This is a genomic window from Shewanella sp. CAL98-MNA-CIBAN-0140 (genome assembly GCF_040309905.1).
Classification (GTDB): domain Bacteria; phylum Pseudomonadota; class Gammaproteobacteria; order Enterobacterales; family Shewanellaceae; genus Shewanella; species Shewanella psychromarinicola.
Map to the genome: position 1 here is coordinate 1 of NZ_JBEOPI010000009.1, position 57,671 is coordinate 57,671.

Genomic DNA, 57,671 nt, shown 5'->3' on the forward strand with positions numbered 1-57,671 from the left:
TAAGTGATTTATTACCTTGGCATGCCGATCTAAAAGCTTGATGATATCGGGCTCCACCGCTTAATTGACCGCTTACCCTCATACACACCAAAATCTCCAGGGGGAACAACTGATAGCGATAAATATTCAGCATTGACATCAGCTATTGCCATATTGCCTGAAGAAACAACATCTCCCATCATGACATCCGTCGCGGCAACAACAATTGAGACAGTTTCAGGCTCAACGCCTCGTAATTGATTTTTTAGTATTTCTTCTTTATTTTTTAAATAATTGTTAGCAAGCCAAAAAGCGATAAAAGCAATAAATATTGCAATAAATAGCATTAACCAACTACTTTTTGATTTTTTAAATGACACAAAGTACTCCTTTACTTTTATTATTATTCTTTGTTATTTCTTAACAATAATTTCTTTACCTAACTGAAACTGACTAAGTGACTGAGCATACATATATCCAGCATGCTCTTTTTTCACTGCTTCAATCAAGATGGTGACAATTGATTTATTATCTGCATAAGGTGTAAAAAACACCCCCACCAAAACAATAATTCCGATTAGATATTCAGTGATACCAAACCCTTTCACTTTACTCATTTTCATTAATTATCAATCCTAACGGCCTGAATATTTGATTTCTTATTATCTTTTAAAATCACAACGTTCAAAGTGCTATTGTTTTTAGCAAGAACCAGTCCAGCTCTATTCTTTGAACTCTTTTCCTCATATTGTATTTTCCAACCTTGCATACTAAGAATTCTTCTATAATATTCAAAGTTACTATTTACTGATTGACTATTAGTTAACAATAACATTCTAGATTTTCTTCCTGCTTCATTTGTTCTTATATCATTGGCCACTTTCGTGTTTTTAGGCATGGGGAAACCATCACCTAATAGCTTTAACTTTTTTGATTGCACGCCTGGAAGATTAGATAATGCAATAAAACCAGTAATACTTAATTTGTTTTCTTTAAACTGAACAGTATATAAAATACCCTCTTTCAAATGAGAATAAATTATCCACTCACCATAATGTGAAGTCTTAATCTCACCATCCCACTCTTTTGTATAAAATGCCAAAATATCTGTTGCTGATTTATTGGTATCGAAACCAGAAATAGACATGGTTACAGAGTTATAATTCATTTCATCAGCAACAACGTGAAGCTTAAAAAATTTCGGGATGGGAAAATGCACACTCATCGCATAAACGGGAGCAATAAATAAATATACTATTGTCAAAAAGATAATATTTTTTTTCATCAGTAGTTGTGTCCTAACTTCTTTAATTTTTGTTTTAATCTTTTCTCACAATTTTTAGGTGTACTAACTTTTCCTTTTTTATTAAATGACCCCAACCTGACACAAGGGACTGCATCTGGTTCAATCTTGCCTAAATCCATCCAGCCTAATTCTTTTGCTATTGGTATTATTTTCAGAACCTTAAATAGCTTTTCTACACCCATAGCATCCATCGCTGCTGTTATGGGGACTAAGTATTTAAGTTCTTCTTTAACATTTTCAGGACCTCCCATAGACCAACCTTCTGCTAATAGCGCGTTGGTTCGTTCCATATTAATCACTTTATCACCGAGTTCAGGGAACCAATCGTACATCCTGATACCTGTTCTAATAGTCGTTTGGTACAATCCTTTTTGATTTAACTCAAAGCCAGGAGCAAGTGTTAGCACCTTACTTACCACTCCAGTAAAATGTGCAGAATTAGGCAGTGAATGCTGTGCAGTTGCACTGCCAACATAGGTAGCTGGACTATTTTTTGGTTTGGCGAACATTGAAATGCGTTTATTGGAAGTAAGATCATTCACCATGAGGTTTGGGTTGAGCTCTTCTGTCACTTTATCCGTAGCTTGCGCTAGATATATTGGTGTTTTTGCTGCAGATAAAAAACGATTTTGTATCTCATGCTTTAGCTGTTCATCTGTTTTAACGGGGGCATAACTGTCACGATTTTTAGGTTTTTTTTGATAATAGGCGACGCGTTCCCATACGGCATAACGAGAAGCTTGCTCTATGTATTGCTTTGCTTCAATAAACTTAAACATTAACGGCATTAATAAGGTTAATGGGATTAGTACAAAACCGCTTATAATGGCAAATTCGGCTAATATTGCTCCTTGTTGCTGAGACTTATTACTTTTTCTTGTTAACATTAGAGTTTCCCTAATGTTAACAATAGCTGAATTATATTATCGTTATTTTTTTGTAATCGTGTTTGCCAAAAAGGGTTGTATAAGTTGCCGTACTCCTTAAGCCCATCTTTTCTACCCCACGTTATCATCCATTCTTTATTGCTATTCCCTGATAACGATTCATCAGGGCGAGAAAAATAGCTCTGTGCACTGGCTAAGGCGTAGACTTTATCGCCAGGTATCCCACCGTTTTCTTCTATCGAAAACTGATTGGTTCGGTTATAACTGGCATTTGTACTATCGATGGTTTTTTGCGTTCTCAGCTTGTCTTCCCCCTTGGACAACAACACACTAAACATCGGTCCATCCGTGGTTCTATCATTACTTTTTAAATCAATAAATTGTTTTATACCATCGACATTTTTAATGTTGTTGTAAATATCACCCTTTTTCTCTCCTTGAAGAAGAGTTGGGTATTTCACTAAGTCAGCTGCATTTTTATTTTTATAAGATGCTCCCCAAGCTGAAATTTTACTTCCGCTGTTATAATTAATTTCATTCCAGTTGTTTTGTTCAAATTTACTTTCTAGTACTTTTTTCCGTGAGTCATAATTATATTGAGTAGTATTTAATTTTTTATTAAGTGCATGAGCAGCTCCCCAGCCTAATGGTAATAATTCACTAGTGTGGGTTTTCCAGCCAAACAGTTTTTTGGGGTAGCGATAACTCCACCATAAACTAAAAGTATCTAGTGACGTCCAGCTCCATACATATTTATTATTTTTTTTACTCATCACATAATCAGTACCGCCATACTTTGGCCCCCAATATTTAAGCCTAACAGGCCAAGGAACTACGGTGATTTTAGGGATCACATTATAAGCTCGATTTGCCATCATCTTGTCTCGAGAGTCATTGACCGTATTGGCCATTTCTGCAAATCGTTGGGCGGTCAGCTTTTTATTTTTTATATTATCTCGTTTATTATATTGAGTATGACCTTTATAAGCTTTAATAAAGCTTTGGATGTTATAAACGGTACTGAGGGCATTGGCACTGACATCAGAGTCATTTTTAGCGATAATATCATCGTAAATAATTTTACCACTGAGTAAAGTCATTTCATGGTTGGCTGCTTGCATTGAATATAACAAGCCAATCAATTTATCTTCAGCAAAAATAAATTTATTACCAAAGTTTTGAATGATATTTTTCAGTTGGGTTGTGGCTTTATAAACAATTTCGGTGATTTGCTCTATCAATTTACCAACATAGGGAATAACTTGGGCAAAATCGCCAAGAGTTTCCAAGTTACCAGCAAACTCTTGTACCATATTCGCCCAAGACGCTAATGCGACCATTTGGCCTATTGCCACTTGATTTGCGACCATAGCGCGATTAGTGATAGCAATTATGTTCATATCTCGCGTCACCATAGTTGCTGTGCTGTAGGCCACATTATCGGCAGTATTTTGCATTCTTATTCGCTCAGAAGCGACAATGCCGGTATCATAAAGTGAGAATATAGCAAGGGCTACAGCGGCAAAAACGGCTAAAAATAGCACGCTGGCATAACCATTTTTCAATGCCATTAATCTAGTGCGTTGTGATAAAATATGATTTGGATGACACTCCATGTCATTGACTCGCTTAGCATATAATTAGCGTTATGTTGAATATATATAATTTGATAATATCAGTTAAAAATCAGCAAAATGTTTGGGGTCTTGGTCAATACACCAATCCCAAGCAGCTTGGGTTACAGGTGACTCGTCACTGGTTTTATCACCGTCAGCTAAATCAGCCATTTCAAAGGCCAGATCCATTATTTTCTGATTAATCACATCACGAAAACTATCATTATCCACGGGATAAAGATCAAGGATTATCTCACGCGCAAACCCTGGTTGCTCTTTGTTATTCTTTACCCCTAAAGCCATTCGAAAAGTAGTTGGCGCCATCGTTGCGCATTCATACCACTGATTATCTTTATTTATCAGGTCTTGATTGTTAATACCACTTTGTATACTTTCACTTAGTTGCTCCCTATAAATATTACTGTCAAAGTCCCACGGCATTTGTTTTTTTTCTGTGGCGTAACTTTGAGCACAACAAAATAGTGAGGCAATCACTAAAGTGAGTTTTAGTTTAGAAAGCGGCTTGGTTGACATAAAAATCTCTTCGTTTAAATAAAAAATCAGTGCGGGGGACCCGCACTATAATGTAATACTGTTTTTCAATTAATTCTTAATTGATGATCCTGCAGTCGCATTGTATTTATCTAAACCACCTTCTTTCGCGGCAATTGTTACAGCTTCTTTACCTTGCTTTGTTGCTTGATTCGTAGCCTTGGTCGCTTCAGAACCACTACCGCCTAACTCAGCCGCCATTGATGCTGTTTGATTACGAACAACATCGCCGAACATGGTAAATGCACCAATAGCAGCAATAGCGATTAATGCCACAATAATAATATATTCGGTCATACCTTGACCTTTTTGTTTCAACTTGTTCACCTTCGAACCTCCAATGTTAAAGTTAAGCATTTATTGAAAAAGCAATATTTACGACCTGAAAATTATTGCACAAAAATAAAACAAATCAATTATCACTTGATACTATAAAAAAATAAAAACCTATACTATATAATGTGATAATGCCAATTAACTTAATAATTAGAAAAAATATGGGAATTAATATCACTTAAATTCACGCTATTGATTCTAATTTCTTCATAAAAAATTATTATCTGATAATATTATGTATAAATTGAAATATTACGTCATGCTGTTTGATTTAATTTAATCTTGCCACCATCAACATACACAACAGGGAGTTAATATGTTAAAACCCGCGTTAATGTCATTAGCAATCATCATTTCGGCTATGCCAGCAATGAATGCCTATTCGGCGACAACACATGAATTGTTTTCTGAGCCTAAAGAGGTTAAAAAAACAGAGAATGAACTTCGGCATTTCACGCCGGTGCAATTGATCACATCAATTGAAGACAAAAAAATTTTTTCCAAAGAAGTGAAAGGCAAACTGACCAGAACCAACTATGAACTGCCGCCGTCTTATACGCCAGCTCATTTAATCAATAACTATAAAAATCAGCTCAACGCGCTAAATGCCGAGATCCTCTTTGAATGCGAGCAAGCAAGTTGTGGCGATGAAGATAAGTTACAGCAATTTATTAAACCGCTAGAAACAAATTCACGAAAATCTCCATCAGTGTTAACAGCAAAAATCACCTCACCTAAAAAACAAGTTTACGTATCGATATATGCGGCTAGTTGGGCTCGTTACACCAATTTAGAGTTAGATATTGTAGAAGTCATCGACGAACCATTAGATTTAGTCACCACTAATCAAGGTTATTTATCACAAGAAGTGAGTGAAATAGCGGTAAAAGACAATAGCAACAAAGATGAAAAAAACTCCGCTGATCACCCTATGTTGACTCGCATTCCTGGCGCATATATCGATGAGTATACCACCCATAGTTTTGGGGAAATTGCCGTATTAGTGGGTAAGAATGGTAGCAAACTTGAGACGCTAATATTAGATGGTAAAATCACCGATATTGGCTACGTGTTACCTCGAACTTATTCTGAATACGAGATTAACGCAAATTATCAACATGCGTTAAATAAGCTCGGCTTTAACGAAGTTTATGCCTGTACAGGTAAGCAATGTGGCAAAAAAACAGAAATGTATGACGCCCTAAAATTACTAATGTCCAACGGTATGGACGACAGCCAGTTTTATCGTCTGTACAAGTTAGAAAGACCGGAAGGTAATGTTTATGTCATGGTATATGTGATTGGCTATTCTAGTCGACTATCAGCAGAAGTCCGGATCATTGAAGAAACCACGTTAAACAATGATCGCGTGGGTATTGATTTGCAGGGATTAACCGACGAGATAGCTAAAACGGGCCATGTGGCGCTAGACGGTTTGCTATTTAAATATGATAGCGATGAACTATTACCAGAAGCCTATCCGATTGTAGAACTTGTGGCTCAATACCTACAAACACACCCTAAACAGTTATTTTATGTGGTAGGACATTCAGACGACCAGGGCTCACAGGCTTATAACCAAACCTTGTCAGAAAAACGTGCAACGGCAATTAAATCCCGTTTGATCAAACAGTTCTCTATTTCTGCACAACAAGTTGAAGCAAAAGGGGTTGGTGAATATTCACCTATCGCTAATAACTTTGATGACGCAGGCCAAAAGCAGAATCGACGAGTTGAGTTAGTGATTCGTTCGGACAATAAATAGCATCAATTCAGGATAATTAACAGTGATAAAACTGAATAAGCAGTCATAAAAAAGTAGCCTTGACGGTAATGCCGTTTAGTTAACAACAAACTATTGGCTAATCTACCTAATACAGCCGTCTAAATCCGAGTGAATTTAACACACTCGGATTTTTTATGGACATTGCTATTGTGCTCGACATTATCAATGATTGGGAATCATTATAAAATTTATTTTAATACCAATTTAGTTAATAACTGCAACTGAGTCATTAATGCGACATCTTTATGATGTTGACCATTGATACTTAATGTCACTTGCGGATTGTCTAAAAACTCACGGGCGTCTTCCTCACTATAAATAACAGGCGTTGCGAGCTCATAACGCTGATTATGATCCACATTTAATGTTAAGTATAAGGGTTCAGAACGAACCCAACCTCCTGAATCATCAGCATTGTCTTGAAAAATATCTCGATAGTTAATTTCAACCAATTGTTGTCCATGGTTAAGCCCAATGGTATGTTCAAAACTCACGTTTTTACCGTTAATAGTTTCGACTATTATGGAGTCCGGTACAGTAATACTAGACGCTTGAGCTGACGCGCCGAATAATAATGCTAAGCCGATTGTGATAGAGCTGAGTAGCGTTTTAGCAGAAAATGAAGTCGTCATAGTCATATTCATCCATATTTCATACTTAACGATTAAGTATGTTGGTCATAATTTAATAGACCTCGAAATATGCCAATAACTTTCAATTTTTTATATTAAAAATACCTTAACAAAAATGAGTGCCTTTCATTAATGGTTATCTTATTGTATTAATAATGGTTTATTACTCAGATTAATACAGAGATAATATTACGTAGACAAAATGAGTCAACCGTAATGATAATACCAGGCTATTGACAGCTCCTTATCAACAGAGCCAAATTCAAATAACATACGGGTCTTTCAATAACGTGTTATTTATCCACAGCATAGATTTTTCCTTTACCAACGGCTACTGCCGATGAAACCAGATATTCATATTGCAGATCTAATCCGAATATGAAGAATGAGTTGAAAACCCACCGTTTAATGACTTGACTTTACTAGTGGCTTGATAAAATAATCTGATCTAGATCCAACCATGACCAGTGTGTGCCATACTCGGCCACAATATTATTAACATAATGATAAAAATAGACTAATTTTTTATTATTACCCAACTTGAGCTACAGTTAAGCAAGGCAACGCCCTTATTATGTGGAGAAAAAATGGATAGTTTTTTCAGTTTGATGAGCAACGCCGTATTGTTACTGGCTCTTGTGGTCATTTATGACGTCATTACCTTACAAAGGCTAACGCCCGATAAATATAAAAATGTCTTGAGTGGCATTTTTATCGGGATGATTGCGATCAGTGTAATGAATAATCCTTGGGAGCTTAGGCCTGGGATTGTTTTTGATGCTCGCTGGATATTATTAAGCTTGAGCGGTTTATTTTTCGGTTTTATTCCGACATTAATTGCCACTATCCTCGCGGCTTGCTTTCGTATTTATCAGGGCGGAGCAGGTTTATACGTTGGCACATTGGTTATTTTCATCAGTTCTGCCATTGGTTTAGGCTGGCGATACTGGATGCAACATTCAAACAAACAACCCAATTGGCAAAACCTATTGGTTATGGGGATTGTGGTCGAGCTTGCCGTTTTATCGAGTTGGTTATTAATGCCTATAGCAGATAAATACGACATCATGCTTACCATTGGTCCTACATTACTCACCGTTTACACTTGTGGCACTATGCTACTTGGATTACTGCTTAAAAAACATCAACAAAGGCAACAATTAGCACAAGAATCACATCATAATAAATCGCTCCTCGAAGCCGAAAAAAACCTGTTACAAAGCATTATTGATGGTATTCCCGATATTATTTTTTATAAATCAACCGATGGCATTTATTTGGGCTGTAACAAGGCTTTTTCTAATCTGTTGCAACTCAAATCAGAGCAAATAAAATATCATAACGATTATGACTTATTTGATTGCCAACAGGCGGATAAATTTATCAAAGCGGATCAGTTTGTGTTGCAAGAAAATCAGTCGTGGATGGATGAAGAATGGATCACGACACCAGATGGAGTTGAGCATATATTTAGAACCCAAAAAACACCTTTTACTCATTTATCCGGCAAAATTCAGGGCATTGTTGGCGTAGGCCGAGATCTGGCCGCTCAAAAGCATATCGAAAAACAATTACGTCGCAGTGAAATCACTTATCGCAACATTATAACGACTGCCCAAGATGGTTTTGTCATTGTGTCGGTCGATGGCAGGATAATAGAATCAAATCAGAGTTTCGCCAATATGACGGGGTATACTCTAGATGAATTACTCGATAAGCCTATTAATCAAATTGAAACCAGTGAAAAACATCAGTTTTCAAGCCAAAATATCCTTACAGCAAAGCAAACTAAAACCATCAATTATACTTCGCTGCACAAACATAAGCTGGGGCACTTGTTTCATGTTGACGTGAATATCAGCTTTTGGGATGGTGATGACAGTATGTTTTTCTGCTTTGTTAAAGATATTTCAGAGCGAATTAATGCAGAGCAAAAGCTGCTAAACAGTGAATCTAAATTCAGACAAATCTTCGAAAAAATCCCCTCGATTTCGGTGCAAGGTTATGATAAAAACCGTTCGGTTATTTTTTGGAACCAAGCCAGTGAAAGCCTTTATGGCTATTCAAAAGAGCAAGCATTAGGTCAAAAACTCGAAAATCTAATTATTCCATTACCCTATAAGAACCACGTAATTGACAACATCAATGCATGGATTAATGATGGTATCCCCATTCCCGCTGGAGAGTTACTCCTTAGACGTGCAGATGGCAGTAGTGTCGCGGTTTATTCATCCCATACGTTAATCAATAACACAGACAACGAAGTGGAAATGTACTGCATCGACATTGATTTAAGCGCTCAAAAAAAGGCTGAGGAACGAGCCCTCACGCTGTCACAAGCAATAGAACAAAGCCCTATCTCAATGATATTAACCAGTATCGACAGTAAAATTGAATATGTTAATAGTGCATTTGAAAAAATTTCTGGCTACACCGCAAGTGAAGTCATTGGCCAACCGGCTAGCATGTTAAAGTCGGGGTTAACCCCTAAATCACTTTATAAAGAATTATGGGATTCGATTTCTCAAGGACATGCGTGGCAGGGTGAACTGCAAAATAAAAAGAAAAACGGTGAGATTTTCTGGGAACATGCTCATATCGCACCCATTTTTGACAATGCGGGCATCACCAAACACTATTTGGCACTAAAACAAGATGTAACGTATTACAAACAGCAAGAAGAAAAAATCCTCCATCAAGCTCATTACGATAGCTTAACAGGCTTGCCAAATAGACTGCTCTCCCTTGATAGATTGTCGCAAATGCTCAAAGACGCTTATCGTGCAAAAAACAGTGTGGCAGTACTGTTTTTAGATTTAGACGATTTTAAAAAGGTTAATGACACCTTGGGCCACTCTGTTGGTGATGAATTGTTAATTAAAGCGGCTGCAAGGTTAAAACACTCCATTAGAGACAATGATGTAGTGGGTCGGTTAGGAGGTGATGAATTTATCATTATACTGAGCAACATCAATAATCCCGCTGACGTTGAGATCATTGCCACTAAACTGCTCAAGAAATTTCACATTCCTTTTAGACTCGAAAGCCGTGAGTTAGTGTCAACTATCAGTATTGGTATTGCACTTTACCCGCTAGACAGTGAAGACCCTAAAGAATTACTAAGACAGGCAGATTCTGCCATGTATTATTCAAAAGACCGCGGCAGAAATACCTATAACTTCTATACCCATCAAATGAACCACGATATGAATCGACGCCTTAGGGTTGAAGAGCAATTACGAAGTGCATTGAAGCGCAAAGAGCTCGAGGTTTATTTTCAACCCTTTGTAGACATTAGAAGTCGTAAAATCATTGGCGCAGAAGCGCTGCTTAGATGGAATAGTGATTTACTTGGCCAAGTCACTCCTGATGAATTTATTCCTATCGCAGAACAAACGGGATTGATTGTCTCTATCGGCCAATTTGTTATCGAGAACGCATTTACTGCAGCCAAAAAATGGCAGCTCGAATTTAATCCTCATTTTAAAATAGCCATTAACGTTTCTCCCAAACAATTCCGAGAAAATACCTTTGTTGATATGCTTAAAATTCAGCTAGATATACACCAAATTAATGCTACTTCTGTAGAACTTGAAATCACCGAAGGGGTACTACTCAGTGGCGATCCTATTATAGACAGTAACTTAAGCTGGATTAACGATATTGGTGTCAGTATCTCGATGGACGATTTTGGTACCGGATATTCGTCACTCAGTTATCTGCGCAGTTACCCTTTTAATACCTTGAAAGTAGATAAGAGCTTTATTCACGATATAACGGTTGATCCGGGCGATCTGGAACTGGTCGGCGCGGCGATAGCAATGGGACATGGGCTCAATTTAACGGTCGTTGCAGAGGGTGTTGAAACAGAAGAGCAGTATCATCTGCTCAATGCACTGAAATGTGATTACGGCCAAGGTTACTTATTTAGTAAGCCATTACCTCGAGCTGCATTTGAAGAGCTGTTAAAGACACAGGCAAAAAATAAAAGACCGAATAAGAAGCCCTTATTAAGGCGCTGATCAAAATGCCTATCAGCAAACTGACAGGCATCAATAAATCTGCTTCGCGATAAGAGTTCTCGGTTAACCACGCGCTATTGAAAATAAGCACGCTTAGCGACTTAGCGATTAAACTAAGTCGTTTTCACTTTCCAATTCACTTTTTGTCCGGCAAAAAATGGCACGATAGGATTACCGTTAGGTAAAATAATCTCTTCTGGCACAACCCATTCTTGTTTCACTAATGTCACGGTTCCGGTATTACGAGGGAGACCATAAAAATCGGCACCGTATAAGCTGGAAAACCCTTCGAGCTTATCTATAACACCTAAATTATCAAACACTTGAGCGTATAATTCTAATGCACTCCATGCACTGTAACAGCCTGCACAGCCACAAGCGGACTCTTTACGGTGTTTCTCATGGGGGGCTGAGTCGGTGCCTAAAAAGAACTTACTTGAACCAGTCGCTACAGCCGCTTGCAAAGCTTGCTGGTGAATATTACGTTTCAGTACCGGTAAACAAAAGTTATGCGGGCGTACGCCACCGACTAACAAGTCATTGCGATTTAACAGTAAATGCTGTGGGGTAATAGTGGCGGCAACATTGGTTGAAGCGGCCGCAACAAACTCAGCGGCTTCTTTAGTCGTGATATGTTCAAACACCACTTTGAGGCTGGGAATTGATTCGACAATGCGCGATAAGTAACGATCAATAAAGAGCTTTTCGCGATCAAAAATATCGATATGCGCTTCGGTCACTTCACCGTGAACCAATAGCAACATGCCCTGCTCGGCCATAACCTCAAATATCGGAAACAACTCATCCAATGCTTTTACCGCCGCATCTGAGTTTGTAGTGGCACCTGCTGGGTATAACTTCCCCGCGACAACACCTGCCGCTTTAGCATCGATAATGTCTTGTGCTGAGGTATTATTGGTTAAAAATAGGGTCATTAACGGCTGAAAATCACTTCCGATTGGGCGAGCCGCTAAAATACGATCCCGATAAGCAACCGCCATCGCCGCTGTCGTTACTGGCGGGACTAAATTAGGCATCGCAATCGCGCGTTGAAACAAACGAGCCGTAGCAGGAACCGTCTCACCGAGCATATCCCCATCACGAAAATGAAGATGCCAATCATCGGGAGTCGTTAAGGTAATTTGGGTCATGTGGGTTCCTTGGCTTAAATAACAGGTTGTTAGTGTTATTGTGCCTGAAATCGCTTTTTCTTAATAGATGCATAATTTGAACGCAGACTTTGCTATATCAAAAAGTCCTAGCTTATCGCTAAATAGAGTGAGATGTTGCATAAGCAGTGAATAAAACCAGCGGTATGGCACTATGCTATTATGTTGAAAGTATCATTTTTTATAAAGGAATTATATTGTTAGCCAACGCCAGATCTAGCTTACCGCGCAATGTGTGCCTTATTAGTGCAATCATGGTGACGATGATGGCTATCTCAGGCTGCAATCAAGCTGTGGTCATGAAAAGACCCGATAACATTCAGCGACTCGTTAACGAAACGCTCGTTGATGGCATACTGTCAACGGATGCCAGTATGGCGGTTACATTAGGCAGAAGCCGCACATTATCGATATGGAATGTAGCAACAAGCCAATTATTACACCAATGGTCTGACGATGACTTTGATGACACTAATTATCTGCTGGCGTTGTCAGGTAACAAACAATACCTTGCCACTGCAGGCAAACAAAAAATTTCTATTTTCAATCTTGAAACGGGCAAATTAGATATACGTTGGCCTGCGCAGGGGTTTAATCCCGATGCCAGTATTTCGAGCCTTTTTCTGAGCCAAACAGGCAGCACTATTTTAGTGGGGATGAATGATGGTTCAATTACTGTGATACAAAGAAGCAGCATGACGATGTCATTGTTTAAACAACACAGTGCTGCCGTTAATCATATTGAGCTCTCTAATTTTGAACAACAGGTATTATCGACTGGGCTTGATGGTGATGTACACATTTGGGCCACTTATAACGGTGAGCTCATCAGCAGTTTTTCCCGCCCTCAACGGATCACCAGCGTGAGTTTTGATGAAACTAATCGACGCTTATTTATTGCTGATGCACTCGACAATAATGTCATTATCGATACCCAAACTACGCAGCCAGTGAGCCATCTTGATTACCTTGAACGTTATCGCTATTTTCGACAGGCTTTATTCACCAACCATGGCAACAACTTAATTACCGCAACCTCAAAGCAAAGTGTTATCTATTGGGATGCCTCATCGGGAAAGGAGCTTTCTCATTGGGATATCACTGCCTATAACGCTGGCACAACGGTATTTTCAATGGTGATCAAACCTAATGGTAAGCTATTGACCTTAAGCTCAGACGGCGCACTTGAAACATGGAGCTTGTGAGTTAACCTTAGCTTGGAATAATAAGCCCAAGCGTTAACGACTATGCACATTAATTTTAGCCTTTATCATTATCTGAGTTACCTACGGTGACATAATAGATATCATTAAATGTCATTGGTCATGTCAAAGATCAGTTTACATATCACAGTAAAAAAAAGAATAGATCTTGCAAGTGCGAACTAAATTCAGTATATATAGCATATGCCAATAATGAGGTGTTACATGGCAAGACCAAAAATTCCCCGAACCATATGTGGCCAAGCAGCCAATATTTGTTTTAAACCCAATGGGATTCCGATGGCACAGTTAGAACAGGTGCCACTTGCTGAAGATGAAATAGAGGCTTTGCGCTTAGTTGATTTGCTCGGAATGCAGCAACAAGAAGCCGCTAAGTCAATGGGAATATCCCGCCAAACGTTAGCTAACTTGGTTAAAGGGGCTCGATATAAGGTGGTTGATAGTTTAATCAATAGCAAAGCCTTGATGACAAAAAATATCAACTAAAAATTAAACACTGGTAACACGTATTGACGTGTTTAGGTAAGTCTAATGCAAGCAGTATTGAAAGACTCTGGCCTCAAAATAACCACTCAAAGATGTAAGTTGCTTGAGTTTCTAACTCAAGTCGATGAGCAGCATTTAACAGTAGAAAATATCTATCAAGGCTTAAATGCGCAGGGAGAGACCATAGGTCTCAATACTGTGTATCGAATTATGGCGCATTTTGAGCAAGCAGGCATAGTCGTACGACGACTATTTGAGTCTGAAAATGCTGTTTATGAACTCAATAATAAACCGCGTCATGATCATTTAATTTGCTTAACCTGTGGCAAGTTAACTGAATTTACCGACCCCTTGATTGAGCTTCGTTTAGGCTTAGCAGCAGAACATCACGGTATGATTATTCACCACCACAGCCTCAATATGTATGGTCACTGCTTTGATTGCCAACAAGCACTTAATAGCCAGTCTGCTAGACAGAAAGTCGACTAGATAGCCGCTAGGTTAATATTAAATTTTATCGGAGAAAACAATGACTAAAATAGTAATTATCGGTGGGGTTGCCGGTGGGGCATCAGCAGCAGCAAGAGCAAGACGTGTATCAGAAACGGCTGAAATTATCATGTTAGAAAGGGGCGAGTTTGTTTCATTTGCCAACTGTGGTTTGCCTTATCATATCAGTGGTGAAATTGAATCCAGAGATGCATTATTGTTGCAAACACCCGAAAGCTTCAAATCACGTTTCAATGTTGATGTCCGGGTGTTTAATGAAGTGATTGCTATTGATAGGCAAGCTAAAAGGCTAAACATACGTAATCATATTACCCATGAAATATATCAAGAGTCATATGACAAGTTGCTACTAAGCCCGGGGGCATCACCAATAAAACCACCCATTAGCGGCATCAATAACCAGTTCGTCCATAGTCTACGTAATATTCCTGATATGGATAGAGTACTGGCGAACCTTGTGCTGCATAAGCCGAAACATGCCACTGTGGTAGGGGGTGGGTTTATTGGTTTAGAAATGGTGGAAGCGCTGCGCCACCGAGGATTAGAGGTGAGCTTACTCGAACTTGCCGACCAAGTTATGGGGCCTGTGGATATTGAAATGGCCAATATACTGCATCAAAAGCTAGTTGATAATAAGGTTGATTTACGCTTAAAAACAGGCTTAACCGCCGTCAATGAGTGCCAAATTCAACTTGCTGAAGCCGATATTACCGATGACTATGATAAACCGGTACCGCCCCATTCCCATTTACAATTAACCTTGAGTGATAACAGCACTTTAGCGACAGACTTAGTCATCCTCGCCATCGGCGTTAAACCAGAAACTAGCTTGGCATCAGAGTGCGGCTTAGTATTAGGCCCGCTCGGTGGTATTCGTGTAGATGCCGGGATGCGTACTTCCGATGCAGATATTTATGCTGTCGGCGATGCCATTGAAACCGCTGATTTCGTCAGCGGTAATCCTTCACTTGTTCCACTTGCTGGACCGGCTAATCGTCAGGGACGATTAGCCGCAGATAACATGTTGGGTGGTGATAGGTTATATCGCGCTACCCAAGGGACCGCAATCTGTAAGTTGTTTGATATGGCCATCGCCTCGACGGGATTAAATGAGAAAAGTTTGCTAAGGCAAGCTATCCCATTTGAAAAAATTTATGTCCACACAGCAAGCCATGCCAGCTATTATCCTGGGGCTCACCCTATTACTTTAAAACTGTTGTTTTGTCCTGATAATGGCCGCATTTTAGGTGCTCAGGCTGCTGGGATTGATGGTGTCGATAAGCGTATTGACGTATTAGCGGTAGCGCAACGCGCGGGGATGACGGTATATGATTTAGCCGACCTTGAGCTCACTTACGCGCCTCCTTTTGGCTCTGCGCGAGACGTGGTCAATCAGGCAGGTATGGTCGCGGCTAATGTGTTATTAGGCGATGAAGTGACTTGTCACACTCAAGATCTACAGGCCTTGACTGCGACACAAATTATTGTCGATGTGCGTAATCCTGGCGAACTAACGGCTGTGGGTGCGATTGATAATGCGATTAATATTCCGCTGCCGCAACTTCGAGACCGACTCAATGAACTTCCCAAAGACAAAGAATTATTGCTGCTCTGTCAGGTAGGGTTGCGCGGTCATGTCGCCTGTCGCATGTTAGTCCAGCATGGTTTTAAAGCACGCAACCTCAGCGGTGGCTATAAAACTTACCAAATGGTCAATGCGCGTTTTTAGTACATTAGTTAAGAAAAACCTTAACAGTCATCTGTCCCTATTAATAAACAAGGCTTAGTGTGAGTAGTTATCAAGATTGTAAACAAAGCCACAGTCAATGTGTTGTCTGTGGCGACGCTAAACAAAATCCATTGTCATTACAATGTAAGTTTTTTGCAGACGGTGACAATCAGGTTGTTGGTTATCATAAAGCAAGTCAGCAGCTTCAAGGCTACACTAGCTTCTTACATGGCGGCGTAGCAAGCACCTTAGTCGATGCTGCCATGACTCATTGTTTGCTTATGCAAGGCATTAAAGCCTTAACTGCAGAAATGACAGTACGCTTTGTTGCCCCAATAAAAGTTGGCGATGCCATCAAAATTGTCGGTCATCTGGTGAGCAAACGCTTAGGAATGTACCAACTAGAAGCCGTACTCTATGTAGAAAATAAAGCTTGCGTGACGGCTAAGGCGAAGTTTATTCAACCTAGGAACGGAGTCATAGGCTAGCTTAGAACCCATCTCAGCAACAAGGACGAGTCTATATTTTCATTTAAATCTAGCCAAAAAAAACCAGCCTGATGGCTGGTTTCGTTTTATTGGCTTAGCTGACTAGCGATTAAGCTTGTGGACGCATCGCTGGGAATAAAATCACATCACGGATAGTATGCGTGTTAGTGAATAGCATCACCAAACGGTCGATACCAATACCTTGACCCGCGGTTGGCGGTAAACCGTGCTCGAGTGCAGTGATGTAGTCTGCATCGTAGAACATGGCTTCGTCATCGCCGGCATCTTTGGCATCAACTTGCGCTTTAAAGCGGCTGTCTTGATCTTCAGCATCATTGAGCTCAGAGAAGCCATTAGCCACTTCACGGCCACCGATAAAGAATTCAAAACGGTCGGTGATGAAATCATTGTTATCATTACGACGTGCTAAAGGCGAAATATCCGCGGGATAGCCAGTAATGAAAGTAGGTTGCATCAGTTTAGTTTCAGCGGTTTCACCAAAAATTTCTTCCAGCAACTGGCCACAAGTCCAGAATTTTTCTAGCTTGATGCCTAGGCTCTTGGCCAAGTCGCGCATAAAGTCTACGTCTTTAACTTGCTCGTACGTCATCGCTTGTATAGTGGCGTTATCAGGATTGTATTTCTGAATGGCTTCTAACATGCTTAAACGGGCATAAGGACCACCAAAGTCTACTGTGTCCTCGCCGTATGGCATTTGCGCACTACCGAGTAAATCAATCGCAATTGAACTGAGCATTTCTTCAGTTAAATCCATTAGGTCTTTATAATCCGCGTACGCCATATAGAATTCCATCATGGTGAATTCTGGGTTATGACGTGGCGATAAACCTTCGTTACGGAAGTTACGGTTAATTTCGAACACACGCTCAAAACCACCAACCACTAACCGCTTTAAATACAGTTCTGGCGCAATACGTAAGTACATGGCCATGTCTAACGCGTTGTGATGAGTGACAAATGGACGTGCAGTAGCACCACCAGGAATAACGTGCATCATAGGAGTTTCAACTTCCATGAACTCTTTTTTGACCATAAAGTGACGAATAGCGGAAACCACTTTAGAACGCATAATAAAGGTATTGCGAGACTCTTCATTAACGATTAAATCAACGTAACGCTGACGATAGCGCGTTTCTTGGTCGGTTAACCCGTGGAACTTTTCAGGTAACGGACGTAATGCTTTAGTCAGTAACTGATATTCTTCCATATTAACGTACAAGTCGCCCCGGCCCGATAAATGCAGCTGACCTTTAACACCAATGATGTCACCGATGTCTAAACCTTGATAACGCTCTTTTAAATCACCTTGCACTGGCTTACCAGCGTAAGCTTGAATACGACCAGACACGTCTTGAATGACTAAAAATGGACCTCGTTTTGCCATAACACGGCCGGCAATACTGGTTTGAAACCCTAACACTTCTAGCGCTTCTTTGGTCTGCTCACCATATTGCGCCTGTAACTCAGCCGCTTTATGGCTACGTTGCCAGGTATTTGGATGAGCATTAGCAGGACAACTGGTGCGGATGTGGTCTAATTTAGCGCGACGTTCAGCAATCAGTTTGTTTTCATCTTGTACGTGTTCAGTCATATTATATTCTCGCGTTTACTCGCCACACTTTGTGATGGCGAAAAAATTAATTTACTTAAAGTCCTGATTTTAGGCTGGCTTCAATAAACTTATCTAAATCACCATCCAGCACAGATTGAGTATTGCGGTTCTCAACCCCCGTGCGTAAATCTTTGATACGGGCGTCATCTAATACGTATGAACGAATTTGACTGCCCCAGCCGATGTCTGATTTTGCATTTTCAGCAGCTTGTTTATCGGCATTTTGCTGGTGCATTTGTAACTCGTATAACTTCGCCTTTAACAGTTTATAGGCAGCGTCACGGTTTTTATGTTGCGAGCGATCGTTTTGACATTGCACCACAGTATTGGTTGGCAAATGCGTAATACGTACCGCTGAATCTGTTTTGTTGACGTGCTGACCACCTGCGCCAGATGCGCGATAAGTGTCAATACGTAAATCAGACGGATTAATTTCAATTTCAATCTCGTCATCAATTTCTGGGTAAACGAAAACGGAACAAAAAGAGGTATGACGTTTACCTGATGAATCAAATGGTGATTTACGCACCAAACGATGAACACCGGTCTCGGTTCGCATCCATCCAAAAGCATATTCTCCGGTGAACTTAATCGTTGCACCTTTAATACCCGCTACATCGCCGTCAGTCACTTCAATTAACTCTGGGCTAAAACCATGTGCCTCACCCCAGCGTAAATACATGCGCAGAACCATATTGGCCCAGTCTTGTGCTTCGGTGCCGCCTGAACCAGATTGAATATCCAAGTAACAATTTGATGCATCATTCTTACCAGAAAACATGCGGCGGAATTCGAGATCAGCCAAACGAGTCTCTAACGACTCAAGTTCTGAAGCGGCATCATTAAAGGTTCCTTCGTCATCTTCTTCAATGGCCAGTTCAAGTAACCCTTCAATGTCTTCTAGACCTGAGTCCATATCATCAATGGTTTTGACCACTAAGACTAACGCAGCACGCTCTTTACCTAATGCTTGAGCACGTTCAGGCTCATTCCACACTTCAGGGCTTTCAAGCTCTCGACTGACTTCTTCTAACCGCTCACTTTTGGCAGCGTAGTCAAAGATACCCCCGAAGTAGCTCAGTGCGTTCGGCGAGCTCTTTGATTTTGAATTTTACCGGATTAACTTCAAACATGAATATTCAACTTAAATTTAGCCGTTAACGAAAGGTGCAACGGCGTATTTTACCCCATGAGAGGCGCTAAACCTAGACCAGAAGAGCGATTATTAATAAACAAATGACGAATATATTGCGCAGAAACAACATCAAAAAAATCATTAACCTGTAATAAACAGATTAAATGGACCTATTGTTATCATTAAAAAATGATTAAAAAAAATGAACCCCTTCGGGTTCATTTTTAACGATCGGTTTGGTAAAAATTATACTTTAAATTGACCTACTAACTGAGCTAAGGTCTGACCTTCATTCGCCACGGTTTTGCTCATATCAGATGCCTCTTCACTGGCTGCTAGTAACGTATTCACAATCTCTTGTACTGAATTGATATTGCGATTAATTTCTTCAGTCACTGAGCTTTGCTCGGTAGCGGCGGTGGCTATTTGGGTACTCATGTCATTAATACTGGTCACCGATGAGGTTACTGAACCTAAGCTTTCAGAAATCGCCCGCGAGGACTCAACCGAACTTAAACAACTGGTTTGGCTTTCTTCCATGGCTTGTACCGCTTTGGTGACTAACTTATGCAGTTCAGACAGCATTTCATTAATCTCGACCGTACTGGCTTGGGTACGACTGGCTAAATTTCTCACTTCATCGGCAACAACGGCAAAACCTCGACCTTGTTCGCCAGCTCGGGCAGCTTCAATCGCCGCATTAAGAGCCAGTAAATTGGTTTGTTCGGCAATTCCGCCTATGACACTGAGTACAGAGTTAATTTTTTTCGATTGTTCACTTAATGACTTCACATTGCCAGCGGCATTGTCAATTTGAGTCATTAAATTGGACACTTCCGTTAGTGAGGTATCAACACAATCTTGTGCTTTACCTACGTTATCAGAGGCTGCGTGTGTTGCCTCTGCAACCATATTGGTATTATGTGCCACATCATTAGCCGTAGCCGACATTTCAGTGATGGCAGTAACAATTTGATCAACTTCACTATTATGGTGGTTGAGTTGCTCAGTCATCGACACCGTTTGGCCATTGATGCTTTGAGCAGCATGCTTAACTCTGTCCGTTGCGCCAGCCACATCACTAATAATATGCTGTAATTTGTCGATAAACAGATTGAATGCACTGCCTAACTGTCCAATCTCATCTTCACTGGTGATATCTAAACGTTTGGTTAAATCGCCTTCACCTTTGGCAATATCATTTAACGAGGTAGCCATATTCTGGATTGGCACCACCATTTTATGTGCCATCACCACCACGGCAAAAGCCGTTATGCCTGTAAGACCTATAGCAATGAGTAAAAACATCAGTGCTTTTTGACCCATCTCTTCCGTTTTATAGGTTTTATAAGCCGCAATGGACTCTTCAATATCATCAATATAGGCACCCGAGCCTAACATCCAATGGGTGTTGGGGATCATTACCGCAAAGCCGAGTTTTTCAATAAGCTGGCTACTACCCGGTTTTTGGTAGTAATAAGAAAAATTACCAGTACCCGCTTGAGCGGCCTCTAATAAGCCAACAATAATTTTGGTGCCACTAGGGTCGGCCATATCTATTTTGTTTTGGCCTTCAAGTTCAGGCATAGTCGGGTGAAAAATATTGACCCCAGCATCATCATATATATAGAAATAGCCTGCAGTGCCAAAACGTAAATCTCTTAATGCTGCATTGACATTTCCCTTGTCACCCAAAGCAAGTTCATATTCAACAACGCCCTGAGCAATCTGGACTGATTCTTTTAGTTGGTTTTGGCGCTCTGAAATTAATTCACTGCGAAAGTTATCAATATCTTTGGTTAAAGATGACTCTTCATTAACATAAAAAATACTCAGTAATACGGTGAGGATCAACGAAAGCGGAATTAATGATAAGCCCAGGAGTTTATTGCGTAGTGAAGATCTCAGCATAGTGGCAAGCCTTTTGAGGGTAATAATCGATTTAGCATACTAATCTATTTTTTATAGATACTTAAACTAACTAACTATATACCTCCCAATAAAGTGAGACCGGTCTCAAAAAAGCACAATATAGTAACTTTTTTATAACATTGATAATCCGCTGCCCATGGCAGCAAATCCTATCACCAACCACACTAAGCTGGGCTTGAAGACTTTTAACAGACTAAAGCCAATAATCACTAAAGCCATATCCAACGGCATGATCACCGCACTGGTAAATACCGGTTGATAAAGTGCCGCAAGTAAGAGTCCGACAACAGCCGCATTCACTCCCGCGATAGCGCCTGCTATGGCCGGACGTTGGCTTATTGAATGCCAACTTTTTAAGCCCACCAGCATCAGTAAAAAACCCGGGAGAAAAATAGCTAACGTCGCCACTATAGCCCCAAGGATCGGCGACTCTAACCATAAGTCAGCCCCTAAAAAAGTGGCTAAGGTAAACATAGGTCCAGGAATGGCTTGTGCAAGCGCATAACCGGTCAAAAAACGATCTGGGGTAATGTATTCACCGACGCTGGTTTCAAGCAAGGGCAATACCACATGCCCACCACCGAACACTAAACTACCGACTTGATAGAACTGCGCAAAAATTTGTCCAAGGCTATCGGGTTGATTGATAAGATATAAAGATGCCGCTATTCCTATAATAAATAATGCTAACCAACGATAATCAAGCTCAATAGCAGGAGAGTCCGGTGTAATACTGTCACCCCTAGTCATCAGCGTGACCCCAACAATAGCCGCCACAATTAACACGGCTATTTGGATCAATAATGAAGGCATTAATATAATAGCAACAGCTGTTGCTGCCATTAATATTTTTGCGGTTTTTCGTTGGCAAAATTGAGTGAACATTGACAAGGTTGCGTCAGCTACTACCACTACAGCAAGTAACTTTAGGCCGTGAATAGCCCCCGCAACGGTTGTTAATTGCAACCATTGCGCACTGGTAACCGCAAATAAAAACAACAGTAAAAACGATGGTAAGGTAAACCCCAAAAAGGCGGCTAATCCCCCCAGTAAACCGCCACGGTGATAACCAATCGCAAAACCGACCTGACTTGAACCAGGCCCTGGCATAAACTGACTCAGGGCAACAAAACTAGAATATTGCTTATTGTCTAGCCATTGCAGTTCGTCCACAAAGGCTTTTCTAAAATAGCCTATGTGTGCCGCAGGTCCTCCAAAGCTGATCAAACCTAATGCTAAAAAGCGACTGAATATTTGCCACATCGTCCTGGTACCTTTTTGTGTTGGTAAACAATACTATGACATTGAGGTGACATTTTTATGACGACAAAAAACACCCTTCTCTAGTAGCCTCTTATACTAAACCTTATCAATAAGTGATCAACTCAAAACGAGTGTTGAATGACGACTCAAGTACCGCTTACTTTACAAAAAGAGTAATGCAGCGGTTCTAACATGACCAATACTTCAAATGATCGACATGAGAAAACATATCAAACAAATCGGTTACTATTGTTATTTTATACTGACTTGCTCAACCATTGAGAGCTGAATATTGCGGCATGACAGACCATCACCACGCTCAAAATAATCATCTTTCACAGCTGCTTCCCGCGCCAGAATTAAGCATAAAAAATGCCTGATCACACAGTTGCTTCAATTGTTGTAAATCTTCAATACTGCCACCAACTTTACAGCGCATTTGCTCAGGAATACTCAATGCTTGCTGGTATAATTGCTGGCCTTGCTCAGTCACATGTAACACACGCACGCGTTCATCTAACTCGCTGCGACCTCGAGTCACTAACGTTTTACTTTCTAAGCGTTTTAATAACGGGGTTAACGTTCCAGAATCAAGATGTAATTTCTCACCTAAGGTTTTGACACTTATCCCCGGCTCTTTCCAAAGCACCATCATCACCAAATACTGTGGATACGTCAGCGACAACTCATCTAATAAGGGTCGATATGCGCGGATCAAAGCATTGGTCGCGCTGTATAATGAGAAACACACCTGATTTTCAAGTGCTAGCGGATTTTTTGCTGTAGGGAATTGAGATCCAGTAGACGCTTTACTAGGCATAGGCTTTACTCCGCTAACCAATAATATGAGTCAATGATAACATTGGTTGTGCACAACCTATAATTAAAAATTCAGTAAGCCACTTTTTGATAAAAATGCATCAAGCGCGGCGATCCTTGGTCTATAGAAGACTAACATTCAGTTTTACATTAAGGTTAACCATGTCACTTAGCGTTAATTCTCCTTCTTCAATGCCCACCACGATTGATTCAGGCAACAGCTTAAAAGTTGCCGTTATGGCTAACTATCAGCAAAAAATTGAAGGACAAATGGCATTATAACTTATCGCTGCAGCGCAACTATCTGCGCAACGACCTGCGCCGCAGCAATAAGCTAACAGTGGCCATATAAACGGATTATCACAGCATCAAAACCCTAGCGAATAGTCTCTATAAAATCACTAAGGTAAAATCAACGCTTCATACCGCGAACGACATATTGATCAATCCACATCCGCTTATTTTGGGCATCAGTGTTAATATCGAAGCCATTTTAAGGCGTCATCTTGGTCTTCGAAATATTTAATCTCACCTGCAATAAACCAACTACCTACTTTGGCCGCCCATTCTTGCCAGCCTTTATTACCCCAAATCGCCACTCTTTCAAACTCTGATTTATGGTTTAACCCCAGCTTTAAATCATCCCAAGCAGCATGCAAATCCCAACCGTCGAGCTCAGTCGCATCGAGAAATAAACTCACTTGAGGTTGATCAACTTGGCTTAATGCCCCCTCTAGCATTGGGGTAATGACGAGGTAATCTTGGTGGGTTAATGTGCCCGTTGCTTTTAATGTCACAAAAAACACATTTTCAATTCGGTTTATGCCAATCGATAAACCATGTTTCTTCATATCCATATCGAGACTCCTTTACTATGCTTTTACACAATTAAATGCACGCGCGCCCATATAATGTTTGTGCATGCTTATATTTTAGCCACAGATACGAGGAAATGTATGCCGGAGTGCACAAAATAAACGTTAGAGTACTTATGGTGTAATGGGTAATATTAACCATTTAACGATCACAGCAAACGCTCTCTCTAGAGCGGCGTAATATGAGAATAGCCAAGACATGCAAACAAATGAGAGGTTAACATTCTGTTAATATGCATCAGTGGCATGAACACCATTATCAGTGGCAGTATGCCACGACGGTGATGAACAACAGGATCAATGGTCATCAGGCGACTCATCGATAAAACAACAATAGCGTTAGGGTATTCTTCCGACGGGTGCGCCTAAGACGTGATTTACTCTACGGATGCTTTACTCGACGTCCATCTTCTTTAGACAATTGCGAAAAGATCGTTGCGGCTAACATCGTCATAATGCCAACCGTAACGAACGTCAGTTGGAAAGCTCTAAGCACAGTGCCCACTCCATCACTGTCGACATCAGTGCTAAAGCCGCCGAGTAAAGCCCCTGCACAGGCAACCCCCAGACTTAATGATAATTGCCCTACCACCGACAACAAACTGTTGCCACTGCTGGCACTGGCATCATCGAGGTCTATTAGGGTTACAACATTCATCGCCGTGAACTGCAACGAGTTGATTGCGCCCAGAATAGCCAGCATTCCCAACAATAACCAGTATGGAGTCTGTTCGCTTACCAAGCTCATGCTCATTAGCATAAGCCCCAGCGCCAACGTATTAGTAGTCAGTACGAAGCGATAGCCTAAACGTTCGATAATCGGTCGTGCCACATACTTGGCCAGTATCGCCGCAGCCGCTAATGGCAACATACTCATCCCAGCCTGAGATGGCGAATAACCCAGCGCCACTTGCAACAGCAATGGCACCAGAAACGGCAACGCGCCACTGCCCAAGCGAGCAAACAGATTACCAAATAGGCCAATAGCAAACGTCCTCGTCCGAAATAATGATGGCGCAAACAGCGGATGCTCAATACGCCCTGCCCGCAACCAATATGCTATCAAACACGCCATACCACCAAATAACAATAACATCACCCGTAGGTGTGGCATATGCAGTTCGCCTAGCCCTTCCATGGCAATGGTGATCAACAACATCGCCGCACCAAACAGTAAAAAACCCAGACTATCGAAACGCAACTTTTCCTTGCCACGGAGATCGGGGATGAACCGCCACACGGCATAACAACCCACCACGCCAACGGGCAGATTGATCAAAAAGATCCAATGCCATGTCAGGTATTGCACCATCCAACCGCCCATCGTTGGACCGATCAACGGACCGAGTAGACCCGGAATGGTGATAAAGCCCATGATCCGTACTAATTCCGAACGCGGATATGTCCGAAGCACCACCAGTCGCCCCACAGGCAACATTAACGCGCCGCCCAACCCCTGAATAACCCGAGCGCCAATGAGCATGTCTAATGAATAGGACAATGCACAAAGCAATGATCCAACACTGAACAATAAGATGGCACCAAAGAAGATTTTTTTGGTGCCAAAGCGATCAGCAATCCAGCCAGAAGCAGGGATCAACAAGGCAACGGTGAGCATGTAAGCGATAATCACGCCTTGCATACGCAGTGGATCTTCATTTAAATCGCTGGCCATCGCCGGGAGTGCTGTATTGAGGATCGTCCCATCAAGCGACTGCATGAAAAAGGCAATCGCGACGACCCAAGGTAACCCACGGGCAGTCTCTGCATCGAGAAGTTGGCTATCAGGCATTAAACCTCCATTTACCACATGAGTGTAGCCACGCCAAGCAGTGCAAACAATACAGCACAACCTCGATGAATAAGCTTCATGGGTAATTTATTAGCACTAAAATGTCCAGCGAGTACAACAGGGACATTGGCAATCAACATTCCCAATGTCGTGCCGATCACAACCCAGGTGAGTGATTGATATTTTGCCGCCAAGACTACAGTGGCAATTTGAGTTTTATCCCCTATTTCAGCAATAAAAAACAAAATAAACGTCGCAGTAAAAGCACCGAGTTGATAGAAACGGTTATCATCATCATCGATTTTATCGGGTATAAGCACCCATAACGCAATAGCAAAAAATGAACCGGCCACCAGATAAGTCGCCCATTGTGGATCAATCCAAGTAATTGCCCACTGGCCAAGCCATGCAGCAAGGAAATGATTCAATATTGTGGCGAGTAAAATACCTGAGATAATAGCGCTTTTATTGCTAAATCTCACCGCGAGCAGCAAGGCTAATAATTGAGTCTTGTCGCCTATTTCAGCGATGGCAACAGTAAGAGTTGAGGCGAATAAAGCTTCCAATGTGATATTCCTAGGGGTAAATGACAACTAAGCACGAGCCACCGCATACCCCTTGATGCAGTTACTGTGCTTAGGTCTCGCTTGGTAAAACCACTGATTAACAGTGAGTTACTGTCTGCACCATGGCGTGAGGCCAATTATGTTGATACAGACATCTTGTGTGCCATAACAGCAAGACAAGATTAGCTACTCCCCTAAAACAATTCGCATTATAACGATTAAATAATTTTATTCAATGGACTCATTTTACAGTGTAAATTCGGCATAAAAATAACCTCACCCCAACAGTAACGCCGTAATGCTACGCTATTGCAAAAATCACGTGTAAAAAAGTTTGGTCTATTGTTGTGTAATTGTTTACAAACACCGCTGTTAGCCTTTAACAGTCAAAGATCCTTGCCTGCTCTGTCACCCTTCTGCTAATGTCCGATACAAATAAAATAAAAATTAGACTGGACATTTTCTGTGAATTTTAAAACGTTAGGCTCTATTTCAATTGTAGCTGGAACGGCCATTGGGGGAGGCATGTTAGCGCTACCATTAGCAACGGCAGCCTTGGGTATGATCCCCGCATTAATCTTATTAGTGGTTATTTGGGGGTTATCAGCTTACACCTCGTTATTGATGTTAGAAATTAATCTTCACTCTGGTGTCGGCGATAACGTCCATGCCATTACCGGTAAAACACTGGGAAAAGTTGGCCAGCTCATTCAAGGTGGCTCATTCCTGAGCTTATTATTTGCGTTAACCATGGTGTATCTGATGGGAGGGTCATCGCTATTAGAAACCCGTTTACAACCCATCGGCATTAACATGAGCAACCAAGTAGCCATCATACTGTTTACGGTTATCTTTGGTGGATTAATTGCCATTGGCGTGAAGTGGATTGATAAAGTATCACGCATTTTATTTACTTCTATGGTGGTGTTACTCGTCATTGTGGTGGCATTTTTATTACCAGACGTTAATTTAATCAGTGCATTAAACAATTACTCAACCGATGTTGCTTCAGGCACAGCGCTACAACAATTATGGCTAGCAGCCATTCCTGTAGTGTTTACCTCATTTGGTTTCCATGTGTGTATTGCGACGATTGTGCGCTACTTAGAAGGTGATGCCGTTTCACTCAGAAAAGTGTTATTGATCGGCTCGAGCATTCCACTGGTTTGCTATATCCTGTGGTTGTTAGTGACCTTAGGGTCTTTAGGCGGCGAAACCGTCCATAGCTTTGGTGGTTCACTGCCTAAACTCGTTGCAGCTTTACAAAGCTTAGCTCAATCAAGAATTATAATCCAAGCCATTGATTTATTTGCTAACCTTGCATTAATCACTTCGTTCTTAGGCGTTACCATGAGCTTGTTTGACTATGTTGCCGAACTCACTCGAGCCAAGGATGATGCCTCAGGTCGCGCTAAAACATGGCTCATTACCTTTATACCACCGCTATTGTGTGCACTTTACTACCCAGATGGCTTTTTAAGCGTCCTTGGTTTTGCAGCTATTCCATTGGTGGTGATAATTATCTATTTACCCATTGCAATGGCATTAAAGCAACGTTCACAGCCATTGGGCGGCTACCAAGTCTCTGGTGGCAGTTTGGGACTTATCATCGCGGGCTTACTCGGTACCTTGATTGTTGTTGCCCAGTTGATGGTGGCATTAGCCTGAACCATATAACTCATAAAATGGATTTGTAAGCGAGTTTTACAAACCCTATTAAGATGATAAAACATTTGTTAAAGTCAGGCTAAGCCTGACTTTTTTGTTTTACGCTTTAATAACATTGACCAACACAATTAGACAAGAATTAAACAAGAATGAGACATGAATGGCCATAATATTCATCACACGCTAACACCTCCTCCCCAAAAAATAACGGAATTATATAATGAAAAAATGGTTATTAACTGTTGCAATAGCAGCCAGCTTTGGCGCTATGGCAGATGAAGGTATGTGGCAACCACATCAACTACCTGCGATGGCCGATGAACTCAAGGAAAAAGGCTTAGAGATCAGCGCTGAATCAATCTCTAAATTAACTGAATTTCCAATGAATGCCGTGATCAGCCTTGGTGGTTGTACCGCTTCATTTGTATCGCCAAAAGGCTTAGTCGTCACCAATCACCACTGTGCCTATGGTTCAATTCAGTACAACTCAACCCCAGAAAAAAACCTACTTAAAGACGGGTTTTTAGCCAAAACTTACGCAGAAGAACTGCCAGCTACACCGGGTTCACGTATTTTTGTGACTGAAGCGGTCACCAATGTTACCGATAACGTTAAAGCAAACCAAATGGATAAGGTGGGTAATGATTTTTACCAAGGCATCGAACAGCAAGAAAAAGCCTTAGTGGCAGAGTGTGAAAAAGAAGACGGTTACCGCTGCCAAGTTTATAGCTTCCATGGTGGCTTAGAATATTATCTGGTTAAGCAGTTAGAAATTCGTGACGTGCGTTTAGCTTACAATCCAGCAGCTAGCGTAGGTAAATACGGCGGCGATATCGATAACTGGATGTGGCCACGTCATACTGGTGACTTCTCATTTTATCGGGCATATGTATCTAAAGACGGAAAGCCTGCCGATTTTAGCAAAGACAACGTACCGTACGAGCCAAAAAGCTTTTTAAAAGTATCCGCTAAGGGCGTTAGCGATGGCGACTTTGTGATGGTTGCCGGTTACCCAGGCAGTACTAACCGCTACCGCACTGCCGATGAAGTTAATAATCAGTTTGAGTGGGCTTATCCTGAAGGGAAAGTCCTGCAAGAGCGCATGATTGAGATCATCAAAGAAACCGCGCCAGAAGGCAGCGACGAGCGGATTAAATACGAAAGCTTGATTGCTGGTTTAGCCAATTATGCCAAAAATTTTACCTCGATGATTGAGTATTATGGTAAATCAACCATGCTCGCTGATCGTGAGAAAATAGAGAGCGATTTAGCAAACTGGATCGGCAAAGATAAAAAGCGCCAACAGCAATATGGCGAAACACTATCAAGCTTAGAAAAACTGGTTGCTAAGAGTCAGCAAAATCAGCAAAGAGACACTTTATTAGGTTATATCGGTTACACCACTATGGTCACCACCGCACGTGATTTGTATCGCTTAGCTAATGAGAAAACCTTAGCTGATATGCAACGTGAACCAGGTTACCAAGAACGTGACATGACCAACTTTACCTCAAGCATGGAACGTATTGATCGCCGTTATGCCGCCAGTGTCGATAAAGCCCTGCTAGCCGATTTACTGACGCGCTATGCCGCATTACCTGCAGAGCAGCATTTAGCCTCTTTAGATAAAGCCTTTGGTATTAGCAAAAAATTTGATGCTAAAGCGTTAGCGAACACATTGGATAAAATGTACGCCAACACCAAGCTAAACAACAAAGAAACTCGCTTAGCATGGATGAACAAATCGGTTGCCGACTTTAAAGTCTCTAACGACCCATTCATTCAATTTGCAGTACAAACCTTTGATGCTGACATGGCGCGCGAAAAAGAGAAAAAGCAATTAGAAGGTGACTTAATGAAAGTACGTCCACAATATATGGACGCGATCATTGCCTATAACCGCGAGCAAGGTAAACCGGTTTATGCCGATGCAAACTCAAGCCTGCGGGTGACAATAGGTAACGTGAAAGGTTACTCACCACAAGATGGCCTAGTGGCAGTGCCTTTTACCCGTTTAGAAGGCCTTTTAGCCAAAGACACTGGAGTTGACCCATTTGATGCACCAGCAAAACAGCTTGAGCTGATTAAGCAAAAGCAATACGGCGATTACTATGTCAAAGCCATTGACTCAGTCCCGGTTAATTTTTTATCGACCCTTGATACAACCGGCGGTAACTCAGGATCACCCACCTTAAACGGCCGCGCTGAATTAGTCGGTTTGCTGTTTGACGGTGTGTACGAAAGTATCATTGGTGACTGGGGATACGACGCTCAAAGCAATCGTTCCATCCAAGTTGACAGCCGTTATATGCTCTGGGTAATGCAGTACTTAGATCATGCTGACAATTTATTAGCTGAAATGGACATTGTTAAATAATCATTGTTTAACAAAATGCTCAGCTTACTGCGCATTTAAGACTCAATAACTCTGCGGCCGTTAATGGCCGCATTGTTTTTTCTGCTAATTCAGCAAGACACACATCCAGCAACTGGGTACGCATTAAATCAATCACTTTATAGCTCAACGCCTGACACATACGCCTAATCTGCCGATTTAATCCTTGGGTTAATACGATCTCAAATCTGTCTTCATCCGCCTCAGAGCTCCATCGCCGAATGTCACACGGTCGAGTTTGCACTTGCCCATATTGCACGCCTTGCGCCATCATCAATAAAAATTCTGCGCTAATAGGCTTATCCACTTGGACGACATAAGTCTTTGGATGATAAAAATCGGGATGCATTAACGCTTGAGTCAATTGGCCATCATTAGTGAGCAGTAATAATCCGCGAGAATTTTTATCTAAACGCCCTGCAGGATACAGCCTGGGTGACTCGGGTAATAAATGGAGCAGACTATGGGGATCATTAGCTAATAAACGGCAATCAACGCCAACAGGCTTATGGTACAGCCAATACTGTTTAGCTTGCACGGGCAAAATGGGTTTACCATCCACCAAAACAGTCACCGCTTCTGCGGGGTTAATGCGATCAGTATGCTTGGCTAATTGATGATTAAGACTCACTCGACCACTATCGATAAGTCGCGCAGCTTGCCGTCTTGATGCCACGCCACACACAGCTAAATAATGACTTAATCGCATCGGTGTCATGGACAATACTCAAGCAAGAATGGACATAAAATAACGGGTTCCGAGAAATAGGTCCACATTAGTTTGTTACGTGTTAATTTTTATTAGCATGCTTAACCCGAGGCAGATGTAGCATAAAATATTCACCTGGGTTAATGACCATATAGCCGATGACACAACATAGGTAAAAATTTATCAAACAATTGGCAAAATCCAACTGACGCTAATCCAATAGCATCAATGACATGAACACAATCTTTAGGTGTCAATTATGATTGCTGCCACTCCAGGGAACGGGTCGATACTTAAGCAAAAACAGGCATGGGCATGTTAACCCGGAAAACGCAAAAGTAATGACCAATATCCAAGAACCAAGAACCAAGAACAGTAATAGCCAATCATTACTGATTGGCTATTACTTGATTATCGTAAAATAGCTACATTCGTCGCCACTTAAACTGGGTAAGCAAGTCATGATTGATCATATAACCGATTTAGACTCGTTTACGAAATATCACAATGATCACTGCCATGACGGCCAAAATCATACAATACCAAGCATTAGACACTGCGACTAATGGACTAATGGTAAACACAGAGGCAATTAATAGTGCTTGGGCGCCATGTGGAATTAATCCCTGAATAATACAAGCAAAAATATCGAGAATACTGGCCGCTCGTTTGGGGGAAACCCCATGCTTTTCGGCTAGCTCCTTGGCGATATCACCCGTCACCACAATCGACACAGTATTGTTAGCTACACATGTATTGGTAGCGGCAACAATCGCGGCCATGCCTAACTCTGCCGCACGGCTTGATGCTTCGCCATTCGCTTTTGAAAAACGTTTGATTAGACGTTCAATCTGCTTGCTGACAAACGTTAGTCCACCCTGCTGCTGCATTAGTGCCGCTAAACCACCGACTAACATCGACAGAATAAAAATCTCCTGCATATTGGTAAAACCGGTGTAAATGTCATTACCAAATTGGATAAAGGTATAGTGAGAACTTAACACGCCTGTCACGCCGGCTAATACTATCCCTAATGACAGCACCACAAATACGTTTAAGCCGACCACCGCTAACACTAGAATGGTTAAATACGGTAGTACTTTTAAGATTTCAATATCCTGAGCAACAATATCTGCTTGCCCTTGACCGACAAATGAAAAAGCAATCAAGGTGAGGATCGACGCAGGGATAGCAAACACTAAGTTCTCACGAAATTTATCTTTCATTTCACAGCCCTGAGTTCGCGTTGCCGCAATCGTGGTATCTGAAATAATCGATAAATTGTCACCAAATAACGCACCAGACATTACCGCACCCGCCATTATGGCATAGTCAATATGAGCTTGATCAGCGACCCCTAACGCCACCGGCGCAACGGCAGCAATGGTGCCCATCGACGTCCCCATCGATGTTGCAATAAAAGCGGCTATAACAAAAAAACCAGGCAATAATAAATTGGATGGAATAAACGATAAACCGAGTGCCACCGTCGCATCAACGCCGCCAGTTGCTTTGGCAACAGCAGCAAATGCACCAGCCAATAAATAAATTAAACACATAGCAATAATATTACTGTGGCCAATACCTTCAATAAAGGTTTCTATCGCACTATTGATTTGCTGCTTTGACAACAATATTGCCAATACAATGGCAGGTAAAATGGCAATAACACTGGGTAATTGGTAGAACGCATAATCAACACCCTGACTTTGAAAATATAAGCCTGCACCAATAAACAATCCTAAAAACAAAAAAAGTGGCAATAATGCCACAAACGATGCCGGGCTGTTTACTGCCGAGGTGGCTGATGAAGTAGCTTTAGTCAAAATGGTCTCTCTTTATCTTAACGAATAGGGATTGGCGGATGAGAAAAGCGAGTACGACTCAATCTCGGTCATCAATGAATATTTAACAAAATGTTCAACGCTGCTATATATTGCAGTCACATCAAAACAAGTTGTGCCAAGAATAAGAGAACTCTTCACCACTGTCAATATAGACGTCTAGACTTCCTTTATTTTGGCGTATTTAATTCTTAAATCTGAAAAATGCTACAACTAATTTACATAAATATAGAGTCTGTTGATCTTTGGAGATCAATTTTGCAGCAGTTTGTGGCGATTTGATACCAGGCGGGTTTATCTAAAGAGCCACACTATTTATCTCGAATAAATTGGGATCACGAAAGAACCATAAGCCCTGATCAACTTATCGATTTGTCACCCCTTTTTAAAGTAAAAATTGATTTACGTTAGTATTAACCTAATGTCGATTTGCTATTCTATATAAGCATTCACACATTTATACCATCGCATTATGGCCTTGTCTAAATAGTACAAGGATAAATGTGCAGGGTATTCAGCGTAGGTGAAATATGACCCATAAACCCGATCGGATCACTGCAATGAAACAACTCATTGCCCAAGTAAAACAAACCTTCCCATTAGACTCCCCTGATCTCTTTCGCTGTGGATCCGCTAACAGTTGTGTGGGCTGCCCAAAAAAACTATTAGATCTCATCGATTCTGAGGTCACCTACTGGGAAGCGGCAATCGCACAGGGCGTTATGCCCTCTTTAGGTGATATCAGCCGTTTTGGTAAATTATGTCAAAACGTCGGCCGAGGATTAACACGCAATCATATTCAACTGTCACCCGTTCTTGTAACTCAGTAAGCAACTCTGTATGCAACTCTGTATGCAACTCTGAACGCCTCACTTATTTTTAGGGAAGACATATTAATACGGCTCTGAATTTACTCCTCTTGCTGTCAATAAGCGTAAAAGCGAACCGTCCAATTAGTGGCATAAAAAAGCCCACATAAGTGGGCTTAAAAGATAAAACACATTACCTTACTCGTCAGTGTCGCCTAACGATAGCAATGTCGCATTACCACCAAGAGCGGTAATGTTGTTGGTACGAGTTTTTTCAATCACAAAACGGGTTAAGTAATGTGGACCACCGGCTTTAGGACCTGTACCTGATAACCCTTGACCACCAAATGGCTGCACACCCACTACGGCACCAATTTGGTTACGATTAATGTACACGTTACCGACATTCACTTTATCGGCTAGATTAAGCGCATGGCCTTCATTACGGCTGTGGATCCCTAATGTTAACCCAAACCCAGTGCTATTGATTTCGTCAATCACTTTGCCTAAATCAGCAGCCTTATAACGGATTACATGCAAAATAGGCCCAAAATGCTCTTTTTCTAGCATCTTTATCGAATCGATTTCAACCGCTGTTGGGGCTACAAAGTGACCCTTCTCAGTACCCGCTGGTAACTCAAGTTTATTAATTAACTTACCTACTTGGCTAATATGGTCAACATGGGCATTCAAGTTTGCTTTAGCCGTTGCATCTATCACTGGGCCCACGTCCGTCTTAACGAAGCTAGGATCGCCAATGACCAATTGCTCCATTGCACCTTTCATCACTTCAATCACCCTATCGGCAATATCTTCTTGTAGAAACAACACTCGCAGTGCTGAACAACGTTGACCAGCACTGGTAAATGATGAAGAAACTACATCATTTACCACTTGTTCAGGCTGTGACGTTGAGTCAACCACCATGGCATTTTGACCACCGGTTTCAGCGATTAATGGGATAATGGCGCCATCACGGTTGGCTAAGGTACGGTTGATAAGCTTTGCTGTACCAGTAGACCCGGTAAAACACACACCGCCAATACGCTCATCAGCCGTTAAGGCAGAACCGACAACAGCCCCCGTACCGGGTAAGAACTGCAATACATCTTTAGGGATCCCCGCTAAATGTGCAAGCTGCACGGCACGATAACCCACTAAGCAGGTTTGTTCAGCTGGCTTGGCAATCACGGTATTACCCGCGGCTAACGCCGCTGATACTTGGCCGATGAAAATCGCTAACGGGAAGTTCCATGGACTAATACAAACAAAAATTCCGCGACCTTGTAAAAACAACTCATTAAGCTCACCTGTCGGGCCAGGAAGTAATTCAGGCTTAGCCATCATTTTCTTCGCTTGCACGGCGTAGTAACGACAGAAATCGACCGCTTCACGTACTTCATCGATACCGTCTTGAATGCTCTTACCCGCTTCACGGGTACACAACACAATCAGCTCTTCTCGGTTTTCTTCCAGTAAATCGGCTAGTTTTTGCAGTGCATTGGCACGCGTCTCAACCGGAGTCCGCGCCCAACGGCCAAAAGCGGCATCTGCACCCGCGACCGCTTGCTCTATTGCCTTAGCATCAGCAAACGCCACAGTGCCTACCGTTAATGAAGTATCAAAAGGACTCACTACCGTTTGTACATCACCCGTTAAGGTCTGACCGTTAACCAACGGACCCGCAGTCCACTGAGTGGCACTGTACGTTTCTAATGCAGCAAAAAATGGCTCTGATTCAGAAATAATGTTCATGTTTAGTCCTTTAGAGTTTTTACGTTCTGCACCAAAAATATCTGCTGGCTGCACAATTTTTTGATTAGCTAAGGTTTTATAACCTTGTAAGGTCACTAATGGGTGAACCACTAAGCTTTCAATAGGGGTATGTGGGTCTACTAACTTGTGCACAAATGAGGTATTCGCACCGTTTTCAAGTAAGCGACGGACCAAGTAAGGCAGCAAGTCTTTATGGGCACCGATTGGCGCATAAATACGCACGGCTTTAGCACCACTTTCAGATAAAATGGTGTCGTACAATTCTTGCCCCATACCATGTAAGCGTTGGTACTCATAAAGGCGATCGCCGGCCATGGCATTAATACTGGCTACCGTTTGCGCGTTATGAGTAGCAAATTGCGGGTAAATAGCACCGCGAGTGGCATCTGATAGTAAGAAGCGTGCACAGGCCAAATAAGACACATCAGTGCTCGCTTTACGAGTAAATAAAGGATACCCCCCGTCACCCGCTTGCTGAGCCCATTTAAGCTCACTATCCCAATACGCACCTTTTACTAAACGTAATGGAATTTCATCACCTTGATCTTTTGCAAGACGAGTCACCCAGCATAAAACAGGTAAGCAGCGCTTCGAATAGGCCTGCACCACAATACCCAGTAAGCCCCATCCTTTGGCGGCATCTGACTGATACAATTTCTTGAACAATGTTAACGATAGTTCAAGACGATCCATTTCTTCGGCATCAATTGAAATACCAATCTTCAGCTCACGGGCTTGAACAATCAGCTTAATGACAGTGTCGTATAGTTCGGTTAATACGCGATCTTCATTGGCGACTTCATAACGAGGATGCAATGCTGACAGTTTAATTGAAATTGTTGGCCGTGGAGCGTCAGACTCATCAAATTGCTGCGCACCTAAATCACCGATAGCGTTACTGTAATCGATGAAGTATTTTTGCGCATCACTGGCCGTTAAAGCTGCCTCACCAAGCATGTCATAACTGTGGGTATAACCTAACTTACGCTTAGCTTCGCTATTTTTGAGCGCTTCTTTGACATTGCGCCCTAATACAAACTGCTTACCCATAATCTTCATCGCAGCTAACATCGCTTGACGGATCACAGGCTCGCCAACGCGGTTAACGAGACGCTTAAGCAAGTTACTCGGTGTACCGTCAATGTTACGATCTAACTTAACGATTCTTCCGGTAAGCATTAACCCCCACGTTGAGGCATTAACCAGTAGTGAACCACTTTTGTTAAGGTGTACATCCCACTTAGCCCCAGACAGCTTATCTTCTATTAACGCATCGGCAGTTTCAGCATCAGGAATGCGCAACAGAGCTTCAGCTAAACACATTAGGATAATCCCTTCTTGTGTTTCTAAACTGTATTGTTGTAAAAAGGCATCAACCCCTACCATTAAACCTTTTTTCTCAAACTGACGTACTTTGCTAACGAGTTCGTGAGCGCGACGAGTGACTTGCTCAATGTCTGTATCAGACGAAGGCACTAACTTGATTAATTCAGATAGGTATTGCTCTTCATCGACAATATAGTTATCAGTAATGGCTTTAAATAACTCATCAAGAGTGGCATTGTCATAGCGGCCTTCCAGTACTTCACTCGCTTTGAACATAGTATTCGATTCCATCTAGGTCAGATTAAGGATGGTTGTTGTGGCTATTAAATGAACACAGTATTCATAAATATTCTATTTTGTATACAATGTACGATCTATTTTTCGGCGATTATACCTTCAAAATGTGAACTTGGACACTATAGATAAAAAATTGCCAACAATTGTTTGATTTTCATCACTGCATTATCCGTGCGCAATGTGATAAGACGTGAAAGTTGACAGGTAAAGGTTTTTAACAGCTTGTTAAGTAACAATTAATATTTATTTAACATAATAAAAAAATGAATGACTCTTATAGAAAAAAATGAAATAAAAAAAGCCAACGTTTGAATAGTTGGCTTTTTAGCAAGGATATGAATCGCATAAAAGATGATTTGATTCTATAGAAGCTCATCATCAACGGATATTATTACATCCAACGACTATTTTTACGACGCTGCGGACGCGGTAAGTACACCAATATAATACCAATCAATGCACCCATACCGCCAATCAAGCCACCTTGCTGCCACATTTGATAACGACGATTATCAACCCCTTGCTGCACTTTTAACTCGGCTTCATCTCGCTGTTTAACCGCTATCGTTAATGCAGCGTTTAATTCAGTCACCTTTTCGTTAGCCAGAATTAAATATTCTTCAGTATTGTCAGTATTTTGAGTAATTTGATTTAATTGCTCATTAGCTTGCTTCAGTTGGGCTTCCATCTCTGGAAAACGTTCACGAAAACTAGGCTGATCGGTCACTAAACTGGTTAATACCCAGCCTTCTCGGCCTTTATGATCAATAATTTGAGTGAAATCACCATCGGTATTATCCAATAACGTGATCGGTTGACCCGCTTCTACGCTACCAAGAATACGAAATTCTGTACCCGGTCCACCATGAATAAACGTATACACATCATCAGAAATAAAACGCGTTGGTGCTTGGGCCGCAAATACGCCACTTGGCGCAAGTAAAAATATAAGGATTGAAAGTACTCTTAACACGGTATTTATCCAAACTCAGAAAACTTATGGTCATGCTATTTATTAAATGCTCTGAATGCAAGAAGGAAGTCATATGACTTCCTTCTTAAATGCATTCGCACTCACACTTCTGTTAATACTTCATTGGGTCTTGGCTAAATTAACTAAAGATGCTCTTAATAATGAAGAAGAACACAATAGATAATGCAGCACCTGCTGGCAGGGTAATAACCCAAGACACAACAATGTTACGCACCACACCAATATTGATTGCCGCGATACCACGCGCCATGCCCACACCTAACACTGCGCCCACTAAGGTTTGTGTGGTCGAGATAGGTAAACCGGTACCAGAAGCAATAACCACAGTCGATGCGGCAGCTAATTCAGCAGCAAAACCACGGCTTGGCGTTAAATGGGTGATGTTTTTACCAATGGTTTTCATCACACGCTGACCAAAAATAGCCAACCCCAACACAATACCCACTGCGCCTAATGGTAAAATCCACCATGCTAGAACAGCTTCAGCACCAATAACACCGCCACTTTCAACCACAGAAACCACTGCAGCTAATGGACCAATCGCGTTAGCAACGTCGTTTGAACCATGTGCAAATGCCATACAACATGCAGTTACAACCATTAAAATGGCGAAGACTTTTTCAACATTACCATACTGAGTTTGACGGTCAGCTTTGTCGCTCATTTTTAAACGGCTAATGGCCACTTTACCCAAAAGACCAACTACGGCCGCAACAGCCGCCGCTAAAAGATAAGCTTCTACGGTTGAAAAATTGATGCCTACATGCTTTAAACCTTTGGTAATGGTCACAAGAGACATCACAAAACCGGCTAATGCCATGTAAAAAGGCACATAACGCTTAGCATTTCCCAACGGATCATCGGTATCAAAAATCAGCTTTTGCACACTTTGGAAAATGATATAAGCAATAAAACCCGAAATTGCGGGTGTCACAACCCAAGAGCCAATAATACCGCCAACCTTACCCCATTCAACAGCGTCAGCATTGACACCCACTGCGGCAAAACCGACAATCGCGCCAATAATCGAATGGGTTGTAGAAACGGGCCAGCCTAACGCTGACGCTACCACTAACCAAATACCTGCAGCAAGTAATGAGGCAATCATGCCGTATACCAATAACTCTGGTACGTCAGTAAAATAACTGGCGTCGATAATACCTTTACGAATAGTACTTGTGACTTCACCACCGGCTAAAAATGCACCGGTGAACTCAAAGATCATTGCAATAATAATCGCTTGTTTAATGGTAATGGCATTAGAACCTACAGAGGTCCCCATTGCATTGGCTACGTCGTTTGCACCAATACCCCATGCCATTAAAAATCCGAATGCAGCCGCTATCATAATAAGCATAGGGCCATTGGTGACTAATACATCAACCATTTTGTTTCCTTGATAACCTTTGTAATTAGTTACGAGCTAGCATTAGCTCTAGGCGGGAACCGACACACTCAGCAAGATCTGCTAAACCTCCAACCCATTCGATAATTTTATACATGAACATTACATCAATCGGATTCAATTCAGCTTCTAATGCAAACAATTGACGACGCAATTGAATTTGCAAGTCATCAGAATCGCCTTCGATAAGATCTAATTCATTGATCATTTTGGCAACTAACTCAACTTGACGACCCCGGAAACCGGTTTCGAGCAAATCATCGAGTTCGTTAATAGCCCGCTTAGCAAGTGATACCGCATCTAAACAACGTTGTAGATAAGCACCAAAAGCTTTTTGCATAGGCTGAGGAAGGACTAATTGACGGCCAATAATACGGCCAGAGATATCTTTTGCCTTGTTGGCGATTTTGTCCTGTTGAGTTAATAACTCAAGCAAGTCAGTCCGTTCAACAGGCATAAATAATCCACCAGGAAGAGTCAGGCGAATTTCACGTTTAAGTGAGTCAGCATCTTTTTCCAGCAAACTAATTTTTTTGCGTATCTTTATCGCAACTATCCCAGTCACCTGAGATAGTTGCGTCAAAGAAAGGAACAAGAAGTGATGCACACTCATGTACTTTGTCGATATGCTGTTCTAAAGGCTTAAGAGGTGATTTTGCAAACACACCTAAAATAGAGTTTACTGGCATTGCCGTTTACCTATTTAATAAATTCCAATTTGGAAAAAGCGGGCGCATGTTAACCCAAGCGTACACATAATGAAACTGTGTTTTTTAATTTCGTACGACAGTTTCTCTGTTATCGTTACTCAGTATATATGATGCGAGCAACGCTATACTAAGATAATTTTATTACAGCAATGTGACATTATGAAGATAATATGACGCATTAATGAACATTTGATGACAAGGCAAACATAAAGTCAATGGACGCAGAAATAGAGTTAAAACTATTCATTCAAGCACAACACCATGATTTATTAAAAAAAATATTGAATGACTACCCTAATTCGACCCCTCAAGGCCAGAAAAACCTCACCAACGGATATTTCGATACAGACGATTTACAGTTGCGTCGTTGGGATATGGGCTTACGCGTAAGAGGTTTTGATAACCAACTCGAACAGACCATAAAAACAGCAGGTAGGGTCGTAGGAGGGATCCACTCTCGTCCCGAATATAATGTCAACATAGATCAAAAAATACCGATCCTGTCACGTTTCCCAAATAAAATTTGGCCGGTAGGATATAATATCGACAACATCTCCGCATCACTCGGGTGTATTTTTGAAACCAATTTCAACCGCCAAACCTGGCATATTTACCTCAATAACAGCCTCGTTGAGGTCGCATTGGATGTGGGTGAAATCATTGCAAAAAATAACCTTGATCCCATATGCGAGCTAGAATTTGAATTACTTGCAGGTGATACTTCAGCCTTAATAGAATTGGCAATTGAAGTGGCTAAATCAGTGCCCTTGCGGTTAGGTAAGGCCAGTAAAGCTCAGCGAGGTTACCAGCTTGCGGGTAAATCAAAACCCGTCACCCTCGAGAATATTGATTACATCTCGTTGTCAAAAAGTAATAATTTACAGCAAACTCTTAGCGCCATACTAGAAACGGGGCTTGAGCGCTGGCAACTGATTGAAAATAGGTTAACTGTCTCTAATGACGACGAACAACAACAGTCAGCATTATGGGGGGAATTACGTCGTTGTGTGCGCTTACTCAGGCTCACCCTAGATCAATTTGGTTTACTCAATCAGCACACTAGCCCATTATTTGATCATCTTGAACAGGCGCTAATATTTGTTAGTCCACTGCAAAGCTGTTGCTTATTGTTGCAAGACGACGCAAAACTTCTTGCCAACATCAATAATAAACCTCTCGTGTGCCAACGACTAGAAAACCATATCAGCTCGATGTCTATTTCAACTCAATTAGCCTCCATATGGCAACAACCTGAGTATGGTCAATTACAATTGGCCTTAGTCGATTTGTTATTAACCACTGAAAGTGGTCAACATCAATGGGGCAATTATCCAGAACTGGGCTTGTTTGCTAACCAATTACAACAAGCCTCATGGAAACGTATTGGCAAATTAATGCCGATAACATCTGAAATGAATAGCGTAGATTACCAACACGTTGCAGACGCACTGGATGAAAGTATCTTAGTTGGCTTTGCTTATGGAGAAATGTACCAAGCCAAAAAGCGCGAGGCTTTTCGTGCACCGTGGCAAGACTTAGCGTTGGGGATCAGCACGCTATCTGCGTATAAAATATTAAGGTTCCTTAGTGAGCAGTATCAACTTAATATTGAAACCTGGTTAGACAATAAAGAAACCAGTTTATTGTTTGCCATGGAGCAGTCACGTAAAAGTGCCCTAAAAGTGCCTATATATTGGTAAGTTAACACATTATTGCGTCAGCAAATGATTGTGAGCAAAACAGTAAGAGGATGATTATTATCGTGTTTTTGATAGACGACCAATTTATAGCATTTAGGTATAAATGGTCGCCTATTGCTTAGCTAAATGGCTGTAATTTGGCTAAAGCCTGTTTAATACCAATCGTATTAATTATCTGGTTATGCAGCGGGAATTCAAATTGCTTTAATCAAGGCGAAGACTTAACGGCATAGTGTTATTCGGCAACGGATCCTGCGTTGCTCTATCTCCGCTGTAGTGAAATGATCCCACTCTCTTTTACTGAACATCTAAGGGAGGCTTACTTACGATGCCGGCCAGCGTTTCTATTAAATACCAATTTTGTCAACGTCGTGGACCACCTTCGCCAGCAGACATTGCGTTTTACACATCTGCCACGATACACCGTTTTGACTGGTTAAATAATTAACTTGAGTTATTTATTGTTCTTTATGCGCGGTCGGCTAACCACTGTTCAATTAAGTCATAAACGGTTGCCATATGAATACTCCTACTCCAAACCACCATTTGATGGACACATTATAGAAGCGCAAGAGGATTAATTATAATGATTAAAATAGATAGCCAAATACGTTAAAAGCGATTAAAACTATTTAAATTAATCCAAAAAACAGTGTAATGACAATAAAAAAGCCAACGTTGTCAGTTTACCTTTTTGGTATTAAATCATTGAGTAAAGGAATGATTAGTCTGTGGGCGGGGTTGGTTTACGGTATAACTTAATCAAATAATAGGCATCAATTAACACAATAAAAAAATTAACCAAAGCAACGGGTAATGCATCTATGGCCAGGCCGTAAGCCACAAATAATCCAGCACCAATTAAGTTCCACCAGCGTAATTTTTTGATGTTCGCCATCATCAAGGAAATAGCAACAACGACCGAAGCTAAGTAGCCGACCCATTCCCAAGGGTTAATATTGTCCATGGATTTTCCTTATATTACGATGCTGAATAAACAAGTTGAAGCCAAAAACACTCTGTTCAGCTAACAAATGTCCGAGCACTTCCCCTTAGCCCTTGTACATTCATTATGATTAAACAAGCAGTAACGTTATCTACATAATAAATAGGCAGCAAGACTAAAATGTTGATCTACTTTAGATTTAGTCGCTATTGTTCTAACTATAGCTTATCGCTCTACAACTGCAGCTGTCATTCTTGAAATACAGCAAAGTTTGCCAGCGCTATTGTGCACTAATATTTCCCATACAGAACTGCGCTTGCCAATGTGTACAGGTTTTGCTGTCGCGGTTAATTCGCCATTACGTGATGCTTTTAAATGATTGGCGTTGATTTCTTGTCCGACACAATAATAGCGCGTGAAATCGACCACAAAATTGGCAGCATAACTGGCTACCGTTTCCGCGAGTGCGACATTCGCGCCACCATGAACCATCCCTAATGGATTATGCACAGCGGGATTAGCAGGCATGGTGGCGACCATATAATCATCGCCAATTTCAGTGATTTTAATGCCCAAAGTTTGCATTAAGGTGCCCTTTCCCTGCATCCCTGCATCCAAACGAGCACAATCTTCTAAAGTGACCGTTTTAAACCAAATACTCATTCTTAATATCCATCATTATCATTACTAGAAAGCTCAGTGTACTGATTAGCTTAAGCTTTTAAAAGATAAACGCGATAGATAACACCACCCCATTAAAAAGGAGCCTAAGCTCCTTTTTGTCGTTATTGTCGTTATTGTCGTTATTGGATAAATCGTCCAGTACGTTAACTCACCAATTCCCAGTGACTTTGATAAGTTTGTGCCCAACGTAATAACTCAACTCGGTTGCGTGACTCTGTTTTACGGAAAATAGAGGAGATATGGGCTTTAACGGTATGTTCACTAATACACAATCGCTGGGCAATTTCTTTATTACGCGCGCCACTAGAGACAAGCTGAATAATAGTTCTTTCTCGATTGGTCAACCTTTGGAGAATGGCAACGGTATCGGCAGGGATTTCAGTACGAGTATCTAACTGCTGAACTAAACGTCTAAAGATTTTACTGATCAATGGCCGGTCGTACCACAATTCGTCAGCCACCATTTTACGCAAACCCGTTAGCATTAAATCCATGCGTTGATCACTGTACAATAAACCACGCACGCCTTGGAGCAGTGCAGACTCTTGATCAAGTGAACCTCGTTCAACTTGATATAAAGCAACCGGAACATGTTCGACTAAACGCGACACCAATAACGGAATACCTTTACTGTCTAAGGCTGCGCCCTTTTGTGAAATAAGATAAAAGTTATTGGATTTTTTTTCTAACTCAAGCTCAGCCGCATGTTTTACAATGCGAGTTTTTAACCCGATAGATTCAGCCAAAATAGCTAAATGGCAAGGTGCTGCGATTTGGTGCAAGAACACCAACTCATCGATATTCGAACTCATCACTCTTCTCCCTGAAAAGTACATTATTGCTCAACATACCTTGATCACATCCTGAGGTTATATACTATACGTAAATGGAACTCATTTACTAGCCTTCAGAACTAGGCAGAGCAGATAGTTTACTTTCATCTCTTTATATTTAGAACATTTTATTTGGTTATTAGTTAATCGCCTTATCTTGTAAATGGATTAACCGACAGATTAGATAATCGTGGTTAATCGGTCACTCTCAATAGCTACTGTTATGATAAAAACCTTTCTATACAGCAAGCATAGTAAAAATTTGCTGGTTATTATGGCTATTATGTAAGTCTAAAGTATTAATAGTAAGTTTGACTGACTTGCCATAGACTTTATCACTAATTCAAGACTGATAAGCCTCATACTTTACATTCGCTTAAAGCCATTAATTAATTCTCAGGCTAGCAGCCAAATTTAGCTATTTTATGATGCCTTTTATGCCACGATAAGCCCAGCCTGCGCAGTCACACCAAATGGTTATTGACCGCCATTTTGGTCGCTATCTGTTTGTTATGAAGAGATGAAAGCAACAATACGCCACACACGCCACCAATTAATGCTAAAAACATGTCAGATTGAGTATCCCAAACATACCCTTGAGTGCCTAAAAAAGCCTCCGCATTTTCGCCAGTAGCAATGGCGACCCACCATTCAACTAATTCATAAAAAGCTGAAAATGCGAGCACAAAACATACCGCTAAAAACTGGCACCAAGCACCTATTTGTATCACCTGCTTACGGATAAAAATTTCACGCGCCAATATCACCGGAATAAAACCTTGGGCAAAATGGCCGACTTTATCGTAATTGTTTCGCTCACTGCCCATCAGTTGAGCTAGCCAGTCAAATAATGGTACTTCAGCATAGGTGTAACGAGCTCCCACAAATAACACACAACAATGCACTAGAATAAGGCCATAAGCTAACGGGGTTAGCGGAAAGCTTTTACGACTAAAAAACAATATCGGTAATGCGAGTAATGCAGGGATGGCTTCCAGCCACCAAGTAAACATATCTTTAGGGTTTATCAGCGACCACAACAATACCAACAGATAAATTGTTATCCATATCACACCTTTTTTCATCGAAAATTCCTCTTCTGCGATATTGTTCTCAATTAAAAATATTCCTTCAGCCATCTAGCCCTCCACAAGCCCTAAAAAAAGTGCTACTTTGGTATTGCGTCGGAAGTCTGCATTTATATCATAACTGTTAGTATAAGCATTAGCATAAGCACCATTTAATGATAAGAGGGTACCCATATCATGGCGAAACATTCGCTTGACAAGGATAAGATTAAAATCCTGCTGTTGGAGGGCGTCCACCAAACTGCGGTCGATGTACTAGAACGTTCAGGTTACACCAATATTGAATATCACAAAGCCTCACTCGGCGAAGCTGCATTACTGGTTTCAATCAAAGATGCGCATTTTGTTGGTTTACGCTCACGCACGCAACTGACAGCTGAAGTATTACATCATGCAGAAAAACTAGCTGCTATTGGTTGCTTCTGTATTGGGACTAATCAAGTCGATTTATCGACAGCTGAACAATTGGGTATTCCGGTCTTCAACGCGCCATTTTCCAACACGCGTAGTGTTGCAGAATTGGTGATTGGTGAGATCATCATGTTAATGCGTGGTATTCCGCAGCGTAATGCGATTTCACATCGCGGCGGTTGGCTAAAAAGCGCCAATGGCAGTGTTGAAGTCCGTGGTAAAACCTTAGGTGTTGTTGGTTATGGTCATATCGGTACTCAGCTAGGTATTTTAGCTGAAACCATAGGCATGAGAGTGATTTTCTTTGATATTGAAGATAAATTACCGTTAGGTAATGCCTCACAAGTTCGCTCTATGGATGAGTTATTGGCTCAGGCCAATGTTGTCAGCCTGCATGTACCCGAAACGCCACAAACCAAAGACATGTTCGCTAAGGCTGAATTTGCTAAAATGCGCCAAGGCAGTTTCTTTATCAATGCCTCCCGCGGCACCGTGGTTGATATTGAAGACCTAGCCCAAGCGCTAAAATCTGAGCATCTTGCTGGCGCAGCAATTGACGTATTCCCGGTTGAACCTAAGTCTAATGATGATGAATTCATCACTCCACTTCGAGGTTTAGACAACGTATTGCTCACGCCACACATTGGCGGCAGTACTGCAGAAGCACAAGAAAATATCGGGGTTGAAGTGGCTGGCAAGCTAGTGAAATACTCAGATAATGGCTCAACCTTATCTGCAGTGAACTTCCCTGAAGTGTCATTATCTCAACATAGTGGTACTTCACGCTTATTGCATATTCACCATAACCGTCCTGGTGTGTTGATCAAAATCAACCAAGCGTTTTCAGAGAAGCACATTAACATTGCCGCACAATACCTACAGACTACTGCTCAAATTGGTTATGTGGTAATGGAAGTTGATTCAGACCAAGCCGAAGAAGCATTAGTTGAGTTGAAGTCAATCGAAGGCACTATCCGTGCGCGAGTATTATTTTAACTTTTGCTTCGCAATGGATTAACTCAGGTTAATTGGCTTACTCGAAAAGCTACCTTGCTCAAAAGGTAGCTTTTTTATTGGCTTTTAAAACCTTGCCCCCTGTTGAGCATTGTATTATTCCGTTACACTCCAAGCATACCGTCTTATTCTCAGCTTAGGGATAGTTATGACTATTTCAGTAAACCAACCAGATTGGGATTTCATCGCCACATCTCCTGCATTAATGTTATCAAGTTTAGCTCATATGGGATTAATCGAAATCACCGGAGAGCAAGGGCGTAGCTTTATTCAAGGCCAAGTCACTACAGACATTACCTCTCTTGGTACATACGAGTGGAAATGGGGCGCGCATTGCGACCCTAAAGGTAAAATGCTTGCCAGTTTCCGAACATTTGCTGTGGGCGATAGCTTATTCATGTTACTGCCCAAAAGTGCCTTGAGTTTAGATTTACCACATTTACAAAAATACGCGGTATTTAGTAAAGCTGAACTGGCTGATGTCAGTGATGACTACCACATAATCGGCATAGCTGGAGCAGAGGCACAAGCCTTTGCTACTGAACATTTTGGCGATGTATCGCAAACACTTAACTTTGTAGATCAGGGCGTAATCATTCGCGATGGAGATCGTTTTATTGCCATTATTAAATCAGCCGCAGCCGAAATAATCATCAACCAATCGGGTCAAACATTGTTTGATGCCAGTGCATGGCAAGCATTAGAAATTAAAGCCGGTTATCCCAACATTGATGCCGCTCATTCAGGCCAGTACGTAGCACAAATGTGTAACTTACAAGCCATTAATGGCATCAGCTTTACTAAAGGCTGTTACATGGGCCAAGAAACGATTGCTAGAATGAAATACCGCGGTGGTAATAAACGCGCTTTGTATATTTTGTCCGGTACCAGCAATCAAAAAATCACCACTGACACTACGTTAGAAATTGCGCTTGATGACGGTTTCCGTCGTGGCGGTAATATTATTGAGTGCGTCCAATATGGCGATAAAGTACTGCTTACAGCGGTACTACCAAATGATACCGAAAACAACGCTCAACTTCGTCTTGCTGGAGATGAAAGCTCACAGCTATCTATTATCGAGTTGCCGTATTCTTTAGCAGATGCCTAATTAACTCATATTATTAACCGACTAAATACATCTACAAAAGCGAACCTTGGGTTCGCTTTTTGTTTTTTTATAGCCAAGGCGATCTATTTGACTCATATTAGGTATATGATTAATATTGTTAACGAATTAAATAAATTCATTAAACCCAAATAACTCATTACATTCATCAGTTATGGAGTCACTATGGAACCTCTCGTTACCTTAGAAAATATTAATAAAGGGTTTCGCGATGGCGAGTCATTCCATTCTGTGCTCAATCAAGTCAATCTGACGTTATACCAAGGGCAAACCGTTGCCCTTATGGGCCCTAGTGGCAGTGGTAAAAGTACCTTACTTAATATCATTGGCGGCTTTGAGACTATCGACAGCGGCGAATTATTCATTCATATCGATGGCCAGAAACAATCGGTAACGCCCTGGAAAGATAAGCAATGGAGTCAATACCGCCGTCAATATCTTGGGGTCGTCTTTCAGCAATTTAATTTACTGACGCCACTTAATGTGCGTGACAATATCATCTTTTCATTGGCAATGAATGGCCAAAAATGGACGCCATGGTGCGATGAGCTCTGCGAACAACTGGACATAAGTTCGTTACTTCAACGTAAGGTAGAGAATTTATCCGGTGGGCAACAGCAACGTGTCGCAATTGCCAGAGCCTTAGCCCATAAACCGCCTTTATTGCTTGCCGACGAGCCCACAGGTAATTTAGACCAACAAGCCGGATTGCAAGTCATGACGCTACTGACCTCACTGGCCAAGCAAGCTAATACCTGCGTGGTGATGGTGACCCATAGCCAGCAATGTGCTGACTTTATGCAAACTCACCTTCATTTACACGGTGGTAGCATAGAGCATCTGCGCAACATCACCCCATTAGCTTATGAGTGATTGCCATGTCACTAATTAACGTCCGTCTCTGCTTACAGGTTTTTTACCGCCACTATAAGCACTCACCCATACAAGCGAGCGCCATTTTAATCGGTATTATACTCGCCGTCACCTTACTGATTGGCGTCAAAGCAACTAACGAAAATGCCATACAAAGCTACAGTAGCGCCACCGAATTATTAAGCCAACGGGCCAGTTTTAACCTGAGCAATAACAGCAGCAGTGATATCAATGAACAGGTTTATTTTGCCCTATCTCAAGCGGGAATAGACAGTCTAGCGATTATAGAAGGATTGGCGACCAGCCCTGATGGCCAATTGTGGCAAGTCACGGGTAGCGATGTGGTGTCAGCGCTAGCACATAGTGCAAAAAACACCACAATCTCAAGTGCCAGTTTAACCTCATCGACCATCGATTTAAGCCAGCTGCTTAATGGTCAGCCCACCATTATGATGAGCCAAAGCCAAGCTAAGCGCATCGCCCCTAATGGCGACTTCACGCTTAATAACATTAAGCTTAATGTGCTACAGGTCGACGACAAATTGGGGTTGGGTAGCGCCTTATTAATGGATATGTCTCTGGCGCAGCCCCTGCTGAACATGCAGGGAAAATTAAGTTATATCGCGGTATTTGCTCCTACGACAACGGCCACTGAGGTACTTTCGCCCGATAACCCTCCTTCGTTTGAGCAATCTATTAAGCAAACGTTATTAGCCGCCGGTATCGATACCAACCGAATCAATATCACTACAGTAGACACAGGTGAGGCACTAGGCGCTTTGACCGAGAGCTTTCATTTAAATTTAAATGCCATGAGCATGTTAGCATTTGTTGTTGGGTTATTTATTGCCTATAACGGGGTTCGTTATAGCTTAATGAAACGGCAAAAGTTATTTGTCCAATTAATGCAGCAAGGTATTGATAAATTCAGCTTAATGATCGCGCTTTTGTGCGAATTACTCATATTGGTACTGATTGGCTGCATCATTGGCTTTATTACTGGTTTACAACTTTCACAATGGCTGCAGCCCATGGTTGCGCTGACATTAGAACAACTTTACGACGCTCGATTAATGCCTGGAATATGGCAATGGTCATGGTTTTTACAAGCTTTTGGCTTAACCTTGGCTTCGGCAATGGGCGCCTGCATCCCCATGTTAACCAACTTGATAAACACTCCTTTAGCCCAAGGCACCCATAAACAAGAGCGCCACTACCGTCGTTTACATCGTAAACAATTCTACCTTGGTGTCGTCATGTTACTTGGCGCGTATCTGCTATTTAATCTGACTGAAAATTACCGATATAGTTTAGCTTTACTCGGTGTCGTCACTATTGCGATTCCTTTATTACTGCCCCAATTATTGGGTAGCATGCTCACTCTTATTACGCCCTTATTTCCTAAAGGCCTATGGCAATATGGGGTTGCTGAAACTAAAGATATCATTGCTCCATTATCGTTAGCTATGATGGCGATGTTGTTGGCTATTTGTGCCAATATCTCTATGAACACCTTAGTAGGTAGCTTTGAAATCACCTTAAAACAATGGTTAAACGCCCGTTTACATGCCGATTTATACATCATACCTAATCCAAGCGACATGAGTAAACTGGAGGGTTTTTTACAACAACAACCCAAAGTCACCGGGGTTTATCAGCAATGGAAAACCTCAGCAATAATAAGTTCTGCAGCTCTGAGCTCATCAAGGACGCCTACTGCAGAAATTGAGCCGACATCGACCAATACTCCTATTTCGCTGATTAGCCGTGATATATACTCGCTCAAAAACACCACTATTTTTAAAGGCCAAATACCACAATTCTGGCAAGATTTTGGCGCGAACAACAGCATAATGATAAGCGAACCATTAGCCATTAAATTGAACCTACAACTTGGCAGTAAGGTACAAATTGACCGTTTAACCGCCTCATCTATGACAGTGGGAGCCATTTATTATGACTATGGTAATCCCATGGGCGAAGCCATTATCCATCACCTCACTTGGCAAACGAATAAGCTACCTATCAAGCCTATCAGCTTAGCGATAATTTATGCTGGCGAGCTAAACGAGATACAGCAACAACTCACTCAAACCTTGGGGATTTCATCCGCTCAAATGTATAGCCAGCAAGGCATAAAATCACAAGCCATCGAGATTTTCAAGCGCACCTTTTCAATTACTGTGGTGTTGAATAGCCTCACATTACTGGTCGCAGCTATTGGTTTGTTTAGCGCGTGCATCATGTTAACTCAAGCACGGCTGGCGCCATTAGCCCGCTTATACGCTTTAGGTGTCAACCGCCAGCAACTGCGGGTAATGGTGTTATCCCAAATGCTGATCATTGTATTTTTAACCTGTTTACTAGCCATGCCCACAGGTGCACTATTGGGCTATTTGTTGATCAACAAAGTGACCCTACAAGCCTTTGGTTGGACGATAGCCATGGTATGGGATTGGCAAGCTTATGCTCAAGTAGTGCTGATTGCACTAGCCAGCAGTGTCATTGCCGTGTGCCTGCCTTTGTATTGGCAAACCCGCAAACCATTGATATCAAGCCTGCAGCAGGAAGTCTTATGAATAACGCCAAGCAGATCACCTTATATGCCAAGCTTAGCACACTGCTGATCGGCTTAATGATACTGATAAGTGGCTGTTCAGACCCGTCATCTGAGCACACGTCATCCACCATAGCCAATATGACCGCAAGCCAAAGTACGGGATATCAACAAGTATTACCCGATCACAATTTAGTGTTTCCAGCGGATCATCTAGCCCATGATGGCTTTAAAATTGAATGGTGGTATTTAACGGCCAATTTAACCACCACTAAAGGCGAGGACGTAGGGGTACAATGGACCCAGTTCCGTATCGCGCTGGCACCAAAAACACCATCGTCTACTGCGCAATCACCTGCGCTGCCATCCCCCGAGTTATCAATGAATCGTCCTCCTGCATGGGCAACGGATCAGCTGTATATGGCCCACGCCGCAGTCACATCTGCAGCTGAACATTTAATCGCCGAGAAATGGTCGCGCGCTCACCCTCAACTTGCTGGTGTTGAACCGCAACCATTTCAAGTGCATTTACAAAACTGGCAATGGCAGAGTCAATCTAACAACCTATTCCCAGCCACGCTCAAGGTAAACAATGATCAATTTAGCTACCAATTACAGCTAAACAGTCAACAACCTCTGCAATTACAAGGCAAGCAAGGTTATAGCAGTAAAAGTGCCGACCAAAGTGTCGCGTCTTACTACTACAGCCAGCCCTTTATCGATGTCACAGGCCAAATTACCCGTCATGGTGTTACCGAAAAAGTCAGCGGTAAAGCTTGGCTTGACCGCGAATGGAGCTCACAATTTTTAACCAAAGCCCAACAGGGCTGGGACTGGTTTTCACTGCGTTTAGACGATGATTCAACACTGATGGTGTTTAGGCTGCGCGGACAAACTAACAAGGATAACTTTTACAGTGCCAGAAGAATGTTTGCCGATGGCAGTGGTCGCAATATCAACAGTAAAGATAATCCCAATGATATCTCAATGGAACCGACTCAGTGGCAACAAACAGCATTAGGCTATCATCCTATTGCGTGGCGTATTGGCATCAAGAGTGAAGCAATAGACATTACCGCCCAAGCACTCAACCCTAACAGTGACATGTTAGTGTCGACCTCATATTGGGAAGGCCCTATTACCATTGCCGGCAGTCACCAAGGAAAGGGATATATGGAGTTGACTGGTTATCGCTAACGCCACGCAGCGTCCTAGCAACTAGGTTCTAGTGTCGCTTTGCTGCTAGAGACCGCTTCGCTGCTAAGATTTTATAGGCTCTATGCTTCAGCTTTTTCGTTTATTCGCTTGTTATCGTATGTCATCACTTGCTATCTCTAGACATCGCTCGTTATCGTATGTCATCGCTTGCTATCTCTGGACATCGCTCGTTATCGTATGTCATCGCTTGCTATCTCTGGACATCGCTCGTTATCGCATGTCATCGCTTGTTATCCCTGAACATCGCTCGTTATCGCTCGTTATCGCTTGTTATCCCTGGACGTCGCTTGTTATCGTATGTCATCGCTCGATATCGCTTGCTACCTAGATGTTATAGGATCTAGCCACGCAGCGTCCTAGAATCTAGGCTTTTAGTCGCTTAATACCTATTAAGAGCATAACCTTTACTGCTGTAAAGCCATATAATATACCCACTCCCTTTTTATCTCCTCGCATATATTAGCTTTCATCACCTAAAAACCCTGCATTTCAAGCATGAGAAGCTTTACAAGCAAACTCTAAAACAGCATATCCCTAATTATAGAAATGAGATTTACATCACGCTGAAAAATGTGACCTTGCACAACTATTAACCACTATACCCATTCGGAGGTATACCCATGTCGTTAGTAAGGTCTAGACTCACTCTATCACGTCACCTCCAATGACTATCACGAAACAAGAACAACATTCTAAGAGTGAGGAACACCATGAGCATCAGTCGTCGCGAGTTTTTAAAAGCCAACGCCGCTGCCGCAGCAGCGTCGGCCGTGGGTATCGCTATTCCAATTAATATCGTTCAAGCAGCTGAAGGTAAAAGTGAAATAAAATGGGATAAAGCCCCATGTCGCTTTTGCGGTGTAGGCTGTAGCGTTTTAGTGGGAACACGAAATGGTAAAATTGTTGCCACCCAAGGTGACCCAGAAAGCCCTGTTAACAAAGGCTTAAATTGTATTAAAGGTTATTTCTTATCCAAAATCATGTATGGCAAGGACAGATTAACCTCGCCATTACTCAGAATGAAAGATGGTAAGTATGATAAAGAAGGCGATTTTACCCCTGTAAGTTGGGATGTTGCTTTTGATACGATGGCCGAAAAATGGAAAGCCAGTATTGCCAAAAAAGGCCCTACATCAGTCGGCATGTTTGGTTCGGGTCAATGGACTATTTGGGAAGGCTACGCGGCATCTAAGCTCCACAAAGCGGGCTTTTTAACCAACAATATTGACCCTAATGCACGCCATTGTATGGCATCTGCTGTGGGTGGCTTTATGCGTACCTTTGGTATTGATGAACCTATGGGTTGCTATGATGACTTAGAAGCGGCTGATCACTTTGTATTGTGGGGCGCCAACATGGCAGAAATGCACCCCATCTTATGGGCGCGCCTAACTGATCGTCGATTAAGCCATAAAGATGCCCGCGTACATGTGCTTTCTACCTATGAAAACCGCAGCTTTGACTTAGCAGACAATGCCATGGTGTTTAAGCCGCAGACAGACTTAGTCATCTTAAACTATATTGCCAACTACATTATTCAAAACAAAGCAGTGAACAAAGACTTTGTCAGCAAACACACTAAATTTGCTTTAGGTACCACTGACATTGGTTACGGCCTGCGCCCAGAACACCCGTTGGAAAAGAAAGCCAAAAATTCAGGTAACGGGAGCTCTACACCCATTAGCTTTGAAGACTATGCCAAATTTGTCAGTACTTATACAGCTGAATACGCGTCAGAAATGAGCGGCGTTCCGGTTGAAAATCTAGAAATTATGGCAAAAGCCTATGCCGATCCTGACATTAAAATAATGAGCTTATGGACCATGGGTATTAACCAACATACTCGTGGTGTGTGGGCCAACAATATGCTCTACAACATTCACTTATTAACCGGAAAAATAGCCACTCCAGGCAACAGTCCATTTTCACTAACAGGTCAACCATCAGCGTGTGGTACTGCCCGTGAAGTAGGGACGTTCTCGCATCGTCTACCTGCTGATATGGTAGTAAAAAATCCTAAACATCGTGAAATCACTGAAAAACTATGGCAAGTCCCAGCGGGTACCATTCCCGCCAAACCTGGGTACCATGCAGTACAGCAAAGTCGCATGCTCAAAGATGGTAAATTAAACTGTTATTGGACCATGTGTACAAATAACATGCAGGCAGGCCCTAATATTAATGATGAAATTTACCCTGGTTTTCGTAACCCAGAAAACTTCATTGTGGTCTCAGATCCCTACCCGACCATCACCGCAATGGCTGCTGACTTAATTCTGCCAACCGCAATGTGGGTTGAAAAAGAAGGCTCATATGGTAATGCGGAACGTCGCACTCATTTTTGGCATCAGCTCGTACCAACGCCTGAAGGGTCTAAGTCAGATTTATGGCAGCTGGTTGAATTCTCTAAGCGCTTTAAAGTTAGTGAAGTCTGGCCAGCAGAGTTAATCGCTAAGCAACCTGAGCTAGCCGATAAAACCTTGTATGAAGTGCTATTTGCTAATGGCGTAATCAATAAGTTCCCAGTAAGCGATTGTAAAGGTACTTATAACGATGAAAATGAACACTTTGGCTTTTATCTACAGAAAGGTATTTTCGAAGAATATGCTCAATTTGGCCGCGGACATGCGCACGATTTAGCCGACTTTGACACTTATCACCAAACACGAGGATTACGTTGGCCGGTCGTCAATGGTAAAGAAACCACTCGTCGCTTTGTTGAAGGTAGCGATCCCTACGTCAAAAAAGGTGAAGGCTTCAATTTTTACGGTAAACCAGATGGTAAAGCCGTTATATTTGCATTGCCTTATGAACCCGCTGCAGAAGAGCCTAATGAAGAGTTTGATCTGTGGATGTCCACCGGGCGAGTTCTAGAGCATTGGCATACAGGGTCAATGACCGCTCGAGTACCGGAACTGCATAAAGCCATGCCAAGTGCTCAGGTCTTTATGCATCCAGCAGACGCTAAGGCGCGCGGTTTAGCCCAAGGAGATGAAGTTACCGTTGCCTCTCCGCGCGGTGAAATCAACACCAGAGTGGAAACCAAAGGCCGTAATAAGCCGCCAAGAGGCGTGGTATTCATGCCATTCTTCGACGCCAAGCAATTAGTGAACAAGCTGCTGTTAGATGCAACGGATCCCTTATCAAAAGAAACTGACTTCAAGAAGTGTCCAGTGAAAATATTTAAAGCTTAATACGCCTTTTATATTCACTGCTGCTGTCATTGGGTGATTCAGCCATGACAGCTATGATGCTCAATTTCTACATTCATTAGGATGTAACGGAGATGAAAATGAAAAAACTACTTAGCGTCGCGGCTATACTATTAAGCCTTAACGCCTATTCTGGACAGCAAGCTTTAGCAGACAGCACCCCTGTTCAAGTAGAGTCTCGTGCAGGTAACGTCGCCATAAACGACAATTCGCCAGCCGATGCTATGGCAACTTATCCTACTCGAGGAAAAGCTATCCCACGCAGCTTTGCCCAGCAACCGCCGCTGATCCCTCATAAAGACAGCTATCGTATCACCACAGATAAAAACGGCTGTTTGACATGCCATGCTTGGGACAAAGCCAAAAGAATGAAAGCAACGCCAGTGGCAAAATCACACGTAGTCGATGACAAAGGCACATTAAATGGCATGAACTACTTCTGTGTACAGTGCCATGTTGCCCAAGCAAACAATAAACAGGAACTAGTGGAAAACACATTTACAACCAAGTAAGCCACGAGGGCATAACGTCCTTCTAGCTTCAATTTAAAAAAGCCACTTCTATTGAAGTGGCTTTTTTTATCTATTCAAAATGTGTAGATAATGCTGTCAACTCGCATAGCAAAAAATGCTTAAAAAAAACCCAGCCTAAGCTGGTTTTATTGTTTGAGATTTGTGCTGGACAGACTGCGCACTCGGTTCTGCTGCAGTTTGTGATACATTATATGATTGGATCTCATCTTTCTCAGGCATCGCCGCTTGCCATAATGCGCCGACCCATAAACTTGAAGTTGATTTCATTGCCATTCCTCATTTTTGTTAACGAGTTCAAAGTAATCTTTTATGCTTCATAGGTAAAATGAATAATTATCATAGAGTGGATTCTATTTAGGCATGAACATTCCAATCAAGAACTTGCAGAGTTTTCTGACTTTAGTTGAAACTGAAAACTTTATACGGGCGACATAAAAAGGCTTTATAACCCAACCGACACCGACCAAAATCATTCAGCATTTCAAAGATAATATCCGCGAGTAATGGCTTATCTGGAACAATCAAAAGGTTGAGCTAGCTCAGGCAGGGCAATGACTTGAGCAATGCCATTTCTGTTAAGTGGCATGGTTACTGATTCAGCATTGGCCGCTAACACGGTTAACCAGCATCACAAAAAAGCTAAAAAAAACCAGCCTAGGCTGGTTTTTTTATTTTGATGTTTTGTGGAATGGCGTTTCTGGCACCGTTCGAGCTGTCTGCGTAACCGGTAATGCTTGCGCTTCATTTTCAAGCGGCATGGCGGCTTGCCACAACGCACCGACCCATAAATTAGAAATTGATTTC

The 57,671-nt window shown here is 41.8% G+C and carries 46 protein-coding genes, 2 pseudogenes and 1 riboswitch (1 of these 49 running past the window's edge); of the genes and pseudogenes, 19 read left to right on the forward strand and 29 right to left on the reverse strand.

Translation table 11 applies throughout. From position 1 onward, the window contains the following. Positions 1 to 29: 29 nt before the first annotated feature. From AAEY93_RS06395 to AAEY93_RS06425, 7 genes are all read right to left on the reverse strand, one after another. Positions 30 to 359: a CpaB family protein gene (locus tag AAEY93_RS06395; RefSeq protein ID WP_351075509.1), complete on the reverse strand. Its 330-nt coding sequence runs from the start codon at positions 357 to 359 to the stop codon at positions 30 to 32. A gap of 33 nt (positions 360 to 392) precedes the next feature. Next, complete coding sequence (locus AAEY93_RS06400; RefSeq protein ID WP_351075512.1) at positions 393 to 602, reverse strand: hypothetical protein; 210 nt, start codon at positions 600 to 602, stop codon at positions 393 to 395. Continuing rightward, entirely contained in the window at positions 602 to 1,264 is a 663-nt protein-coding gene (locus tag AAEY93_RS06405; RefSeq protein ID WP_351075515.1) for a hypothetical protein, read from the reverse strand. Before AAEY93_RS06405 ends, AAEY93_RS06400 begins: the two co-directional genes overlap by 1 nt. Then, on the reverse strand, positions 1,264 to 2,172 hold the full coding sequence (locus AAEY93_RS06410; RefSeq protein WP_351075518.1) for a hypothetical protein: 909 nt from the start codon (positions 2,170 to 2,172) through the stop codon (positions 1,264 to 1,266). Before AAEY93_RS06410 ends, AAEY93_RS06405 begins: the two co-directional genes overlap by 1 nt. Then, on the reverse strand, positions 2,172 to 3,743 hold the full coding sequence (locus AAEY93_RS06415) for a hypothetical protein (RefSeq protein WP_351075520.1): 1,572 nt from the start codon (positions 3,741 to 3,743) through the stop codon (positions 2,172 to 2,174). The genes AAEY93_RS06410 and AAEY93_RS06415 overlap by 1 nt, the downstream gene beginning before the upstream one ends. A 108-nt stretch (positions 3,744 to 3,851) precedes the next feature. After that, a complete protein-coding gene (locus tag AAEY93_RS06420; RefSeq protein WP_351075523.1) occupies positions 3,852 to 4,322 on the reverse strand; it encodes a hypothetical protein in 471 nt (156 codons plus the stop codon). 69 nt (positions 4,323 to 4,391) lie between these two features. After that, entirely contained in the window at positions 4,392 to 4,667 is a 276-nt protein-coding gene (locus tag AAEY93_RS06425; RefSeq protein WP_351075525.1) for a pilus assembly protein, read from the reverse strand. 325 nt (positions 4,668 to 4,992) lie between these two features. Here AAEY93_RS06425 and AAEY93_RS06430 point away from each other — a divergent pair, with 325 nt between their 5' ends. Continuing rightward, positions 4,993 to 6,441, forward strand: coding sequence for a DUF4892 domain-containing protein (locus AAEY93_RS06430; protein ID WP_351075527.1), 1,449 nt, complete (start codon positions 4,993 to 4,995; stop codon positions 6,439 to 6,441). A gap of 209 nt (positions 6,442 to 6,650) precedes the next feature. On the opposite strand, the gene AAEY93_RS06435 is transcribed toward AAEY93_RS06430, so the two are convergent. Then, on the reverse strand, positions 6,651 to 7,094 hold the full coding sequence (locus AAEY93_RS06435) for a DUF2057 family protein (RefSeq protein ID WP_351075530.1): 444 nt from the start codon (positions 7,092 to 7,094) through the stop codon (positions 6,651 to 6,653). Positions 7,095 to 7,681: 587 nt separating this feature from the next. On the opposite strand from AAEY93_RS06435, the gene AAEY93_RS06440 reads away from it, so the two are divergent. Beyond that, positions 7,682 to 11,116, forward strand: a complete 3,435-nt coding sequence (locus AAEY93_RS06440) for an EAL domain-containing protein (RefSeq protein ID WP_351075533.1) — start codon at positions 7,682 to 7,684, stop codon at positions 11,114 to 11,116. A gap of 113 nt (positions 11,117 to 11,229) precedes the next feature. Here AAEY93_RS06440 and pyrC read toward each other — a convergent pair whose 3' ends face one another. Then, on the reverse strand, positions 11,230 to 12,267 hold the full coding sequence (pyrC, locus tag AAEY93_RS06445) for a dihydroorotase (RefSeq protein WP_124014202.1): 1,038 nt from the start codon (positions 12,265 to 12,267) through the stop codon (positions 11,230 to 11,232). 215 nt (positions 12,268 to 12,482) lie between these two features. On the opposite strand from pyrC, the gene AAEY93_RS06450 reads away from it, so the two are divergent. The 5 genes from AAEY93_RS06450 (at position 12,483) to AAEY93_RS06470 (ending at position 16,721) form a co-directional block, all read left to right on the forward strand. Next, positions 12,483 to 13,490, forward strand: a complete 1,008-nt coding sequence (locus AAEY93_RS06450; RefSeq protein ID WP_232772084.1) for a WD40 repeat domain-containing protein — start codon at positions 12,483 to 12,485, stop codon at positions 13,488 to 13,490. A 222-nt stretch (positions 13,491 to 13,712) separates the two neighbouring features. After that, a complete protein-coding gene (locus AAEY93_RS06455; protein WP_101032858.1) occupies positions 13,713 to 13,994 on the forward strand; it encodes a DUF134 domain-containing protein in 282 nt (93 codons plus the stop codon). Between the two features lie 45 nt (positions 13,995 to 14,039). Next, a complete protein-coding gene (locus AAEY93_RS06460; protein WP_101032859.1) occupies positions 14,040 to 14,483 on the forward strand; it encodes a transcriptional repressor in 444 nt (147 codons plus the stop codon). A 40-nt stretch (positions 14,484 to 14,523) separates the two neighbouring features. After that, complete coding sequence (locus tag AAEY93_RS06465; protein ID WP_124014015.1) at positions 14,524 to 16,233, forward strand: FAD-dependent oxidoreductase; 1,710 nt, start codon at positions 14,524 to 14,526, stop codon at positions 16,231 to 16,233. A gap of 59 nt (positions 16,234 to 16,292) precedes the next feature. Beyond that, entirely contained in the window at positions 16,293 to 16,721 is a 429-nt protein-coding gene (locus AAEY93_RS06470; protein ID WP_351075539.1) for a PaaI family thioesterase, read from the forward strand. A gap of 109 nt (positions 16,722 to 16,830) precedes the next feature. Here AAEY93_RS06470 and lysS read toward each other — a convergent pair whose 3' ends face one another. The 8 genes from lysS to AAEY93_RS06510 all read right to left on the reverse strand — a co-directional run bounded on the left by lysS (position 16,831) and on the right by AAEY93_RS06510 (position 26,736). Continuing rightward, complete coding sequence (gene lysS / locus AAEY93_RS06475) at positions 16,831 to 18,333, reverse strand: lysine--tRNA ligase (protein WP_101032862.1); 1,503 nt, start codon at positions 18,331 to 18,333, stop codon at positions 16,831 to 16,833. A 55-nt stretch (positions 18,334 to 18,388) separates the two neighbouring features. Then, positions 18,389 to 19,487 (reverse strand): peptide chain release factor 2 gene (gene prfB / locus AAEY93_RS06480; RefSeq protein WP_164839407.1). Its coding sequence is split into 2 segments (ribosomal slippage): positions 18,389 to 19,411 and positions 19,413 to 19,487, totalling 1,098 coding nucleotides; the frame shifts between segments, so codons are not numbered across the junction. Positions 19,488 to 19,735: 248 nt separating this feature from the next. Beyond that, positions 19,736 to 21,400, reverse strand: a complete 1,665-nt coding sequence (locus AAEY93_RS06485) for a methyl-accepting chemotaxis protein (protein WP_101032864.1) — start codon at positions 21,398 to 21,400, stop codon at positions 19,736 to 19,738. Between the two features lie 132 nt (positions 21,401 to 21,532). Continuing rightward, the gene (gene chrA, locus AAEY93_RS06490) at positions 21,533 to 22,684 is read right to left on the reverse strand and encodes a chromate efflux transporter (RefSeq protein ID WP_124014013.1); all 1,152 of its coding nucleotides are present in this window, start codon (positions 22,682 to 22,684) and stop codon (positions 21,533 to 21,535) included. Between the two features lie 328 nt (positions 22,685 to 23,012). After that, a complete protein-coding gene (gene ohrR, locus AAEY93_RS06495) occupies positions 23,013 to 23,504 on the reverse strand; it encodes a transcriptional regulator OhrR (protein WP_124014012.1) in 492 nt (163 codons plus the stop codon). A 475-nt stretch (positions 23,505 to 23,979) separates the two neighbouring features. Continuing rightward, positions 23,980 to 24,360: a SpoIIAA family protein gene (locus AAEY93_RS06500; RefSeq protein ID WP_101032867.1), complete on the reverse strand. Its 381-nt coding sequence runs from the start codon at positions 24,358 to 24,360 to the stop codon at positions 23,980 to 23,982. A 400-nt stretch (positions 24,361 to 24,760) separates the two neighbouring features. Continuing rightward, on the reverse strand, positions 24,761 to 26,170 hold the full coding sequence (gene mdtD, locus AAEY93_RS06505) for a multidrug transporter subunit MdtD (protein WP_124014011.1): 1,410 nt from the start codon (positions 26,168 to 26,170) through the stop codon (positions 24,761 to 24,763). Between the two features lie 11 nt (positions 26,171 to 26,181). Continuing rightward, positions 26,182 to 26,736, reverse strand: a complete 555-nt coding sequence (locus tag AAEY93_RS06510; protein WP_124014010.1) for a TMEM165/GDT1 family protein — start codon at positions 26,734 to 26,736, stop codon at positions 26,182 to 26,184. A gap of 95 nt (positions 26,737 to 26,831) precedes the next feature. Further along, positions 26,832 to 26,943, reverse strand: a riboswitch (yybP-ykoY riboswitch). A gap of 258 nt (positions 26,944 to 27,201) precedes the next feature. Here AAEY93_RS06510 and AAEY93_RS06515 point away from each other — a divergent pair. Continuing rightward, positions 27,202 to 28,404 carry an aromatic amino acid transport family protein gene (locus tag AAEY93_RS06515; protein WP_101032870.1) on the forward strand — a complete coding sequence of 401 codons (1,203 nt, stop codon included), beginning with the start codon at positions 27,202 to 27,204 and terminating at the stop codon, positions 28,402 to 28,404. A gap of 220 nt (positions 28,405 to 28,624) precedes the next feature. Beyond that, positions 28,625 to 30,781, forward strand: coding sequence for a S46 family peptidase (locus AAEY93_RS06520; RefSeq protein WP_351075549.1), 2,157 nt, complete (start codon positions 28,625 to 28,627; stop codon positions 30,779 to 30,781). 19 nt (positions 30,782 to 30,800) lie between these two features. On the opposite strand, the gene AAEY93_RS06525 is transcribed toward AAEY93_RS06520, so the two are convergent. Together AAEY93_RS06525 and AAEY93_RS06530 are read right to left on the reverse strand one after the other, a co-directional pair. Next, positions 30,801 to 31,508, reverse strand: coding sequence for a 23S rRNA pseudouridine(2604) synthase RluF (locus tag AAEY93_RS06525; RefSeq protein WP_164839524.1), 708 nt, complete (start codon positions 31,506 to 31,508; stop codon positions 30,801 to 30,803). Positions 31,509 to 31,990: 482 nt separating this feature from the next. Beyond that, on the reverse strand, positions 31,991 to 33,334 hold the full coding sequence (locus AAEY93_RS06530; protein ID WP_101032873.1) for a Na+/H+ antiporter NhaC family protein: 1,344 nt from the start codon (positions 33,332 to 33,334) through the stop codon (positions 31,991 to 31,993). Between the two features lie 548 nt (positions 33,335 to 33,882). Here AAEY93_RS06530 and AAEY93_RS06535 point away from each other — a divergent pair. Continuing rightward, the gene (locus AAEY93_RS06535; RefSeq protein ID WP_351075553.1) at positions 33,883 to 34,182 is read left to right on the forward strand and encodes a hypothetical protein; all 300 of its coding nucleotides are present in this window, start codon (positions 33,883 to 33,885) and stop codon (positions 34,180 to 34,182) included. A gap of 177 nt (positions 34,183 to 34,359) precedes the next feature. On the opposite strand, the gene putA is transcribed toward AAEY93_RS06535, so the two are convergent. The 4 genes and pseudogenes from putA to AAEY93_RS06555 all read right to left on the reverse strand — a co-directional run bounded on the left by putA (position 34,360) and on the right by AAEY93_RS06555 (position 40,648). Next, positions 34,360 to 37,554, reverse strand: coding sequence for a bifunctional proline dehydrogenase/L-glutamate gamma-semialdehyde dehydrogenase PutA (putA, locus tag AAEY93_RS06540; RefSeq protein ID WP_351075556.1), 3,195 nt, complete (start codon positions 37,552 to 37,554; stop codon positions 34,360 to 34,362). Positions 37,555 to 37,951: 397 nt separating this feature from the next. After that, positions 37,952 to 38,533, reverse strand: a complete 582-nt coding sequence (locus AAEY93_RS06545; protein ID WP_124014005.1) for a TIGR04211 family SH3 domain-containing protein — start codon at positions 38,531 to 38,533, stop codon at positions 37,952 to 37,954. 139 nt (positions 38,534 to 38,672) lie between these two features. After that, the gene (locus AAEY93_RS06550) at positions 38,673 to 39,941 is read right to left on the reverse strand and encodes an inorganic phosphate transporter (RefSeq protein WP_101032877.1); all 1,269 of its coding nucleotides are present in this window, start codon (positions 39,939 to 39,941) and stop codon (positions 38,673 to 38,675) included. A gap of 25 nt (positions 39,942 to 39,966) precedes the next feature. Further along, a pseudogene (locus AAEY93_RS06555) lies at positions 39,967 to 40,648 on the reverse strand (TIGR00153 family protein). A 236-nt stretch (positions 40,649 to 40,884) separates the two neighbouring features. On the opposite strand from AAEY93_RS06555, the gene AAEY93_RS06560 reads away from it, so the two are divergent. After that, positions 40,885 to 42,369, forward strand: coding sequence for a CYTH domain-containing protein (locus AAEY93_RS06560; protein WP_351075561.1), 1,485 nt, complete (start codon positions 40,885 to 40,887; stop codon positions 42,367 to 42,369). Between the two features lie 724 nt (positions 42,370 to 43,093). Here the strand turns inward: AAEY93_RS06560 and AAEY93_RS06565 are convergent. The 4 genes from AAEY93_RS06565 to AAEY93_RS06580 form a co-directional block, all read right to left on the reverse strand. Continuing rightward, positions 43,094 to 43,336 (reverse strand): YgjV family protein, encoded by a 243-nt coding sequence (locus AAEY93_RS06565; RefSeq protein ID WP_101032880.1) that lies wholly within the window; start codon positions 43,334 to 43,336, stop codon positions 43,094 to 43,096. 204 nt (positions 43,337 to 43,540) lie between these two features. Continuing rightward, positions 43,541 to 43,978, reverse strand: coding sequence for a PaaI family thioesterase (locus tag AAEY93_RS06570; protein ID WP_101032881.1), 438 nt, complete (start codon positions 43,976 to 43,978; stop codon positions 43,541 to 43,543). A gap of 164 nt (positions 43,979 to 44,142) precedes the next feature. Continuing rightward, positions 44,143 to 44,811, reverse strand: coding sequence for a helix-turn-helix transcriptional regulator (locus AAEY93_RS06575; RefSeq protein ID WP_101032882.1), 669 nt, complete (start codon positions 44,809 to 44,811; stop codon positions 44,143 to 44,145). A 485-nt stretch (positions 44,812 to 45,296) separates the two neighbouring features. Then, positions 45,297 to 45,917, reverse strand: a complete 621-nt coding sequence (locus AAEY93_RS06580; RefSeq protein WP_101034750.1) for a DUF2238 domain-containing protein — start codon at positions 45,915 to 45,917, stop codon at positions 45,297 to 45,299. A 180-nt stretch (positions 45,918 to 46,097) separates the two neighbouring features. On the opposite strand from AAEY93_RS06580, the gene serA reads away from it, so the two are divergent. From serA to AAEY93_RS06615, 7 genes are all read left to right on the forward strand, one after another. After that, positions 46,098 to 47,327 (forward strand): phosphoglycerate dehydrogenase, encoded by a 1,230-nt coding sequence (serA, locus tag AAEY93_RS06585; RefSeq protein ID WP_101032883.1) that lies wholly within the window; start codon positions 46,098 to 46,100, stop codon positions 47,325 to 47,327. Between the two features lie 166 nt (positions 47,328 to 47,493). Further along, positions 47,494 to 48,456: a tRNA-modifying protein YgfZ gene (gene ygfZ / locus AAEY93_RS06590; RefSeq protein WP_124014002.1), complete on the forward strand. Its 963-nt coding sequence runs from the start codon at positions 47,494 to 47,496 to the stop codon at positions 48,454 to 48,456. Between the two features lie 183 nt (positions 48,457 to 48,639). Next, positions 48,640 to 49,347, forward strand: coding sequence for an ABC transporter ATP-binding protein (locus AAEY93_RS06595; protein ID WP_101032885.1), 708 nt, complete (start codon positions 48,640 to 48,642; stop codon positions 49,345 to 49,347). A 5-nt stretch (positions 49,348 to 49,352) separates the two neighbouring features. Beyond that, positions 49,353 to 51,926, forward strand: coding sequence for an ABC transporter permease (locus AAEY93_RS06600; RefSeq protein ID WP_124014001.1), 2,574 nt, complete (start codon positions 49,353 to 49,355; stop codon positions 51,924 to 51,926). Further along, positions 51,923 to 53,101: a lipocalin-like domain-containing protein gene (locus tag AAEY93_RS06605; protein WP_351075569.1), complete on the forward strand. Its 1,179-nt coding sequence runs from the start codon at positions 51,923 to 51,925 to the stop codon at positions 53,099 to 53,101. Before AAEY93_RS06600 ends, AAEY93_RS06605 begins: the two co-directional genes overlap by 4 nt. Positions 53,102 to 53,832: 731 nt before the next feature. Next, entirely contained in the window at positions 53,833 to 56,316 is a 2,484-nt protein-coding gene (napA, locus tag AAEY93_RS06610) for a nitrate reductase catalytic subunit NapA (RefSeq protein ID WP_101032888.1), read from the forward strand. 98 nt (positions 56,317 to 56,414) lie between these two features. After that, the gene (locus AAEY93_RS06615) at positions 56,415 to 56,846 is read left to right on the forward strand and encodes a nitrate reductase cytochrome c-type subunit (protein WP_124013999.1); all 432 of its coding nucleotides are present in this window, start codon (positions 56,415 to 56,417) and stop codon (positions 56,844 to 56,846) included. Positions 56,847 to 56,981: 135 nt separating this feature from the next. Here AAEY93_RS06615 and AAEY93_RS06620 read toward each other — a convergent pair whose 3' ends face one another. Further along, complete coding sequence (locus AAEY93_RS06620; protein ID WP_335687566.1) at positions 56,982 to 57,134, reverse strand: hypothetical protein; 153 nt, start codon at positions 57,132 to 57,134, stop codon at positions 56,982 to 56,984. 93 nt (positions 57,135 to 57,227) lie between these two features. Between AAEY93_RS06620 and AAEY93_RS06625 the strand changes: the two are divergent. Further along, positions 57,228 to 57,368 (forward strand): annotated as a pseudogene (locus tag AAEY93_RS06625) (LysR family transcriptional regulator); the annotation flags it as partial. 167 nt (positions 57,369 to 57,535) lie between these two features. Here the strand turns inward: AAEY93_RS06625 and AAEY93_RS06630 are convergent. After that, positions 57,536 to 57,671 carry the 3' portion of a hypothetical protein gene (locus tag AAEY93_RS06630; protein ID WP_164839409.1) on the reverse strand. 2 nt of this gene lie beyond the right edge of the window, so the window shows 136 of its 138 coding nt (coding positions 3-138); only part of the start codon is in view: it crosses the right edge, with 1 base visible at position 57,671; the stop codon is at positions 57,536 to 57,538.

Excerpts from the sequence above, each read along its gene's own strand:
- AAEY93_RS06400 (WP_351075512.1), bottom strand. The coding sequence starts at position 602 with ATGAAAATGAGTAAAGTGAAAGGGTTTGGTATCACTGAATATCTAATC.
- AAEY93_RS06405 (WP_351075515.1), bottom strand. The coding sequence starts at position 1,264 with ATGAAAAAAAATATTATCTTTTTGACAATAGTATATTTATTTATTGCT.
- AAEY93_RS06410 (WP_351075518.1), bottom strand. The coding sequence starts at position 2,172 with ATGTTAACAAGAAAAAGTAATAAGTCTCAGCAACAAGGAGCAATATTA.
- AAEY93_RS06415 (WP_351075520.1), bottom strand. The coding sequence starts at position 3,743 with ATGGCATTGAAAAATGGTTATGCCAGCGTGCTATTTTTAGCCGTTTTT.
- AAEY93_RS06420 (WP_351075523.1), bottom strand. The coding sequence starts at position 4,322 with ATGTCAACCAAGCCGCTTTCTAAACTAAAACTCACTTTAGTGATTGCC.
- AAEY93_RS06430 (WP_351075527.1), top strand. The coding sequence starts at position 4,993 with ATGTTAAAACCCGCGTTAATGTCATTAGCAATCATCATTTCGGCTATG.
- AAEY93_RS06435 (WP_351075530.1), bottom strand. The coding sequence starts at position 7,094 with ATGACGACTTCATTTTCTGCTAAAACGCTACTCAGCTCTATCACAATC.
- AAEY93_RS06440 (WP_351075533.1), top strand. The coding sequence starts at position 7,682 with ATGGATAGTTTTTTCAGTTTGATGAGCAACGCCGTATTGTTACTGGCT.
- pyrC (WP_124014202.1), bottom strand. The coding sequence starts at position 12,267 with ATGACCCAAATTACCTTAACGACTCCCGATGATTGGCATCTTCATTTT.
- AAEY93_RS06455 (WP_101032858.1), top strand. The coding sequence starts at position 13,713 with ATGGCAAGACCAAAAATTCCCCGAACCATATGTGGCCAAGCAGCCAAT.
- AAEY93_RS06460 (WP_101032859.1), top strand. The coding sequence starts at position 14,040 with ATGCAAGCAGTATTGAAAGACTCTGGCCTCAAAATAACCACTCAAAGA.
- AAEY93_RS06465 (WP_124014015.1), top strand. The coding sequence starts at position 14,524 with ATGACTAAAATAGTAATTATCGGTGGGGTTGCCGGTGGGGCATCAGCA.
- lysS (WP_101032862.1), bottom strand. The coding sequence starts at position 18,333 with ATGACTGAACACGTACAAGATGAAAACAAACTGATTGCTGAACGTCGC.
- AAEY93_RS06485 (WP_101032864.1), bottom strand. The coding sequence starts at position 21,400 with ATGCTGAGATCTTCACTACGCAATAAACTCCTGGGCTTATCATTAATT.
- chrA (WP_124014013.1), bottom strand. The coding sequence starts at position 22,684 with ATGTGGCAAATATTCAGTCGCTTTTTAGCATTAGGTTTGATCAGCTTT.
- ohrR (WP_124014012.1), bottom strand. The coding sequence starts at position 23,504 with ATGCCTAGTAAAGCGTCTACTGGATCTCAATTCCCTACAGCAAAAAAT.
- AAEY93_RS06500 (WP_101032867.1), bottom strand. The coding sequence starts at position 24,360 with ATGGATATGAAGAAACATGGTTTATCGATTGGCATAAACCGAATTGAA.
- mdtD (WP_124014011.1), bottom strand. The coding sequence starts at position 26,170 with ATGCCTGATAGCCAACTTCTCGATGCAGAGACTGCCCGTGGGTTACCT.
- AAEY93_RS06520 (WP_351075549.1), top strand. The coding sequence starts at position 28,625 with ATGAAAAAATGGTTATTAACTGTTGCAATAGCAGCCAGCTTTGGCGCT.
- AAEY93_RS06525 (WP_164839524.1), bottom strand. The coding sequence starts at position 31,508 with ATGCGATTAAGTCATTATTTAGCTGTGTGTGGCGTGGCATCAAGACGG.
- AAEY93_RS06535 (WP_351075553.1), top strand. The coding sequence starts at position 33,883 with ATGACCCATAAACCCGATCGGATCACTGCAATGAAACAACTCATTGCC.
- putA (WP_351075556.1), bottom strand. The coding sequence starts at position 37,554 with ATGGAATCGAATACTATGTTCAAAGCGAGTGAAGTACTGGAAGGCCGC.
- AAEY93_RS06550 (WP_101032877.1), bottom strand. The coding sequence starts at position 39,941 with ATGGTTGATGTATTAGTCACCAATGGCCCTATGCTTATTATGATAGCG.
- AAEY93_RS06560 (WP_351075561.1), top strand. The coding sequence starts at position 40,885 with ATGGACGCAGAAATAGAGTTAAAACTATTCATTCAAGCACAACACCAT.
- AAEY93_RS06565 (WP_101032880.1), bottom strand. The coding sequence starts at position 43,336 with ATGGACAATATTAACCCTTGGGAATGGGTCGGCTACTTAGCTTCGGTC.
- AAEY93_RS06570 (WP_101032881.1), bottom strand. The coding sequence starts at position 43,978 with ATGAGTATTTGGTTTAAAACGGTCACTTTAGAAGATTGTGCTCGTTTG.
- AAEY93_RS06575 (WP_101032882.1), bottom strand. The coding sequence starts at position 44,811 with ATGAGTTCGAATATCGATGAGTTGGTGTTCTTGCACCAAATCGCAGCA.
- AAEY93_RS06580 (WP_101034750.1), bottom strand. The coding sequence starts at position 45,917 with ATGAAAAAAGGTGTGATATGGATAACAATTTATCTGTTGGTATTGTTG.
- serA (WP_101032883.1), top strand. The coding sequence starts at position 46,098 with ATGGCGAAACATTCGCTTGACAAGGATAAGATTAAAATCCTGCTGTTG.
- ygfZ (WP_124014002.1), top strand. The coding sequence starts at position 47,494 with ATGACTATTTCAGTAAACCAACCAGATTGGGATTTCATCGCCACATCT.
- AAEY93_RS06595 (WP_101032885.1), top strand. The coding sequence starts at position 48,640 with ATGGAACCTCTCGTTACCTTAGAAAATATTAATAAAGGGTTTCGCGAT.
- AAEY93_RS06600 (WP_124014001.1), top strand. The coding sequence starts at position 49,353 with ATGTCACTAATTAACGTCCGTCTCTGCTTACAGGTTTTTTACCGCCAC.
- AAEY93_RS06605 (WP_351075569.1), top strand. The coding sequence starts at position 51,923 with ATGAATAACGCCAAGCAGATCACCTTATATGCCAAGCTTAGCACACTG.
- napA (WP_101032888.1), top strand. The coding sequence starts at position 53,833 with ATGAGCATCAGTCGTCGCGAGTTTTTAAAAGCCAACGCCGCTGCCGCA.
- AAEY93_RS06615 (WP_124013999.1), top strand. The coding sequence starts at position 56,415 with ATGAAAAAACTACTTAGCGTCGCGGCTATACTATTAAGCCTTAACGCC.
- AAEY93_RS06620 (WP_335687566.1), bottom strand. The coding sequence starts at position 57,134 with ATGAAATCAACTTCAAGTTTATGGGTCGGCGCATTATGGCAAGCGGCG.